Origin of the sequence: Arthrobacter pascens, assembly GCF_017052465.1 — a bacterium.
GTDB lineage: Bacteria > Actinomycetota > Actinomycetes > Actinomycetales > Micrococcaceae > Arthrobacter > Arthrobacter pascens.
The window spans coordinates 1-56871 of the sequence record NZ_JAFHKT010000109.1 but is presented as its reverse complement, the minus strand read 5'-3'; the positions used below and the strand labels follow the sequence as shown (position 1 = coordinate 56871).

The window sequence follows — 56871 nt, the reverse complement described above, 5'->3', positions numbered from 1 at the left end:
AGGACGGTGCCGGCGACGTCGTTGCCGAGGATCAGCTGGAGTTTGTAGGGCAGGATCTGCTTGAACTCGCCTAGCCGGATTTTCTCGTCCAACTGGTTCAGGCCCGCTGCCTGCACCTGCACGAGGACATCGCGGTCCCCGACGATTGGCTCAGGGACGTCCGCCTCGCGCAGCGGCTCCCTGTACTTGGTGACTACGAACGCTCGCATGCCGTGATGCTCCTTCTAGGGGTGTTGGTTAGTAGTTGCCGCCATTAGTGCAGCGGGATGCCGGGGGCACCATCCTGCCGCGCCGGCCACGTTGTCAGTACGGGCACCCCTTGGACTGGCCGAGCAAAAAATGATCATAATCAATTATGACTGAACTCAGATACTTGTCAAAGGGAAGCCTGCTCGTTGCGAGTAGGGGAGACCCGAGGACCGCTCATACTGCGTGTGAAGCGGGGTATTCGTGGCCCCTTCCCTACTCGCAGCCGCGCGTACCGGTTGGATGATCCGGGTTTGGGAAGCGCCGCCGTCATGTGAGTGGTTCTTCATGACCACGGCGCCAAGCGTGTTCTAGGCGGTCTTGGCGGCCAGCTGGGGGTAGAGGGCCTCGATGGGGCGCTAAGTCCGGCCTTGAGCTGCACAGATGTCTCGTTGGCCAGGACCTCGTACTCGCCGGCTTCGAGGGCATCCAGCACCGTGCTTACGAGATCGGCCGGGTTCATCTTGGGATCGGTGGCGTTCGCGGCCATCGCTGTGTCGATGTACCCGACGTGAATGCCCACCACATGGACCCGTTCGGGGCGAGTTCCAGGCGCAGCGAGTTGGTCGCCGACCAGAGGGCGGCCCTTGGTGGCGCTGTAAATGCCGCCGACGGCGTACCGGCTCATTGCGGAGTGGATGTCGATGATAACCGAGTCATCCTTCGCGGACAGGACAGGTGCGAAGGCGCGGGCAACGAACAGTCTTGAGCCGTTGGCGTCTGCAGCAGAGCGGACACGCACTCACGTCTCCCTGGCGACTTCTTCGACGAGTCCGTGGCCCTTGTCATCGGGCACCTCCACGGCCCGGGGTGCGCAGAAACCGGTCGACTACCGGTCACGGTGGTCGAAGAACTGAGATCCTCTATCGCTGAATTAGCGACCTCAGGCGTCGGCGTGCAGCTCGGCAAGCAGGGGAGATTCTACCTAGGTAGACCCACCTCCTAAATCAACATTCACTGGCGAACTGTCTGGGATGGGTCTCGCAGCTCTGCCGCGCCTCATGCTGAAGCAAAGTGGCTGGTCAGAGGGGAGTTCCGAGTCCCACCTCGAGCACAGTGTTTTCGCAGGTCAAAGCGGTTTGAGGCTTAGAGTGCGCACAAAAACTTGGGCACTCATCGTTCTTGCGTTACCGGTACTTGGCTCGGTTCTGTGGTTCCAAATTGGGGCGCAGAGAAACATCCAGTCCGCGTCTCGGCGGTCAAGCGAGATACCCGGCATGCGGGAAGCCAGGCTCTCTGCTGAGGGGAACTCCCTGAAGGTTTCCCCAAACTGTGGCTTCGCCTCTCAACGGCATCAGCAGCCTCGAAAGAGCCATTTTGGGGAACTCGAACCGGTCGGGTGTCGTGGTTCCGCCCGACAGGGGTTATCGGGCCTGGGCCAATGCAGTCTGGGTTCGGCTAACGTGCACCAAGAGTACGGTGATCGACCGGCTTACGGGCCACGATCCTAGGGTGAGGCCGGTGGCGTAAGTGCAACGTCGATGGCGAACTCGACTGCATCGCGGCGAGCGTCGGTCGATTGGACAAGAAGCGACTGGATAGCTTGGATCAGCGCCACAAGCCTGGGCGTTCGAATCGTTGAAAGGCGTTCCATCGAAGTGGCAAGCGATTCCGTGACGAGGTCGTCTACGTGGTCTCCGAGGGCGCCCGCGTGAGACCCATCGGGAGCTACATAGCTCCCTCCGATCGAGATGTCGCCCAGGAGCGCTAGCAGAGGTACGCGGATCCCGTCCGGAACATCGCCGGCCACGACAGCTGCGATGAACGGCACCGCAAAGGCCGTTGCCTGATAGACCGTGCCCTGATGGCAGATGTTCGAGTAAAGCCCGTCAGTGATTGCTAGGGAAGGATCAGCTCGAAGCGCAGCCAACGATCGCGACACGTCGCCTGCGATGGCGACTGACACGTCCCCGGCGACGCCCAGCGAAACGACGCCTTTTCCGTAGCAGTGCTCCAGTTGGCTCCAGTCGACCCGGTCGAGTTCGTCCAAAGCATCGAAGCCTGTCCCGTTCGGTTGATACGGAGTATCCATACAAGTGAGAGTAGCCAGACACGAACGCGGAGGGATTTCCTGGTGGCCAGTGGGCTCCGCGCTGTGGCCACCAGGGGATGTTCTGACACCCCGCTCGTGTGGTTTCGTGCTGCGCGTGGCGTTCGGGCGGAGCCGCGCGCGTTGAATGCTGTTCGGATGATGGGACGAACTTGGGCGGGGCTAAGGAAAAGCGGACACCTCACGATGTGTGGTCAGACCGGAAGGCTGCGGATGAGGCCGGAGACGCGGTCCTTGCGGCAGTGCTGGCCTCCGAGCTGCTGAAGCTGACGCCCAAGTCCTATTACAGCTGGTTTCAAGCCGGTCTGCTGTCCAAGGCCCTTGGCAACTTCTACTCGTCCTACTTAGCGCCGATAAAAGGTCTTCTCCGGTCCCGATCGATACCGGCAGCCACGGCGGGCGGCCCGCCTCACCTCTGGGCTTGACATGGCCCCGGCGGAAAATTCGGGTCAGCTATTGATCGTGCGGCCGAGGGAGCGTAGATTGTTCAACAAGAGGATTGTTGAACAATCCGAGGCCCAGTAGGCAGCCCCTTGTTGGCTGCTCCCACTAAGGCCAAACCGAAACGGAATGGTCAGGAGAATAAGCCGTGAAGAAGAGGGTTCTGGTGGCGGAGAAAAGAGACTGCGGAGCAAGGCAGGCGCCGACGCCACGGCAACAAGGCATACATTGGGAATTGCCCGGCACCGGGCAAGGCCCCCTGGCAACATACATCTCGTTGTCCGAGAGCGACCTTTTTCCCGGTGATTCGGCGGCCCCGGCTTGCCTAGGCTCAACCAATGACCCGGAAGGCGCTCGCTGCCAGTGCTGGAAGACGAGCGCGTCCGTGGACCACCCCCACCTCCAAATCGCTTAGAACCTTGACCTCGCGGCCGGTTTCCTTCGTGAGGAGGCCGGCGAGTTCTTTAGCAGCGTTCGCAGCCGTTGGATCATCGCTCATCGTGATGGTGGCGACTGGCTGGACCCGGGCACTACTGATAAGCGGGTGAACAGCGTCCGGAACCACGGTCCCGAACTCGTCGAGTCGGCCGCATGAGCAGCATCTTTGAGGGCACTGTCGCCTTCCCGCCCGGACACGACAGGGGACGGGCCTAAGCCCGTCCCTGCCTGGCGTCGGTTGTTGGGCCGGCTTTAGGCGGGCCGTCCCGGCTATGTTCTTTCCGTCTTATGCCAAGGCCTGTGCCGCAGTTTGATCGATGTCGACGATGCCGGATATTGCTGAGATATCAAGCACGATTCCTTCCGTAGGCACCAGCGGCGCAAACGAATGGCCGGTCCCGACCGGACGAACCGAGATCCCACGCTTGGTCGCGTCGGCGACTATCTCGCTCACATGCTCTACAGAAACGGCCTGAATGACCGCCTCGGGCTGGCAACTTTGAGTGCCCGCCCAATTACTCCACGTCGTTTGAATGCTCATGTTTCAGTCTCCCGTCCCTTGAGGCTGCATCCGGTCGCATTGTGAAGGCTTATTGCAGCAATATTCCGGTAGGCAGATGCACGATTCCCGAATTTGGTGACAAGCAGATCGAACGCCGCTAACGGGATTCCGTCCAACCGGCGCTGGAATTGCCGCTGTCCGGCGCTGGGGGCTTTGCGGTCATGCTCTCTTCGGTTGTCCCGCCCATGAGATGTTTGAGGGAGGTCGCAACGCTATGACGTTCATTGAACCCCGGCAGCCGGCTTGCCCGGGACCGAAATGCCTGGCTCAGGTCGTGAATCGGATTCAAGCTGTGCCGGGGAATGTGGGCGAGTGGCGGCCGGCGGTGGTGAGGGATTCCCCACGTCCGGAGGGACCGTCGCACGCCGGTCCGTCGCGGCTCAAAATGCTCACAAAAGAGCGTGTGCACAAAAGCTCGTTTTCTGTGCACACAGAGGGAAACCTCCATCCGGATTCTCGCTACTGGCGGGACAAGGGCGGCGAAACGTGGCCAATCCTGGTGGAGAAATGCCGGCTATTGGAACCTCCAACCCCAAGCCCAGTGGCCACTGCAAGGTGAGCAGCGGGCTGTGGAAATGAGTAGCGGGGCGTGGAGTCGCAAATCTGGGCGTCGTCAGCGTTTACCGTGTACCCGTCGTTGTCGGGGTTCTTATCTCTGAAGCCGCACGGCCAATCCACGTCCACATGCAGTTCCGCGGGAGCGTCCAGCTGGAGGATCGGCGGGGACAGGAATTGTCGCTGCTACACTCTGCTCATGGTCGGGCTTCCCTTCGCGGGAGACGGGCTGGTGCACGCCGGCGCGTTAGGGCTGGGGATCCTCGCAGCCCTGCTGTTCTACGCCTTCGAGAAGCGCCGGCGCGGCCTGTCCGACCCGCGGCTGTGGCCCATTGCCGGTTTCGCTGTCGCATTCGGGGCGATCGGTTCAAGGGTCCTCACATGGGATTTTTCCCGGCAGGTTTCCCTGGCGGAGTGGTGGGGCAACGGAGACCGCAGCATCCTCGCGGGCCTTGTTGGCGCGTGGCTCGGCGTCCATTTGGGTAAACGGCTGACTGGTTACGGCGAATCCACCGGCGATTTGCTCGCGCCTGCGGTCGCCTTGGCGCTGGTCATCGGTCGGGTGGGCTGTCTCCTTACGGAACTGCCCGGCACCCCGACGGGGGGAGCATGGGGGATTTCGCTCACGCCCGGACAGGCTGAAATGTTGGGCGGACTTCCCGGGGTGGGACTGCACCCGTCCTTTGCCTATGAAATCGTGTTCCACGCGGCTGCATTCGCGCTCATGTGGCGCTTCCGGGATCGCCTCCCTGGTCCTGGTGACCTCTTCATCTGCTACGTAACCTTCTACGCCCTGTTCCGCTTCGGCGTCGAATTCGTCCGCGGCAATGAGGTGCTCTGGCTGGGGATGAGCCGTCCCCAATGGTTCCTTCTGGCGATTCTCCCACTGCTGTTCTGGCGGATGCTGCGGGTCTTCGGGAAACCACTCCGCCCGAAGGTGGAAGGAAGGGTGGCATGAGCAAGGACAACCCACCGCCCCAAAAAGAAGAGGAGCCCCCTGAACCGGGGCTCGGCCCCATGGGGTTCGGAATCCTGGTGGGGACTACTGCCCTTTATGCCTTCTATCTCTTGGGCCCTAGTGCTTTCGGTCGGCTGCAATCCGAGGCTGGTTCAGGACCCTCTTCCATGCGTTTCCTGACCGGGCCGTCCGCCTTCATTCCTGTCGCCGGCTATCTGGCGATAGCGATCATTCTGGCGGTCTGGCCACCCACATCCCGGTGGGGTGCGGGACTGCTGATTGGCCTGGGAATCTTCACCCTGCTCGGCGGCGGGATCTGCGTCGGAGCCCTCGCGCAGATGGGAGCCTGAGATATGTCCCCCACCGTTCTGGCGGATGCTGCGGGTCTTCGGGAAACCACTCCGCCCCAACATGGAAGGAAGTGTGGCATGAGCGCTGACAACCCCGAGGAAGCCTGGAGCCCACTGCCACCGCCTCGGGAAGAGGATCCACCCCTTGAACCAAGACGTGGCTCCATGGTGCTCGGAATCCTGCTCGGAACTGTTGCCCTTTATGCCCTCTATTTCGGGACAACAGCCGGTATCGCTCCGGATGAAGGCTACAAGACCTTCCTCGCCGGGCCTGGAGCGTTCATACCAATTGGCGCGTATCTGGCGATTGCCAGTGCCCTGGCAATCTGGCCACGCACCTCCCGATGGGGTGCAGGGCTGTTGATTGGCCTGGGGATCTTCATCCTGCTCGGCGGCGGGATCTGCGTCATGGCCCTCTCTCAGATGAGTAGCCGGATATGAATCCGTCACCGTTCTCTTCCCGGCAGTCGCTGCCCGGCCCCGGCCAGCCGCTCCGCGGGGACCGCATTCACCGGTACGTCACAGCCTTCTGTCCCCACTGCCACGAGACAAATCCCCCGCTCGCGCAGGTCCGGCGCCTCTCCGGCGCGCTGCTGATCCGCGATGACCGGGTCTGGCTCGAACGCGGCTGCCCGGACCACGGACTCGTTAGGACGTTATACGACGAGTCCCCCGAGATTTTGCGCTACCTGGAGAAGTGGCAGGCGCCGACCAAGCAACATGTCCCGGACCAGGCCGGCAATTACCGCCAGGTACCGGAGGCTTACGCGTATGGGCTGCCCGCCATGCAGACGCAGCACACGTGCATCCTCCTGCAGGACATCATCGAGCACTGCAACCTGCGCTGCCCCACCTGCTTCACGGCCTCCGGCCCCCAGCTTCAGGGAGTGGCGCCGCTCAGCGAGGTGCTCGCGAATATCGACACCCGGCTTGCCCGCGAAAACGGGCGGCTGGACGTGCTGATGCTCTCCGGCGGCGAGCCCACGCTATATCCCCACTTGGCCGAACTTCTGGATGAGCTCGTCACCCGGCCAATCGTCCGGATCATGGTGAACAGCAACGGCATGCTGATCGCCACCGACGACGAACTCCTCGCACTGCTGGCCAGGCACCGGGACCGCGTGGAGGTGTACCTCCAATACGACGGCCCGTCCAAAGAAGCATCCATCCACCATCGAGGGGGAGACCTGACCCGCTTCAAAGACATGGCCATCGCGCGTCTGTCCGAGGCCGGTGTTTTCACCACCCTGACAATGACAGCGACACTCGGGGTCAACGACGGCGAGGTCGGCGCCGTCGTCATGAGGGCCTTGGAGACCCCGTTCGTGGGTGGCGTTGCACTTCAGCCGGTATTCGGTTCAGGGCGCGGCCACGGCATCGACCCCACGGACAGGCTCACCCACACGGGCGTGCTGGACCGTCTCGCGGAGCAAACCGGCGGGGTGGTCTCATGGCACGACCTGACAGCACTCCCGTGTTCACATCCGCATTGCGCATCCGTGGGCTACATGCTGAAGGACGACTCGGGGGTCTGGCGTTCGCTGACAGCCCTCATCGGGCATGATCGGCTGCTCGCGTGGCTGGAACTCAATCCCGACAGCATCGCCAACCGCATCGCTGACAGCGCGATCCCGCTCGAGCTGCGCACCCTGATGAAGTCTTCCCTGCTGGACCTGCTGAGCGAGCAGTCCTCGCTGTCCCACCCGCGGACAATGGATCTTTGGAAGAACATCTGCACGCAGTGCGACCTCGGCATCGGCACGCTCACTACACTGGCAGCCGGTAAGCTTCCAGGGCAGCAGCAGCGGCTGCGTCGGCTTCTCGGAGAACGGATCACCCGCATCATGGTCAAGCCCTTCATGGACATCTCCACCATGATCGAGGAACGGCTCACACAATGCTGCGTCCACGTGGGCACAAAGAGCGACGCCGGCGATCATCAGTGCGCTCCGTTCTGTGCTGTTCAGGCATGGCCGGCCCTGGCCAGGCAACGAATGAGCACAGCCACGGGCACGCGGCTCCTCCCAGTCCGCCAGGTCTGAGTCAGGGATAAGGAGGAATGATGAGTTCTGCTTCCGATGCTCGGCGCATTGCCGCCGGGCCCTTGCCGTCGCAGCTGGTGCGCGCCAGGCACGCAACCCGGCGCGGACACGGGCCTGACCCCGACGCCGATCCGCTGTCACCGCAGACCTTCGATCCGCTGCGGCTCTGCATCTTCGCGACCATTGCCCTGCTCGGCTGGGCAGCCGGCCCGGCGGCACTGGCCGTGTTCGCTGCGATCGGATTCGCAGGCTACTGGAAAGCACGACGGCGGGGACTGACCAAATCGAAGTGCTACCTCCGCGATACGAGGCTGGTCCTGGCGTACCTGGGCATCCTGCTTGCAGTCGGGTTGTGGGGGATCTACTCAATGGCAGCTCAGCTCTTCAGCTCTTAGACGCCTCAGGATATGGCGATAGGCCCACTCTCCGGGGGTGGAAGTTCCTGCGACCGGCACCATGCGGTCCATTGGGTGCATCAAGCGGGTCTACAATGAGCCATGCCCGTGACCGGCCGAGCCGTCGCTGCCGCGGTGCTGCTCGTCATTGGGGCAGGACTGGCCCTGCTGGCTGTGCTGGCCCACTACGAATTCATGCGTATATATGGCGATGTCAGCGGTACTGCGTTGGAGGGGCTCACGTGGGGGTTGACTGCCGGGCCCTCCGGATTGGCGCTCGGTCTGGTCGCGGTGGCTGCCATCATCGGCTTCATGCTCTCGACACGACGATGGATGCGGCTGACGGCCGTGGCCATCCCGGTCCTTATGCTGATCGGGATGTTCGCTGTCACCCCCGCGGCGCTGGGGCAGAAGATGGAGAAACAATTTGTTTCCGCTCCGCAATGCGTGACCGAGGGCACGGACGAGCCGATGGCCAGCGCAGATCGTGAGTCCCAGCAGGCGTTCGATTCCATCAGTCACATCGGCCATTTCAGGGGTGGCGGCATAGGTGGTGTCGGCGGCTGTACCCGCTGGTTTGTTCTCTCAGGAGACGGCGATGTATTGCAGCACTATCGTGCAGCACTGCCAGCGGCGGGCTGGGAAGTGGTCAAGGATGACGGGCGCCACCTGCGGGCCCAGCGTGATGGCCTGGCGTTCGAGGCGATGCCCTGCCCTGGAGGCGGTGTTGTTTGGGCCGGAAGTGAGGAAGACCGCGCGTTCGGGCAGGGAACGGTTATGCCGGCGGGTTCAGACATTTGTGCTGCACTCCACTGAAAACGACATGAGACGCAGGCGGTTTTCCAAGCTTGTCGTTGCGCGCATCAGTTAGCGACGGTTGCCTACTTCGCGGTGCCAGTATCGTGCTTCCTCGCTGCCAATGCGCAGGATGCTGTCTGGCTGCGGGGGTGCTGGCCAGATCTGGAGGAGGTAGGCATCGACCGGGTGGTCAGCGAACTCACCGGCGTGCCCCTGGTCTCTTCCCGTAGCGCTGACCCGCAACCGGTAAGTGCCCGGCGGAAGGCCTTCCAGTGTTCCCCGGTTAGCGCCCGCCCAGGTGCTCCACTGCATCTCGTGTCCTTCCGGGAGGGCAAAGCACACTTCCACGACGTCCTCCCAAGAAGGATCATCCATTGCAGGTTCGTCCATCAGCACAATGCGTACCGGCGACCCTCCTGACCGGCGGGCCAGGTTGATGTACACCCCGTCAGGATCCGCAGCGCCGACCAAGCCGTTGTTCTGGCCGGCAAAAACCCGATCGAAGTCGCCATCGAAACCGCCGTCCCGACTCCAGACGAGGTCGAACTGCCCGTAGTCGGTTTCAACAACCTGGTCAAAGAGCAGCTTCTCCACAGCATCAGGGTATGGCGCGGAAGGCGCACTACAAAAACCACCCGCGTCGCGGCTTGACCAGCAAGTACGACGGGCACGTAATCACGACAGCAGCTGCGCCGAGACCGGCAGCTGACTTGATCCACCGGAGCTGGTTCCCAATACCACCGGCCGCAGCCTGGAACTCATTGACATCAGGAGGCAGGACAACGAGGTCTCCAGGCTCTATCTCCCCTCTATCTCGGCAACAACGACGCGATGGAATTCGACATCCAACCCCTGCGGACAGATCAGCCCCGACAACACATCCTGTCCCAGTCCGGCTAGTAGATGCCCTATCCGCAATGCACGCACCGCCTCTTCTCGTTGGGAAAAACCTACACCCGGTCCAACGGTCGACGCCCACTTCTGCAAATAAAGCGCCTGGAACTGCACCGCCGTTCAGGGTGAAACGAAGCCGTTGGTCATTCCGTGGCATCACTCTGGCTTGGGTCACCGGCTCGCCCGGAGGCAGGGCAGTATCGGCGAAGTGGCCGCACACACTGTTTCCCTGGAGCGTGATCCGAAAACCAATCGGTGCCCAACCTCGTCGCGATGGCGGGCAGCCATCTGGGAGCGCCCGGCGGCTGAGAGTTTCCGCAGATTTGGGTGAGCGAGACAGACGAGTCGCCGCGCTGAAGATCATGCCAGTGATGAATTCCATCCCGGGCAGGAGTGGGGGAGGGGCGCGATGACCCGTTAGCGCAACACCGGTTCCTTGGCCCCGAGAAGTGTCAGTTCATTGCGGCGCGGGAAGCCTTCCCAGTCGCCGGGGACCAGGCAGGCGAAGGCGCCTGTTGTAGCGGCGGTCTCCAGCATTTCTGCCGGGGAACGGCCGGTGACGTATTCGGCCAGGTATCCGGCCACAAACGCGTCGCCGGCGCCGACGGTGTCCACGGCCTCGACGGCGACGGCCTCCTGCCGGAGCACTTCGCCGTCGATCAGTGCAAGGGCGCCGTGGGCGCCCAGTTTGATGACGGCGTGGCGGGGTCCGAGGTCTGCTATCCGCCGGGCCAGTTCCTCCGGTTCGCCGACCCCTACAGCGATGGCGGCTTCATCTTCGCCTGCGAAGACGATATCGGCGAGTGGGATGATGTCGCGGTAGACGCTGCCAGCGCCTTCGGCGGACCAGAGGTTTCCCCGGTAGTTGAGGTCGAAGGCCACGGGGACGCCTGCGGCTCTTGCTGTTTCGATCACGTACCCGAAAGTTGCTTCGGCCTGCGCTGAGAGGGCGGGTGTGATCCCGCTGACGTGCAGCAGGCTTGCTTCGCGGATGAGCTCGTCGTCGATGTCGTCGGGGCTGATCCGGGAGCCGGCGCTCCCGCTGCGGTAGTAGCTGACGCGTTGCGTCGCAGGCGTTCTACGTTCCTTGATCATGAGGCCGGTGGGGGCGGAAGGGTCGACGGCGACGCGTACGTCCACACCTTCGGCGCGGATTTCGCGTTCCACGAGTTGGCCAAGGGAGTCCACTCCCACGCGTCCGCACCAGACGGCCTGTACGCCGAGCCGTTGCAGTCCGATGGCGACGTTGGACTCTGAGCCGCCGATGCCCAGTGCCATGGTGGAGGCGTGGGCGAGGGGGCCGACCTGCTCGGCCCGCATGAGGGCCATGGTTTCGCCGAATGTCAGGACGTAAGGCGCAGGGGAGGCGCTCACGGTTGCGCGCCCATCTGATCTGTGGTCTGGTCGAGCAGGTGACGGACACGCCGTGCCCTGGCCGTGAGTTCGCGTAGGTCCCCGCCCCTGAAGGCGTCGCCGAGGAGCGGCCCGCCGAGGCTGACGGCGAGGGCTCCCGAGCTGATCCAGCCCGGTATGTCCTCGATGTCTACCCCGCCGGAGGGGATGACTTGGATGTCAGGGAACGGGCCGCGGAGCTGGCCAACGTAGCCAGCGCCGACCACGGATGCCGGGAAAACCTTCACCGCGGTTGCGCCGAGTTTCCAGGCGGCATGCAGTTCCGTGGGGGTGAGACCGCCAGGGTAGACGGCCACACCGCGCCGGATGCACGCCGCGATGATGTCGGGGTCCGTCACCGGGGTGACGATGTAGGCAGCGCCGAGGTCCAGTGCCGTTTCTGCTTCGTCCGCCGCAGTCACGGTCCCGACGCCGATTTCCAGGGTGGCGCCAAAGTGTTCCTGGAGGCGGGGGAGCTCGTCGAACACCCCCGGTGTGCTCAGCGTCAGTTCGATGCTGAGCACACCGCCCTGCTGCAGTGCCTCGATGACCGGGGCATACTCCCTGGCGTGCGTGGCCCGGAGGACGGCCACCACTCTCGTGGCGCGGAGGATGGAGGACGGAGCCGGGCGGGAGATCGTGCCCTGGTGTTCGAGGCGCAGCATGGGTTCCTTTTTCGGAGGTGGTTGGGCCGGAGGACTTTACTTGGCGTGGCGGGCGTCAGCCAGCGCGGGGTCGGCTAACTCGGCCGCGGCAGCGGGCGCCGGTCCGCTGCCGAGCCGGCGGGCATCCTCCGGGTCCGTGAGGTCGCGGTTGAGGGTTTCCGGCGAGAGTCGGGTGGCAATGAAGCTGACAGCCATGACGAGGGACATGTAGATGGCTACGGGAATCCAGGAGTTGCTAAAGACTGCCAGGAGTCCGGCGCAGACCATCGGTGCGATGCCGCCGCCGATGATGGAGGAGAATTCACGGCCCAGCGTGACTCCGGCGTAGCGGTAGCGGCTGCCGAAGATTTCCGGGAAGTAGCTCATGTGGACGCCGACGACTCCCTGGCAGGCGAGCATGAAGCCGACGATGATCACCAGGAGGATGGCGATGGGAGAACCGGTGGTGAGGAGCATAAAGGCCGGGGCCGGGAAGAGGACCAGTGCACCGGTGATGATGGAAACCACGCGGCGTCGTCCGATCTTGTCGGAAAGCATGCCGAAGCCCACGGCGGCAACGCCGCCGCAGAGTGATCCGATGAGGAGGACCTGCGGGATGAACTTGGGATCCGTGCCGACCACCGTGATCAGGTACGAGGCCATGAACACCTGGATGGTGTAGGACTGAGTGCTGACGCCGAAGTTCATCAGGATGACGCGCAGCACGTTGGCCTTGCCGAATTTCGCGACTTCGCGGAGCGGTGCCGGCGGCTCGGTGCGGGCCTGCTTGATTTCTTCGAACACGGGGGATTCATCCAGCTTGCGGCGGATGACCAGCGCGGCGATGGTTACGAAGATGCTGGAAAGGAAGACGAGCCTCCAGCCCCAGGTCATCATGTCGTCCGGAGCAAGGGCCTGGGCGCCGATCCAGACCAGGGCGCCCAGCGCGGTCCCGGCGGCGGCACCGACCATGATCAGGGAGGCGAGCTTGCCGCGGGTGCCCGGCGCAGCCGATTCCGTCAGCAGGGTGGCGCCGCCGGACTGCTCGGCGCCGGCGCCGAAGCCCTGGGCTGCACGGCAGAGACAGAGGAGGAGCGGGGCGAGGACGCCCACCTGTTCGAAGGTCGGCAGCAGGCCGATGACGAGGGTCGCGCCGCCCATCAGCAGCAGGGTGGTGACGAGGATCCATTTGCGGCCTAGGCGGTCACCGAAGTGGGAGAAGAAGATGCCGCCGAGCGGGCGGAACAGGAAACCGACGGCGAAGGTGCTGAAGCTGGCCAGCAGGGCGGCCGCGGGTGAAATGTTCGGGAAGAACAGGTGGCTGAAGACCAGCGCGGAGGCCGTGCCGTAGATAACGAAGTCGTAAAGCTCAAGCGTGGTGCCGATGAGGCCCGCCAGGGCCGCTTTCCGGACCTTCTTCTGGTCTACCGCCGTGGCTTGGGGATGTTCTGTGGTCATTTCCATACTCCTTTGAATGGATGTCCTGCATGGACGGTCTGAAGCTCCGCAGAGGCGGGAGTACATCAGTAGCTGATGAGGACCTTGAGGTTGGTGGGGTCCGTGACCGGGGCTGTGAGGGCGGTCGCGGCATCGGCCAGGGGGTAGGTGCTGGTGATGATGGACCGCAGGTCCACCTTGCCGGATGAGGCGAGTTCGATCGCCGTCGGGAACGCCTGCGCATACCGGAAGGCGGTGACAAGGTCGATTTCGTAGCGCTGGAGGAAGCCGAGCGGGATGCCGTCCACGGTGGGCCGTGCCTGGCCCACTACCGTGGCCCGGGCCGCCGGCGCCAAGGTCTGGATGCCGTCAATGAGTGCCCGTGTGTTTCCGGAGCATTCGATCAGCCTGTCCATGCCGGTCAGTTCGAGGGTTGTTGCAGCGATATTGATGGTGCGCGTGGCCCCGAGCTGCGCAGCAACGGCGAGGCGGTCGTCGTTCACGTCGGTCATGATGATCTCCGCTGCGCCCCGCACTGCGGCAACCTGTGCCACGAGCAGGCCGATGGGCCCCGCGCCGGTGATGAGCACACGGTGTCCGGGCTGCACTTGGGCCCGTTCAACGGCCCAAACGGCGACGGCGAGCGGTTCGATCGCTGCCCCGATCTCCGCCGGGACGGATTCCGGGAGCGCATGGAGTGCAGCTGCCGGCACCACCGCGTGGCGGGCGAAGAGGCCGTCCGTGGGCGGGGAGCCGAAGCACGTGCCGGACGGGCATAGGTTGTACCGGCCGGAAACGCATGTGGGGCAGGTGCCGCAGGGGAGCGCAGGTTCAATAACGACGGCGGTGCCCGCGGCGACAGCGGCGGTCTCGCCGGCGGCGATGACCACCCCTGCGCCCTCGTGCCCAAGGACGGTGGGCTGGCGGAGTACGTTGGTTCCGTTGCGACCGTCCGCGAAGTAATGCATGTCCGAGCCGCAGATGCCACCGGAGCGCATTTCCACCAGGACGTCGTTCGGACCCAGTGCCTTCAACGGTTTCTGCTCAATGCGGAGGTCTTTGGCGCCGTGCAGGACGGCGGCTTCAGTGGTGCGCGGCAGCGCCGGCTGGTCCGGGCGGCGTACGGCTTGCGTGGTCATGTGATGCTCCGGCTCTGTGCGGGAAGTAGGGCGGTGGACTCGGCCGCGGCCCGGGCTGCGGCCGTGGGTCCGTGCTGGCGGATGATGTCGATCAGGTCACCGGTGCGGTGGATGAAGTCGTCGCGGGCGGCGAGCTCGTCACCCAGGAGATGCAGCTGGCCGAGGACTTTTCCAGCGAGTTCCCGGCCGGAGGCGGACCCTGCGGCGAGACGTTGCAGCGATTCCCTGGCGGGGTCCTGCATCTCATGGGCGTGAATGCCGGGGTCGAATCCGTCCAGCGGTGCGATGCACGACAGGTACGCGGCGGTGGTGAGGGCGAGGTAGTGGGGCATGACGCCGGCGTCGAGCATCTGCAGCGCGGGGAGCGGGATCCGCTGGCGGAGCTTGACGGATCCGTCCGATCCCACCTGGCTGGTCCGGTGCCCCAGGGCCGAGTTCCGCCACCGCGAGAAGAGCTGGGCTTCGTAGGCGTCGACGTCGACATCGCCCGGCACCTTGATGCTGGGCAGGTACTCGTGCCGCAGGATGGTCCGCGCGGAGGTCTCGATGTAGTCCAAGGCGGTGGACTCGGGAATCGTGGCAGCATCGGAGAGTGCGCCGAGGTAGGCGATCAGCGAATGGGTGCCGTTCAGGAGCCTCACCTTGAGCTGTTCGTACCCCGCAACGTCGTCGGTGAAGATCGCGCCGCCGGCTTCCCACGCCGGGCGGCCCGCGATGAAGTTGTCTTCCAGGATCCACATCGTGAACGGCTCCGCGGGGACGGGAATCCGGTCCGTGTATCCGAGCTGCTCCGCGACGAGCGTGCGGTAGTGGTCCGTTGTGGCGGGCACGATCCTGTCCACCATGGAGGACGGAAACGTCACGTTGGCGTCGATCCACCGAAGTGTCTCGGTAGCTTCCGCGGCCGGCAGCAGCGAGGTGAATTCGCGGACGAGCCGGCGGGTGTGGTGGCCGTTGTCCGAGAGGTTGTCGCAGCTGAGGATGGTGACCGGTTCGCCATGGGTCCGGGATCGCTGCTGGAGGCCGCGGACGATCTGGCCGATCGGCGTGCGGGGGGCCGCGGCGTGCGCCAGATCGTGCTGGACGTCGGCGTCGGCCACATTCAGCGAACCGGTTGCGGGGCTGTAGGTATAGCCGTTTTCAGTGACAGTGAGGGACACGATCCGGGTTGTGGCTGCGCCGATTTCCGCGACAACGCGTTCGGGGTTTTCCGCCGCGACGAAGGCGTCCGAGTGCACCCGCGGTGTGGAGAAGGTCGATCCTTCGGGCGATATCTCCACTACCGTGTAGGTCATGTCCTGGGCATGCATGGCGTCGGTGACGGCGCTGGAACGGCTGGATACTCCGATGATGCCCCAGTCGCCGCCGTGGGCGCTGATGGCGGCGTCGGTGTAGACGGCCTGGTGGGCGCGGTGGAAGTTTCCCATTCCGAGGTGGACGATGCCGGGGGCCGGTACTGCGTCACGCCGGACGATTCCGGGCGTGGATGCCGTCAATGGTGCAGGCTGGGGGCGTGTCATGGTCACCAGTCCTTCATGGAGCCGTCGAGCTCACGGGCGATGGGCAGGTAGGCCTGCTTATAGGGGAAGCGGGCAGCCGCTGCTTCATCCACCTGTACGCCGAGTCCGGGTTCGTCGCCGGGGTGGAGGTAGCCGTCCTCGAAGCGGAAGCTGGAACGGAACACCTCGGAGACCAGGGGGTCGTAGCCCATGTATTCCTGGATGGCGAAGTTGCTGGTGGCCAGGCCCAGGTGCAGCGAGGCGGAGAGGTTGATGGGGGAGACGTCCGAGGGCCCGTGCGGGGCGCCCTTGATCTGGTAGACCTCGGCCAGGGCCAGGATTTTGCGGACGTGGGAGATGCCTCCGGCATGGACGACGGCGGTGCGGATGAAGTCGATGAGCCGTTCGGTGATGAGCTGTTCGCAGTCCCAGATGGTGTTGAAGACTTCGCCGATGGCCAGTGGGATGGTGGTCTGCTGGCGCAGGGTGCGGAGCAGCCGCTGGTTTTCGGCCGGCGTCACATCTTCGAGCCAGAACAGGTCCACGTCCTCGAGGGAGCGTGCCAGGCGCGCGGCTTCGGTGGGGTTGAGCCGGTGGTGGACGTCGTGGAGCAGCTTCAGTTCCGGTCCGACGTGCTCGCGGACGGCCGAGAGGATTTTCGGGGCGTGGCGCAGGTAGGCGGAGGTGTCCCAGTCCTCTTCGACCGGGCCGGCGCCGCGTCCGGCGGGTTCGTAGCTGGCGGCGCCCTTGGTGACGCCATAGACCTTGTCCAGGCCGGGAACGCCGGACTGAGCGCGGACGGCCCGGAATCCCTGTTCACGGCGGTGGTCAACGGAGTCCAGGAGTTCGGGGAGGTCCCAGCCGGTGGCGTGGGTGTACGTGAGGATCCTGTCGCGGGCGGCACCGCCCAGGAGCTGGTAGACGGGGACGTCGAGGGCTTTGCCCTTGATGTCCCAGAGGGCGAGGTCGATCGCGCCGATGGCGGCCATGGTGACCGGTCCCCGGCGCCAGTATGCGCCTCGGTAGAAGTACTGCCAGGTGTCTTCGATCCGGTCGGCGTCCCTGCCCAGCAGTGCAGGGGCCAGATGGTCACGCAGGTAGCTGGCCACGGACAGTTCGCGGCCGTTCAGGGTGGCGTCGCCCCAGCCGACTATGCCGTCGTCGGTAGTGATTTTGAGCGTGACAAAGTTTCGGCTGGGGCTGGTTACCAGGACGTCGACGTCGACGATTTTTCGGGTCATCGGGAGATCACAACATTCTTGAGTCGTTCGTTCTTGGACAGGCGGGTGATGTTTTCGGCGATCTCCCGGGCGCGGCCGCGGAAGGTTTCTGCCGTAACGCCGGAGGAGTGCGGGGTCATGATGATGTTGTCCAGCCGGCCGAAAGGCATGGCGGATGGCTCGCCGCGGCCGTTGGGGCCAGGGTACTGGTACCAGGTGTCGATGGCGGCGCCGGCGATCCGGCGGTCCTTGAGTGCCTCGTACAGCGCAGTTTCCTCGACTATCGGACCGCGGGCCACGTTGACCAGCAGCCCGTCCGGGCCTAGGTCGTCGAGCTGGGCGGCACTCACCAAGCCGGTGGTCTCTTCCGTGAGCGGAATGCTGATGATCAGGATGTCCGATTCGCTGAGTGCCTCAGCCAGCCGGTCGGTTGAGCCGGTCCAGCGGAGCGAGTTCGCCAGCGGATCCACCGTGCCGCTGCGGGTGATGGCGATGCCCTCGGCCCCGAAGGCCTGCAGCAGGTTCCAGGCGGCGCTGCCGATGTGGCCGAAGCCAAGAAACGTCACCACGGCTCCGCGCAACGTTTCAGGCTGGCGGATCTCCGGGGAGTAAACGGAGGAGGACCAAACTCCCGTGCGCAGGGCGGCGTCCTGTCCGATCAGGTTCCGTCGAAGGGCAACGAGCACGGTGGCGATGTGTTCGGCAATGGAGCTTTCGTGGTGGAACGTGTTGGCGCAGACAGCTCCGGCCGGCAGCGCACCGGCCTCGATGCCGTCATAGCCCGCACCCGCCACATGAACCAGGCGGACGTTCGGCGCAACCGCGCCCATGGCTTCCGTGAACCTCGGTCCCACGTAGACGTCGGCGTCCTTGATGTCCGTGAGGACCGAGTGTTCGTTCCAACTGTCGTGCCAGGATGCGGTTGCCCCGTCAGGTAACGCGGCCTCGAAGGTGGATCGTTGGGACATCAGGTTGGGGTCGGCGATGACGATTCTCATGATTACTTTCCCTGGATTGCGTGATCTGCAGTGCGTGCAGCGAACGTGGAGCCACGCACGATGAGCTGTGAACCGAGGTGGACCGCCTCGGTGGCAGTCGGCTTCCCGGCCACCTGCTCGAGGAGAAGCTCGAGTCCCAGGGAGCCGCTTCGCTCGATGGGAACCCGGATCGAAGTGAGGCCGGGTTCAGCGGCAGCGGCGATATCCAGGTCATCGATGCCCACCACGCTGATGTCCTCGGGGCAGTGATAACCGAGCGACCGTGCCCCTGCGAGCATCCCTATGGCCACGAGGTCGTTGTAGGCAACGACGGCGGTGGCGCCGCTGGCGACCACGGAGGCCGCAGCCGCGAGCCCGCCGTCGACCGTAGCATTCTGGTTTCCCACAGTGACAAGTTCGATGCCCCGCTCGGCACAGAAGCGGGTGATGGCTGCAAGCCGCTGGCCATTTGCCCAGGACGAGGCCGGCCCCGGAATATACGCAAGTTTGCTGTGGCCCAAGGCGTGGAGGTGCTCAACCGCCTGGCGGAGGCCTTCTCCGGCGTCCATCAGCACACGGGCTGCGTGATCGGCTTCGCCGTTGATGACCACGAGCGGCGCGTTGCCCACAAGCTGGTGAATCTGGTCCGAGGGCAGACGGGGAGAGCAGAGGATGATGCCGTCTACTCCGGCGGCCAAGGACTCCAAGTGCTCGCGTTCCCGTGAGGAGGATTCGGCAGTATCGGCCAGTACCATGCGGTGGCGGCCGTGCCAGGCCTGGTTCTGGATGGCCTTGATGAGCGCGGCGAAGACGGCGTTGGAGATGTCGGGCACAATGACGCCGAAGGTCCTTCTGCCGGTGAGCCCTGGTACGTCATAGCCCAGCTCGGTGGCTGCTGCCATGACTTTTTGACGTGTGTCTGCTGCCAGCCGCCCGGGATCCCCGAACGCCCGGGACGCTGTTGCCAGCGATACCCCTGCCAGCTTTGCGACGTCCGTGAGTTTTGCCGACATCAGTCCTCCAGTTGCCTCGTTGAAACTCTTCTCCTCAAGTATGGAAATAGTTGTACAAGTTTGTCAATAGTTTTCCATGATGCGTATCACAGGGACATGGAGGCAATGCTGGATGGATGGCCGCGAGGCCTGCAGGGCAGCTTCGGCTTGGCGCGTCAGCCCTGCAGGGCCGGGCGGGACAGTTGCGGACCACCAGGCGGAGGGGCAGCACTTCGGTGCGTTGCTGCAGGGAGGGGTCTGCGATGCGTTCAAGGAGAAGCCGGGCGCCGCGGACGCCGACGTCGCGGCTTACTGGGCCCACGCTGGTGAGGGATAGGCGCCGGATTCCGGCCAGATAGGTGTTGTCGTAGCCGATAAGGGAGAGCTGTGCGGATTGGTTCAGATTGGCGATGTTTTCAGCGGAGTGGCGGATTCTCAAGGGTTGGCGCCCGGTTCGAGTCCCACCTCGGGCACGTGTTTTCCCTGTTCAGAGGCTTTTTAGCATCTGAGTGTGCACAAGTTGTGTTGTGAAGGGCCCCTTCGGGGACTTTTTCATTGGTGGCCGTTGCCGGTTGGCTCCTTCCGTGCGGCAGCGATAGTTTGTCGTTCGATACCAGTTCATGGGCTTCATGGCCCGGCCAACATGACCTGAGAAAAATCTGGTGCAAGTTTCTTTGTTGCATCCTTGGGTGTTCACAGGTTCCTCCTTGGCGGCTGTTGGTGGCTGTTCTGCTTCTCATGGTGGGTGCGGGTTGAAGTTGCATGACTTTTAGGAGTTGGGTGCCATCCGTGACTTGTCCGCGCATATTTTTACCTTCACTACTGTTCACAGCACAGTTCCCGGATAACTGCATGACTGCCTGGCTGAGGGTTGGGACTGATGTGCTTCAAACATGCAGGCGGACGGCGACTAACTCTGAGAACGAGCCACACGTCGGCTTGGCTCGGCCGGAGGACGACGGGGGAGTGACGGCCGCACCTACCCCCGCTCGACTTTCAACTGTAGGTTTGCCGGGCCACCCGAAAGTGACACCGGCGTTGCTGACAATTCTGGTCCGTCGTTGTCTCACCAGGCTGTCTCGAGACGTCTCTGAGGCTCCGAGAACTCAGGGTACTTGCGAGACAGAGAAAGAGGGCGAAGTTGCGTGGACTGTCGCAAGCACCCTTGTCTGAGGAGCAGCGCGAAGCCGCGTCCGCGACCGGTTGGGGGTCGAGGGCCGTGGCGAGCAAGCTCGGATGGGTAGGAAAACTGTCCTCCGGTTGCACGAGAGCGGAACAGTTGTGCTTTTCCCGCTCGGGGCGGGACGGGCATTCGCCTGACAGCCGCCCGCAGATCCGGTCAAACCAGCCAGCGCCACCAGCGTGACCGCTCCGGTTCCGGCGTCGGTTCCGGCTCCGGCTCCTCGCCCAAGGCCAGCGCGGCCTCGACGATGTCGTCCGCGGTGAGCGTCATGACGGCCTCACGATCGAGCGCGTCGAGACTTTGCTTCTCGTCGAGCGACAGCCGCAGCGCCTGGCGGTTGAGCGCCTGCTCGAACAGCGTGCGGGCGAACCGTGCGTTGCCGGAGTCCTCGCCCGCGTGGAGCCCGGTGAGGATACGGCGCAGCATCTGGTCCGCACCCGGCTCCAGTGTGTACTCGTGCTGGGCCAGCATCTGGTGGAAGATCGTCTGTAGTGCATCGACGGAGTAGTCAGGGAACGTGATCTCGCGGGCGAACCGGGAGCGCAGTCCGGGGTTCGAGAGCAAGAAGGCCTCCATCAGCCGCGGGTACCCGGCCACGATCACGACCAGGCGGTGGCGGTGGTCCTCCATCCGCTTGAGCAGGACCTCGATCGCCTCAGGGCCGAAGTCCGTACGACCGTCCTCCGGGGCCAGCGCGTAGGCCTCGTCGATGAACAGCACGCCGTCCAGCGCACGCCGGATCACCCGGTCCGTCTTGATGGCGGTCGCTCCGACGTACTGCCCCACCAGGCCCGAACGGTCGACCTCGACCAGGTGGCCTTTCTGCAGCAGACCGACCGCGCGGTACATCTCGGCCAGGAGCCGCGCCACGGTGGTCTTGCCCGTGCCCGGGTTTCCGAGGAACACCAGATGCTGTGATGTGGCCACCTCCGGCAAGCCGTGCGCCTTACGGCGGGCCTGGACTTGGAGCAGTGCGACGAGGGCCCGCACCTGTTCCTTCACGGTCTCCAGTCCGACCAGCGCGTCGAGCTCAGCCTGCACCTCGGACAGCGGCCGGGCCGGCCCGGGCCTCGCACCGATGAGATCGCCGACCAGGTCGTCGACGCGCTCCGAACCGGGCAGCTTGAGCTGATCGGCCAGATGGCCGATGGTTTCGCGCAGGTCGTCGAGCGGATGGCGGCTGGCAGCCATGCATCCACTGTAGTACTCGATTCCCAGGTATTGAACGCGGCAACCCATCCTGGCCCACGCGCGAGGGACAAAAATTAACGGGTAAATGCCGCTGCCGGGATCTGAAGCTCGTGCACGCGCCTGCACGGAAAACGCTAAACCACCAATTTTACGGGAGGGGGGCTTCTCTTCCCGAAACTGGCTCCGCCGGCGGGGGCGATACCTTTCTGCCCCCTGGGGTATGGAGCAGAGCGCGCAACGTCTGGATGGTGTCGGCCTCCGCGGCCGTCTTGTCGTCACGGTAGCGCTTGACGCGTGCGAACCGAAGGGCGATTCCACCCGGATAGCGGGGAGAGTGTTGGACGCCGTCGATGGCGATCTCGACCACGGTGACCGGCTCGGTCCACACCGTACCCGCCGTACGCCGCACCTCCAACTCCTGGAACCTTTCAGTCTGCCATTTCAGCAGCGCATCGGTGAGGCCCTTGAAAGTCTTGCCCACCATCACGTAGCCGCCGGGTTCGCCGAACTCGCCAACAGGGTCCAGGGCTCCGAGGTGCAGGTTCGACAGCAGCCCGGTGCGCCGTCCTGACCCCCATTCGCAGGCGAGCACCACCAGGTCGTAGGTGAGCACCGGCTTCACCTTGATCCAGTTCGAACCCCGCCGCCCGGCGGCGTAGGCCGAGCCCACCGCCTTCACGTTCCCTGTCAACTTGAGCGTGTTGAAGCTGTGCGGGCTTGGCTCGAATCCGAATCAGGCCCCCAACTGGCCGTGTCAACTGTTTCTGGCCCCAGCCGGAAGGCTGTATTGAGCCCCAGGTGGTCATACTTCTTTGGCGGGCGTGGGGCTACAGATCAGGAAGCTGACTCAGGCGCTGTCAAAAAAAGGGGCAAGCCACGTGCTTGCTTATCCGACGGTTGCACATCGTGTCTCCGTGGACCGCGATCGTCAACGCCCTGTCCATCAACAGCTCAGACACCTCGGGGGCGCGCGTCTTCGCCTACTACCGGGTGGTCGGTTCCTCCGATCCGGCGAACTACACCTGGACCCTCAGCACCGGCAGGAAGTGGGGAGGCGGAATCACCGCCTACACCGGCGTCAGCAACACCACACCGCTGGACAGCGCCGTGGCGACCGCTGTGGACAGCACCTATTCAGCCACCAGCATCACCGTCGGCAGCATCACCACCGCCAGCAACGGCGCCCGGCTGATCGGCGGCCTCGGCTTCGACAGCTCCAACCCCGCCGCCACCGCACCGACGGGCTGAACCGAGCGCTGGGAAACCACCGGTGGGCAGATCGCCGAACAGGCCGACGGTACCGCCCCCACGGTCCACACCCTGAACGCCGTGGACGCCACCACCTCGACCCTGACCGACACCGACGGCCGATTGACGACGTATGAGTTCAACGCGGCCCGGCAGATCACTTCCATCACCGACCCGCTCGGGCACGTCGCATCCAAGACATTCGACACCCACGACAACCAACTCACCAACGTCAACGGCCTGGGCAAGACGACCACCGCGGTCTACAACCCGAACAACACGCTGAGTACCATCACCGCCCCGGTCGCGGGCGCGACCGGAACCGGGACCAGAGTCTCCCACACCTACCCGACAGCCACCCCAGGCGAAGCGTGGCTGGAATTCCACCCGCAATCGACGACCGATGCCGAGAACAAGCTCACCCAATTCACCTACGACACCGTCCTCGGCCTGCCCTACGAGATCATCACTCCCAACGGCGTCGGCGGTACCCCTAAGAAGCAGTACCAGGGCGATGCCGCGGCCACCACTTGCGGAGGCCTGCCCGGTCAGCTGTGCAAGAACATCGACGGTAAAGGCAACACCACCTCCATCACCTACAACACGGCCCGCTACCCGGCCACCATCACCCGCCCGGCCCCGCTCGGGGCCATCACGAACACCTTCGACGCCGCCGGCCGCGTCGCGACCAGCACCGACGGCAAGGGCCAGACCGCCACCTACGCCTACGACGGGAACGACCGGCTGCTGCAGACCCGCTTCGGCGCCACCTGCGTCGCCGCGACCTGCGTGACGTACACCTACGACGCCAACGGCAACCTCACGACCCGTGTCGACGGCTCCGGCACCACCACCCACACCTACGACAGCCAGAACCGGCCCACGTCCAAGACCATCGGCGGCGCCACCACGTCCCTGACCTACGATCCGGCGTCGAACGTCACCAGCTTCACCGACCCGACCGGCACCGTGAACTACCGCTACGACGACGCCGACCGGCTGACCGCCCTGGCCGAACCCGGCGGATCCTGCCCCGCCACCCCGGCCTTCCCGAACAGCACCAAATGCACCGGCTTCACCTACGACAACAACGACCGCAGGACCGAGACCAAGTACCCGAACGGGGTGAAGAACACCACCCTCTACGACCACACCGGCCGGCCCACCTCCATCACCGCAACCAACACCGCCGCGACCATCCTCGCCCAACGGGCCTACACCTACAACGTCACCGCCGCCACCGGCCGGGACGGCGTGCTGCGCAAGACCATGACCACCGAGACGAACGCCACCACTACTTACGGCTACGACACCATGCACCGGCTGCTTTCAGCGGTGACCGGCGCCGTCACTGAATCCTGGACCTATGACAACAACGGCAACCGCCTCACCGCAGCCAAAACCGGAACCGCCACGGTCCACTCCGCCTACAATGCCGCCGACCAACTCTGCTGGACCGGAGCACTAGCCGGAACATGCGCCGCCCCACCCGTGGGCGCGGCGACATACATCTTCGACGGGAACGGCAACGCGACCAAAGCCGGCACCCCGACCATCACCTGGAGCGTTTTCAACCAGATGACCTCCATCTCCTCGGGCACGACAACCAACTTCACCTACGCCGGGCAAAGCAACGACGAACGCCTCACCTCCGGAGCCACGTCCTTCCTCAACGGCTCCCTCGGCATCACCGAACAAACCACCGCAGGCGCAGACACCTCGTTTATCCGGGACCCTGACGGTACGCTCATCAGCATGCGCAACAGTGCCGGTGCGTGCTTCTACTACACCACCGACGCGCTCGGCTCCGTCATCGCCCTCACCGACAGCGCCCAGGCCGTGGTCGCTTCCTACACCTACGACTCCTGGGGCGTCACCACACAAACCGGTACCCAGGCCGCGGCCAACCCATGGCGGTACGCCGGCGGCTACCGGGACGACGCCACCGGCTATACCAAATTCGGTGCCCGCTACTACGCACCCCTCCTCGGCCGGTTCAACCAACCCGACCCCTCCGCACAGGAAGCAAACCGCTACCTCTACACCGCAGCCAACCCCACCAACAACACCGACCCCACGGGGTACTTCTACATCCAACTCGGCTGGACCCTTTGCTTTTTCGGGTGTGCAGGAGGCTCCTTCGGCTGGGACGCCGCTAATGGTTTCTACGTAGGAAGCACGGCTGGCGTGGGTTTTAGGGGAGAGGCAAGCATTGGCATTGACGTCAGCCCCTTGGGCGAGGCGGGAGGTGCTGATTCCATTGCAGCAGAGTGTTCAAATATTCCTTTTGCGGGCAAGACAATTGGAGTGGCGCTGCCGAACCCAATCGGGTCCTACGTAGGGGGAGCAGTGGGGCTGGGAGGTGGATGTTCGCTTATGTTTACTAGTTACTAGCCACAGAAAGGATCAGATGTCTAAAGCAACGTTGGTTGGTTTAGGCTGGCTCGTTGGCGGATTTGCCATGCTTGTACTGGGGCGCCTCCTGCAGGGGTGGGCGGCCCGATCATATCTGCGGAGCCACCCTGATGGGGATGTTCACCGTTACATGCGTCGAAAGTTGCTCTATAAAAATTTGTTGGCCGGTTTCGCGATTGTCGGAGGAGCAGCGGTGCTGGTCTACGAATTCTTCTGGGGAGCAGGATCATAGACGTGAATGTCGAAAGCCTCATAAATGGCGGCATTGTCATAATCTTTGGCACCCTTATTGTACTGGCTCGTAATCGGTTCGCCCATTCAATGATGGAGCAAATGCGCGGCTTTAAGGGAGAGCTGAAATCGAAGCACCTTACGCGTTTTTTGGCAGTAGGAATGGCAATATTCGGAATTATAGTGATCTTCATCGGCGTCACAATTGCCTTAGGCAACTTCGCAGTTGGGTGACCCACCCGGTCTTGCCACCGTGATTAGGTGACGGCCTGTTGGGCGATGCTGTGGGCGAGCCTGTAGGACTCGGTACCGGCTTCGATGATGGTGCCGTTGAAGGTCAGCCGGTCCACTATCGCGGCGCAGAGACGTGGGTCTGTGAAGGAGCTCGGCGCCGCGCGGTCCGGTTCCATATAAGCGCGGCGCCTTAGCCATGCTGGGGAACGGCCAGAAACCCCTCGTGCACTCCGACCAGCGATTCCAATATCAGCAAACTCCTGGCGCACACTCTTAGCGAACGCCAGCGCTCCAATCGATGTCACGCAAAGCCAACTGCTACGACAACGCCGTTCTGGAGAACTTCTTTGGACACCTGAAGGAAGACTCTTCCGCCGCATCTGATTCCTCAATACCGAGGCACTTGCATCAGCCCTGCACGAGTACATCCGCTGGTTGGTCCCGTTCTTAGTTTTCTGGGCACCGAGTGCGGCGCCAGAGCTCGTCTTCCGAGTCTTGGCCGTCCCGTTGCAGTGTCAGGAGGCGGACTCGCTTTGCGATATTAAAAGGGCCGGCAGGGTGACGTCGGCAGGGGACAGTTCCGGCCTGGCCCCTGACAACGTCCGTTACTCGAAACCGTAGATAGTCCATGAACCTGTTCGTTTGCTACTTTCCAAGGATCTTCGCAGTTTGCTCCTGGCTTCCACAGGCTTTCGCAAGGCTTTCCCGGTGAAGCCAATAGCTGGCCGTCCTCCCTTTGAGGATTGTCTGGGATGGCGGTTCGGCCGCTTGGAATGGGCCTGGGGCCGCCTGCAGGGAGAAGCTGAGGAAGATGCAGTTCGACGTCGAACCAACGAGCTATGACGGCGCGGTAATACGTGTAAGCGGGCAGCTGAACATGGTCGCTGCACCCCGATTCCGCGAGCTGGTGGCACAGATCGTAGGCAATGAAGGCCGAACCCTCATTGTCGTGGATCTTGCCGGCGCCGACTTCTTGGACTCCACAGGTCTCGGAGCGTTGGTGTCGGGTCTGAAAATCGCCCGTTTGGCCGGAGGCGACCGGGACGACGCCACCGGCTACACCAAATTCGGCGCCCGCTACGACGCCCCCCTCCTCGGCCGCTTCAACCAAGCCGACCCCTCCGGCCAGGAAGCCAACCGCTACCTCTACGCCGGAGCCAACCCCATCAACTTTGCTGATCCCACGGGATACTCATTCCTCGGGGAAGCAGTTTCATTCGGGATTCAGGGTGTGGTGGTGGGCGTCTTCCTCGGGGCGGTATGTGCAGCGACACTCGGCGGATGTACATTGCTAGGAGCGGTGGCAGTCGCCGCGGTAGCTGGTGGCATCGGTGGGCTGACGGGTAAGGCTGTCGGTGCAAGGATCGATGGAGGCAATAACCAACAGGTTGCGGACGCTGCTCTCCAAGGAGGGATAACGGGAGCCATCAGTGGAGCGGCACGAGGTGCAACTGACTTCTACCTAGACAAGATAGCGGGACTAAACTTTGGGCGGTAAAACCATCGCAGTAGCCGGCTCCATCATATTGATCATTGGCGCCGTCGTCTGGATCTGGTTTGGTGCGGGCGAAGCTGTTGTCGCTGTGCTTGGTACCTTAGCTGTCAGCTTGATAGCGGTCTGGTCCTACTTCAGCGGAAACCGTGTAGCGCGGGAAACTGACGAATATCGGGACAAATGGTTAGGTGATCGCAGGCGGTCGACGCAAGGCGAGGACCCTGCCGAAGAAGAGTAGTGGCGTGGCCTCATAAAGTTCGCCCCCCGCTACTCCACCCAGCCTGACTCTCCGAACAGGAGGACAACCGCTAGCTCTACGCCGGAGCCAACACCACCAACCAGTCCCGGCGAACTGTCCGTGAGGGACACTTCACCGACCACCTACCCCTGGCTGCATCATTTGTCTGCAATCCACAACAGTCCCAGCACGGGCGAGCTAGTCAAGAGCCGTTGGGCCGTTGCTCCCCGTAGAAGACGCAGATATATGGCGGGACGCTTCCTCATTCGGGTCTCTGCGTCAACTCCTGCCGATGGCGTGGATCGTGCCTCCGGGCTCTGTCAGTTGCAGTCGGAGCTCTTCGTTTTGGAGTTGTGCGAGGTGGAGGGCTCCGATGAGGGCTTCGTTGTCTGCTTTCAGTTGCTGGATCACTTTTCTGTCCTCCTCCCGCAACCGTTTTAGCCTGTTTGTTTCCCGACGGAGGCGTCTTTCACTGTCGGGTGTCCTGCCGCTCGCGCGAACCTTCTCGTAGAAGAGGTTCTTGAGGTCCATGTGTCGCTGGGTGAGGGCGTTTCTGGGGACTCCTGCTTCTGTGGCGAGGGCCACGATGGTCAGGGCCCCGTTGGAGGTTTCCGGTTTTCCGCCGAGGATTCGTTCCATGGCTGTTTGGATGCGGGCGCGTTCGTCGTGCGAGGGGCTCATTTGGTCTCCTCGGGAATGATGCGGGAATGGTCGTGCTGGTCGGCTTCCTGACGGAGCCGCTTGGCCCGGGCTTCCAGCCGGTGGCCGAGAGGCTCGGGGGCGTTCGGAGCCTGCTTCTCCAGGGTTTCGGCCTCTTGTCGCATCAGGTGTGCGTGAGAGTCGGTTCGTGCGATGTTCGCGCAGGATGGGACGCAGCGGTCAAGGCGCGGTGCTTCGCGTTCAGTGATGCGGTTGCAAAGGGCGCGGTCTGGTTTGTAGACGCACATGAGCATCGCGGACGGGTTTTCGTAGATGGTCAGCGATGGGTTCTCCAAGAGCGCACGGGCCTGTCTCGCGTTGACGATGGTGCCCACGAATTCGGGGGCGTGCCGGGCGGCGTTGATGGCCCTGCGTGCCGCTGGGCCTGAGATGCCTGCCCCGTTCGCGAGGTCTTCGTTGAGCGACGCGAGGGTGTCGGCAGCGGCGAGAGCCGTTTCCAGGTCGAGCAGGTCGTGCATTCCGTTCCGGCTCCGGGACGCATAGCCGGCGCTCATGGCGGTGCGCATGTGGCCATATTGAACGGCGAGGGCGACGAGCCCGCCGGGGCGCCTGGCGATGTGCCATGCCAGCGTCCGGCGGAACCGCGAGACGCCGATCGAGCCGTACCTGTCCTCAGGGATCATCTCGTGAGGCCGGTCCAGGCTCTTGGCTAGGTCCGAAGCCCATGCGATGAACTTCTCGACGCGCAGATTCATGGTGTCGGGCGGCAGGCCGCCGAACAGATACCCGTCGGGGTTGATCCTCTCGACTGTGCGGATGGCCCGGACCACCGGTTCGATCGCCACCCATGGAACGTCGCGCATGATTCCCTGCGGGACGTGGTTCCCGGCTTCGTTGACGGCCGTCTTGTAAACGCGGCCGTAGATCAGGTAGCGCCCTGATTCCGGCTCCGGGCAGCAGCCCCTTTCGAGTCCCTGGATTTCACGGGGCCTCATTCCCGTCAGGTACGACACCACGATGTAGGCCGCGGTCGTCAGGTGGGTCTTGAGGGTGCCCGCCTCGGAGTAGTCGATGAATTTCTTCCAGGGGCGGCCATCGACCATGCCGGAAAGCTCGCTGAAGACGGGAGCGGGACCATCGGCGGACAAGAGCCGTTCCCGCCAACGCCCTGCGATTACCTGATGGTGGACCTGACGGATCGATGCCCCCGTCACGAAGGAGATGTACGTCGCGGCGAGTCCGCTCTTGTTCCCGGCTGCCATGCTCGGTGGCGATTCGCCGGCGGCGATGACGCGTCCCAGGTAGTCCTCGAGCGCGGCCTGGCCTTCTGGAGTGTTGGGGGTCTGCTTGCTTTGGGCGAGGATCTCTTCCTTCCGTTGTACGGCGGTGAGGATGTCTTCGGCGAAATCGACGACAACGCGCAGGGCCCAGATCAGCAGTGGTCCCATGGTTTCCGGGGTGATTGGCTCTGTCGAGTTCTCGCCCGTGGAAGACCCTGCCGGAAGGAAATCATCGGCGCCCTCGGTCAGCCATGGCGGTTCGCAGAGGCCGACCGGGAAGGGGTTCGAGGAGTCCAGTGCCCAGAGCCTTGTCAAGGCCGCGAGGACTTTCTGGGCGGGGTTGCGCGGCATTCGCCGGTCCGTTGCGAGGTGGAGTGCGTAGGCTCGCAGGTCGGGCGGAGTGCAGTCGCGGAGGGATGAGCTTCCCCTCTCTTCCAGCCATTGGCAGAATGCCCTCCAGGCCGCCACAGTGGGATATACGTGTCGGGGCGATACGGTGGTCCGCCACCGGGGGTGTTTGCCGATCAGGAAGCTGGCGGGCAGCGAAGTGTTGATCAGCAGCCATGTCAGGTGCCGCAGTTCCTCACGGAATGCCGCGGGCACAGTCTTCCAGTGGATCGTCGTGCGCGATACGCCGGGGCCGTGCGCCAGTGCTTCCAGGCTCCATGACGGGTCCCCGTATCGGGGGACCGGGCCAGCGAAGCCCTCCTCGACCAGACCGGGCAGGACGGCGTGGGCATTCGGTGCCGGGCGCGAAGCGCTCTCTTCGATTGCGAGGGTCACAGTTCGTACTGTCCTTCCAGAAGGCTGCCAATGGTTGCTCTGTCGGTGGAGGTCACGCTGGCCAGGGCGGTCGCCCAGACCTGGTCACCGAGCCTGCGCTTGAGGTCCTCCAGACGCGTGAACGGGTTGCCCCAGTCCGCTGCCCAGGTCTCTTCGCCCAGGACCGAACGCAAGCTGGCCAACGAGCGGTGCAGGTATGCCAGGCGTGGGTGGTGCTTCGGGTGTATCCGCGCGTTCGGGCACGCCGTGCACATCAGGAACGAGGCCCGGCATCCCGTTCCATGGGGGCTGAATGGACTGCTCTTGTAGTCGCAGCAGGCGGCAGTGGGGGTCTCCTGGGAATCCGGGCGGGCCGCGTCGGCAAGCTGAGCGCGCAGGACGGTGTGCCGGGCGTGGGCGAGTGCGCTCTCGGCGCCTTCTGCGACGATGGGGACGGATGCCTGCTGCACCTGGGGTTCGGGGAGGACATAGACCGCGTCGTGGGTGTCTTGGCTGTTCTGGCCGGGCTCCCTGCGGTGCAGCACATTGACCGTCTTCCGCAGTCTTTGCAGGGGAGCGCCGGTTAGGCCGGTTTCCCGGAGCCAGGAGTCGGCCGCGTTCTTCGTCAGGCCGATCCCGAATGGCGTCACGGCGGACGCGTTCCTGGGCCCCGGCAGGGAGTTCCGCCAGATGAGCAGGAAGTCCAGGGCGCTGTCGGCGGCAGTGACAAAGGCCCGCGCGTGAGAAGTTGCCTCCAGAGCCTTCGAGATCAGCCGCCCTGGTGTGTCGGCGCCGGTGTCCGGGACATTCCGGGTCTCGAAGTGGCGGCCGGCTCCCCGCCGCCGCTTCTCCAGCTCCAACCGGTAGATGGGGAAGCCACCGGATCCGCCGTGCTGCAAGGCCCGCGGCGTGCGCATTTCCGACACCACGGTCGCGTTCAGTCCGAACTCCATCACGAGCAATACGGCCAGCGCATACGCTTCGGACCGGCTCAGAAATAGCCGCATCCACGTGTACTGCGGGGCCTCTCCACCGAGGACTGCGACGTAACGGTGAATAGTACGTTTGGTCCCGCTTTCGCGAAGCATGTAGGGGACATATCCGGTGCGGGCGAGCGAGTCCAGGGCCTCTCCGATGATCCAGTCCGGGCTTTGCTGCTCGAAGGATCCCTCACGCCATCGCCGTAGATGTTCTGTGTTGGCCCGGATTCTCAGGTGGGCGGAGCGGAACATCTGCCGGGCTGCGGCGCGCACTTCCTCGAATTCGTCCGGGGCCAACGCCCGTCCCGTGGACGTGACCAGGGGAAGCCGCTTGGCCATCGCGGACCTCGTAGCCTCGCTCAGCTCGTCGTGTCTCCTGAGGAAGCCACCCAGTGCGATCACCTGTGAGTAGCCGTAGATGCCTTCCGGTCGGCGCATCCGCCACCTGTTCCACAACGCCGGTGTGATGTCGACGAGGCGCTGGGGCGGATTGTCCTGTTCGGCGCAAAAGCGCCCGAATGCGGTAAGGCGGAACCACATGGCCTTGCTTGACGGGAGCGAGTCCCACCCGCCGCCCGGAGCACACTTCTCGGCGAACCACCGGGCAAAGGCGCGCTGCAGCTCCGGGCACACCGGGATTTCGTCGAAGTCGAACGTGCCCACCCGTCCCTTCCTGTCGCGGTGCTCGACCTTCAGCCCATCATGGGGCCGCGGAACCGGCCGGTGGTGGGGCTCCAGCGGCAGGGCAGCACGCTGCCCTCGGCCGCTCACAGGACAGCCTCTTCGTCAATCAGGTCCTGGATCGTGCCCGTTTCGGCTGCGAGCCGGGCGAGAATCCAGGAGACATCGTCGGCCGCCCCGCCCTCCGGGGCCCCCGAACCAGGCGCAGGCGAGGAGATCAGCGAGTGGAGCTGGAGGTCGGAGACCGGGGCCAGATAGATCCGGCGGGTGGTTTCGACGTCCGCGTGGCCGAGAAGGTCCTGGACCATCCGCCACGGATCCCCGTAGAGGAGGCGGAAATCACGGCGCTCCTTCGGTGTCAGGCCAAGCCGGACATCCATCGCGTGGTGGAGCGCGACCAGCATGTAGAGCGCGAAGGAATGCCGGCACATGTGCGGGGTGCAGAACGGAGCATCACCCTTTTCTCCCGACAGTGTCCTCGCGCACCGTTCCGTGGCGGTCCGGAACACGCCCTCCCAGGATGCCGGTTGAAACGGCAGACCGGACTCGTTGAGCCACAGCCACAGGGGTTCAGGCCCCTCGGGTCCTTCAGTGAAAAGAATCGCCCGTTCCTCGACGCTTGCCCGGGCCAGGGCCGTCTCACCGAGCATTCCGTCGCGATCACGCCAGTGGAGGACCTTCATCCGGTGCCCGGAGACCGACGTCACCAGACGCATCCGCGGCAGCACGTCATACCGGCCCTGCCGCTGGGCACGGCGGATCACCCTTGCCCTGCCCGCATCGCTGTACGCCTCGATCTCGCCTACCACCGGTGCTGCCATATAGAAAGTGCGGGCACGCTTTGACTTCGTCACCACCGGGGCCAGCCGGCCCGAATAATACCGTCGGTCTCCCATCTCTGATTGCGGGACCTCGAGAGTGAGAAGCGAGGCGGCCTCGGTCAGCCGCAGACCCGATGAGAAAAGCAGGTGGGCGAAAGCCGAATTCCGGTCTTCCATCCGCCCGCCCCATGCCGCCGCCGGCACACCATTTGCGGAGAATCCGCGCAAGCCGACATCCACCCAACGCCGGAACATCCTGGGCGTCAGCCAGCGCACATCACTGGACCTCGCATCCTTGGCCCGGGCGGCAGGCACCTCCACCGCCTGCCCGTGCCGCCCGATCGCCTCCCGTGTTTCAATCGGGCTCGCGGACACGTATCCCTGCTTGACCGCCCACGAGTACAGGCGGCCCAACGCCGCGAGGCCTCGATTCCAGCGGGCACCGCCGACCCGCCGTGGGTTGCTCAGCGACCTCGTGCGCCAGTCCTCGAAGTCCCATAGGTCATCGGGGTCTGCCTCATCCCAGTTCTTGTCTCGATGCCACAGGAAGTCGAAGAAGACGCAATAGTCCGTCGCATAGTTCCGCTTCGTCTCCTGCTCCAGCCGGGCGAAGGACGAACGGACCAGGAAACGGGCCAATCGTCCATCGATCTGGCAGTCCGGCGACAGCAGGATCGGCGTCCCAGGACGGACACCCGCCCGCTCCTCGTCCTCCGCCAGGCCATCCCAACCGCCCAAGACCGGCAATCGCTTCGACTCGACAGACCGCCCCGCCGGCACCCAGAAAATACGCCATCCTCGCACCACTCACACCCCTCTTGAACCGCATCAACACGCTAATTCAACAGGGAATTGATGACCACACCCTCATGGCCGGCGGCCAGCGCATCGCGCGACACGCTCTCGGCAACAGCCGCATCCACAGTGATTTTCCCCGGGATGCGGTAGCCGGGGGCGATGCGCTCGAGCACGCCGATGCGCGTGGACAGCGGCTCGTCGAGCAGGTCACGCCCGTCGATGTGCAGCACGTCGAAAAACCACGGATGCAGCGGCGTGGTGCGCGCCGCGTTCGCCCCGAACCGTGACATGGTCTCCTGGAACGGCCGGGGGCCGCCGTCCTCGTCTAGGGCTAGAGTCTCGCCGTCGAGGATCACATCGCGCACGGGCAGTCCGCGCACCACCTCCACAACCTCAGGCAGCCGATGGGTCACTTCGGCCAGGGTGCGGGTGTAGATGCGCACGTCGTCGCCGGCACGGTGAACCTGGATGCGTGCGCCGTCGAGCTTGTATTCCACCGACGCTTCCCCCGTCGCTTCCAGCGCCTCGCTGACACTGGCCGCGGTTGCGGCGAGCATGGGCTGCACGGGACGCCCGACGACGAGGCCCACAGCGTCAAGCTGGGCCGCGGTGCCTGTGATCGCCAGCAGGGCGGCCCAGCCGAGATCGCCGGAGAGCATCGCTGCGCGGCGTACGGCCTCGACCGGCCGGCCGGCGGCGCGGGCGACCGCATCCGTCAGTACGCCTTCGAGTGCACCGGTACGAAGTTCTCCGAGCAGCACGCCGGCGATGAAGGCCTGCTCTCGTTCGGTGGCTTCCTCCATCAGAGTCCGAAGGGTGGCGGCGCGTTCCACGGTCGAGCCAGCGCCTGCGGTTGCCTGCAGCCGGTCCAACGCAGCGTCGAGGTGGGCAATAGTGAGATTCGGCTCAGGAGCGGACTCGCCCCTGGCCGCCCTCATGCCGCTCCAGCCGATCCCGACTCGGCCTTGGCGAGGCTTAGCGGTGAGCAGGCCGACCGCCGTCGGGATGTCCGCGGGGTCGAGCCGGAGCAGCAGGTCTGCAAGTTCGTTGACCTTGCCGAGCCGGGAGCGGGTGGCCGCGACGGCTTCCAATGTCCTCACGAGCACGTCGAGCAGCATGGCATCAGTCTGTCACGGCCGCTGGCTATGGACCGCGATTAGGCCCTGCGCGTGGCAATCATCATCGCCAACCTGTTCGTCACCCCGACGGCGTCTACCAGGCACCGGGCGGCAGCGAAGATACCGCGGACGGATTTTCCTTCGGTGGCTGGCAGGCGCCGGTGTCCGATGACGAGGCCGGCGCTGCCATCGGCGAGGAGATTGGCCGCATCGACGCCCTGCTCCTCGGCCGGAAGACCTACGACAAACTGGCCGCACCAGTCCGACGAGATCGGCGGCACGCTTAACCGGGTGCCCAAGTTCGTCGTCTCCAATTCACGGGTGGCTCCGGCGTGGGCGGGCACCAAGGTGCTGCCAAATGCAGAGGCCGTGGGCCGGCTCCGTGAAGAGTTAGACGAGGTGCACAGGTTCGGCGGCGGCATCCTCATCCGGTCGATACTGGCGACGGACGTGCCCGACCGCCTCCACCTCTGGCTCTATCCGATCACGCTCGGGCAGGGCAAGCGCATCTTCGACGCCGGGACCGTCCCCGCCTTATCGCGTCTATCACCACGCCCGTTGACGGCTTGATTACCAGCCCATTGCTGGCCCTGGCTGGACATGGGGTCGCCCTCGACCGGGCTTCGGTCGAGGGCGATCCCCGAAGTGCGGGGCGTTACATGGTCACGAGAGTACGAGAAGGACGCCTAGGACCCGGAGCCCTTCGCCTGGATCCCGCCCGGTGCAGCCTCGGAGAGCAGGTGCTCCCCCTCCAGTACCTCGGGGTCGGCCGGAGCTACGGTCGCCCGCCCGCCCCGGCTGCCAGTCTCCGGGAGCGTGAAGTAGACGACGAGACTGAGGGCGACAATGGCGATCATGTAGACCGCGACGTACATGGGTTGTCCGGCGCCGACGAATGCGGCGGCGATCAGTGGTGCGGTGCCGCCGAAGACGGCGATGACGATCTGATGGGCGAAACCGATGCCTGATACCCGGACTGCTGCTGGAAACAGTTCGGCCTGAATGGTCGGGTAGACGGCCTGCCAGATACCGAGTACCACCCATCCGGATGCCGATACCAGAACGTATACGCCGAAGCCCGGCTGGTTCAGCAGCAGGAGCAAGGGGTAGAAGAGCACGATCATGCCGATGGCACCGATGATGGGGAAGATCTTGCGTCGGCCTAGTCGATCCGAGAGCGCGCCGCAGACCGGCACGATGACGACGAGCAAGGCCAGCCCGATAACGCTCCCGGCCAGGGTGGAGGACAGGTCCCGGCCGGTGGTCAGCTTGGCGTAGGTGGGGAGGAAAGTGGCCCAGGTGTAGTAGGCCACGGCCGGGGCAGAGAGCGCCGCTGCCTGCAGCAGAGCCTTCGGGTGTTCGCGGAGCAGGTCCATTAGGCGCGCCCAGGCGGACTTGTGATCGACGAGGGCCGTTGCCTCAAACTCAGGGGTCTCGTCTGCGCGGGCCCGCAGGATGAGGCCGACGACGCCGAGGACGCCGCCCACGAGGAACGGGATGCGCCAGCCCCAGGCGGCGAGGTCGTCTGGAGCAAAGGATGATGTCACCATGGCCGCGGCGCCGGTCGCTGCGAGGGTCGCGAGCCCGCTGGCCATGTTGGAGAAAGAGCCGAACAGGCCCCTCCGGTTCGCGGGAGCGTGTTCGACCATGAACGCGATGGCGCTCTGTTGCTCAGTGCCGGCCGAGATTCCCTGGAGGATGCGTGCAACCAGAAAGAGAACTGGTGCTGCGAAGCCGATCGTCGCAAATGGAGGTGTGAGGCCGATGATCAGAGCGCCGAGCGCCATCCCGGAGATGGAGAGCGTCAGGATGAGCCGCCGGCCGTAGCGGTCGGCCAGGGGAGAGATGATGATTCCGCTCAGTGGGCGTACAACAAACCCGACCGCGTAAGTGAGCAGTGCTGCGACCAGGGATGCGAACGGGGACTCGCTGGGGAAAATCTGTGACGAGAACACCGCTGCCAGCAGCCCGTAGATGTACCAGTCGTACCATTCCACGAAGTGGCCGATCGTGCCTGCCACCATGTTGATGTTGCGGCGCGGGCGCTCGGACACTTCGGGAAGCTCCGAAGGGTCTTTGCTGCCGAAGGCTTCTTTTGAGGTCTTCATTGAACTCTCCATATTTTCACGTTTGCTGGGGAGGGGTATTGGAATATTTGGGACAACCGCAACGACGTGGTGGCCCGGTCTTGCCCGCCTGTACCTCGCTCGAAGGTATTGCTAACGGCAAACTCCGGGGAGGCCGATGCGGCTGCCCGGTAGTAATGAGATCGATTGCAGTGACCACGTCGCTGAGATCGGTTGCTGAGATCGGTTGCAAGCAACGATACGTAGGAAGGCGGGGTCTGTCAACGAATTTTTTTGGTTCGGAAACGGGGGTCCCGATCTTGCGTCAGTGGCTGATAGGAGGAGCTGCGGCCGCCCTTGTTCGACGGCCCGACGCGGACCGGGCTGGGCGGGGGGCCTTGGCAGAGCCCGCGGTGGCGGCCCGGGTGTCGTTCGATGTCAGGGGCTGCCTCTGGTGCTTAGCGGCAAAGGCTATTGCGTCAAAGAGGTGACGCTCCGGGTTGGGTCGAGGTAATGCGGTAACCGGCCCCGACCCTCCGAGGCCAAGGTGCGCGACGCCGTCGGAAGCTTGCCGATTACTCGACCTCTGCTGGGCCGGGGGAGGTCAGCGACCGGGCAGGAACGCGTGGAACGTGCCTTGAGCCGTTATCCCTCAGCTGGCAGGGGCTTCTCGTTGTTGATATCAAGGAAATGGACCTCGGACCAGGCGCAGTCCAGGCTGCCGTGCGCCGCCCAGTACTCGTCCCAATGCGCAAGTTTCCACCGATCTCTTTCCAGGCCCCTTCGAATAAGTCGTTCTCGGAGAACGTCCTGGGAGACTTGTACCCGCACCACCGTGGTCTGCGAGGGGGGCCAGTGGAACTCTTCTGCGGCGCGCGCCAGGTAGTCCGGTACGGCGAAGTACGCGCCGAAAGGTGCGTCGAGTACGACCGATCGTCCCAGCCGCAAGTTCACTCCTGCGACATCCATGAGTGTCTGGTACTCCAAGGGCAGCAGATTTTCCCGGTAGAAGGTGTTGGATTCCCGGTCGGCGGGGTCATGCCCCGTTGCCTCCAATGCGAACTCGACAAGGCGGCCGCATATCCGGTCCTTGTCCAGGTACGCGGCATTGTGCTCCTTTGCTGTTTGCTGGGCAATGGTTGTCTTTCCGGATCCGGCAGGGCCGATGACAATGAAGACGTTGGGGGCTGTCATTGGCGGGCCTCTGCCACTGCTGAGAGAAATTCCCTGGCGGCCTCGGTGACGCGGGAGAAGTCGCCGTCGGGTTGCCAGGCTTTTGTCACGGCGCTGCCGACGCCGACGCAGGTGACGCCGGCAGCGAACCATTCGGCGACGTTCCCGGGAGTGACGCCGCCTGCCGGCATGATCGGCAGGTGTGCCAGCGGGGCGAGGACCGACTTCGCGTAGGGGATGCCGCCGGCTTCGGTGGGGAAGAGCTTGAGGATGTCAGCGCCGGCTTCGGCGGACTCAACAAGTTCCGTCGGCGTGTATGCGCCGCTGATGGTCGGAACCTGGTACCGGTTGGCTGTCCGGATCATCGCCGGGTTCAGCTGGGGGCTGACCAGGAAGTCAGCGCCGGCTCGGATGCACTCGTAGGCTGAGTGCTCGTCCAGAACCGTTCCGGCTCCGATCGCGACTCCGTTGGGCCCGTGCTTGGCAGAGAGTTGGCGGATTACGTCCACGGCACCCGGGATCGAGAGCGTGATTTCAAGGGCCCGAAAACCTCCGGCGATTGCCGCTTCGGCCACCTGTTCTGCAAGCTCTGCGCTTTCCAAGCGCACGATCAGGACGGCCCCGGACTGGTCAATGGTCTTCAGGGTGCGAAGTTTTTTATGCATTGCTGGCCTTTCTTCTGGCCCAGGCAGTTTCCCTTGTTGCGGGGCGTCCCTGGGCCGCTGTTGAAGTGTCGTTGACAAACTCTCCCACCATCCATACTGTTATTGCAACCGATCTCAGCAATCGATCTCAAACTGAGCGGACAGCAAGATTTCATACTTAGCAAAGGAGCTGGCAGGGTGAGCAAAACACGCACGATCATTCTTGGTGCTTCACACTGGCACGTTCCGCTGTACGCCCGGGCAATCGGCGAAGAACACCAGGTCGTCGGCATCAGTGACGACAACGTGCCGCTCGTCCAGGGACTGGCGAAGGCTTGGGGCGCTCCCGTTGAGGCGGACTGGCGGATGCTGCTCGATCTGCCGGAGGTGGGGCTCGCCTATGTCTTCGGCCCGCACAATGGAATGACGGAAAAGTGTCTGGCCCTGATCGAGCGTGGCATTCCGTTCGTGGTGGAGAAGCCGCTGGGAACGTCCCTGGCGGAACTTGCGCAGGTGCGGAAGGCTGCGGACGCGGCCGGCGTGGCCGCAACGGTTCCGCTCATTCAGCGGGGTGGCCCCGCCGACCGGTGGCTGGCCAAGGCTGGTCGGCCCGCATACCAGAGGATCTCCTTCATCGCCGGACCGCCCTTGCGTTACCTGGATAACGGCAATCCCTGGATGCTGGACCCTGCCACTGCAGGGGGAGGGTGCCTGGCGAACCTGGGGCCGCATTTCGTGGACCTGTTCCTGCAGGCCTGTGACGAGTCTGCGGTGAGTGTCCACTCGCGGCTCTCGTCGGCCCTGCACGGCGGGGCCGTTGAGGACCATGCCAGCCTCATCGTCACCACCCCTAGCGGATGTGAAGCCATCGTGGAGGTGGGCTACGCCTTCCCGGGTTCGCCGTTGAAGCGGTACTGCAGTTACACGTCGGCAGGCGAGGCGGGATTCGCCTCCGTTGACTCCGACGGTTCTGCCACGTTCACCGCGTTGGACGGGACGACGGAGTCCGCCGTGATCGACGTGGACAGTGACCCTCTCTATGATCCGTTTGTACGCCGTGTCGCGCAGACGCTGGAAGATGGATTCCGGGGGTTACCGACGCTCGCCGAGCTCGAAGATGTGATGCGCCCAATTTGGCAGGCGTATGACGACCATCATGGAGGAGAAGAAAATGGCTGACCTGAGTATCGATGTTGTTGCGAAGGCGGCCGGCGTGCACCGGTCCACGGTTTCCCGGGCATTCTCCCGGCCGGAAGCGGTGAAAAGCGAAACCCGCGAACACATCCTCCGCGTCGCCGAGGGGCTCGGTTACACGATGAGTCCACTCGCCCAGGCGCTGCGCCGAAAGACCAGCACCTTCGTCCCGCTGATCGTGCCTGACATTACCAACCCGTTCTTTGCCGAACTTGCCAAGACCATGACCCAGGCGGCCGATGACCGCGGATACCAGCTGCTGCTCTGCGTCACGAACGGAGACCCTGCCAAGACGGAGGGGTACTTCACCGCGATGCAGGCCATGTACGCGCCCTTCGGCATCGTCGCGCCCTCGACGAAGGTCGACACCGACGCCCTGAAACGCTTCGATTTCGGCCACAAGGTGGTGGTTATCGACCGCGTGGAAGACGACGCCTCGGTTCCAACGGTCACCGTCGACAGCCGCCGCGGAATAACGCTCGCTCTGGAACACCTGCGTTCCTTGGGGCACACCTCGATCGGCTACGTTTCCGGTATCTCCGGAACCCACACCGCCCAGGACCGGATGGACGCCTATCTGGAGCTGTCGTCGGAAGGCAACAGCACGCCCCTTGTGCTCGACAGCGGCTCCGATCCGGACGCAGGGGCACGCGCGGCCAAACACTACCTGGAGATGGAGAATCCACCGACCGCGATTATCGCCGCCAATGACATGGTCGCCTTCGCCGTGGTCTCGGCCCTGGGCCAAAGCGGCATCCGCGTACCGGAGGACGTATCGGTCATGGGCTTCGACGGGCTCGCTCTGGGGGCCCGGTTCAACCCGCCCCTGACCACGGTGCGGCAGCCCATCGCAGACATGGGAAACATCGCAATCGAACTGGCAGAAAAGCAGAACCTGAACGGCTCGGTGGACCACGTCGTTCTGGAACCTGAACTTCTGGTGCGCGCCTCCACCTCTGGACCGCGCAAATGAACGGGGCCAACGAAGGAACCCTTCGGCGGCTGCCCGGGTTGCGGCACACCGACCACGTCGGCCTGACAGTTCCGAACCTCGAGGACGCCATCAGGTTCTTCGTCGAGGTGCTCGGCGCCGAGGAGCTGTACCGCTCCGACCGCGGACCCGACGAAGAATTCATGCCCACCAACTTCGATGTCCCTGCCGATGCCCGGCTCACCCTCGCCATGCTCCGCCTGCCCCCGAACCTGAACATCGAGCTGTTCGAATGGAGCAGCGCTGAGCGGCGGGAAACCCCGCCGCGGCACTGCGACGCGGGCGGGCACCACCTGTGCTTCGTTGTGGACGACGTTGACGAAGCGCTCGCGGTGCTGCAGGAAACCCCGGGAGTCCGCGTGCTCGGGGAGCGCAAGGAAGTCGCCGGCGACAGTCCGCGCGTGGCCGGCAACCGCTGGACCTACTTCATAACCCCCTGGGGGCTGCTGATGGAAATCGTCGACCGATCCCGCGTCGCATCCCCACCCCGGCTCGTCGGTCCAGCGGACTGGACAGCCACACAAGACATCTTCAGGAAGGACAATCAACAATGAGGCTTGCAGGTCACACACTAGGCACTCCGGACCACACGGTCCCTCAGGCACTGAAACTTTTTCGGGCCGCAGGACTCGATGCCGCCGAAGTCATCTACCAGGACGGCTACACCTCAGGTCTGCCTCAGGGGGACCGGCGCGCCGCCCTGGAGGCACTGAAGGCGGCGGAGGGTGAGGGTCTGCCCATTATCGGCCTCACGCCCTACACCACAGCCATCAATGCCCTGGACGAGAGTGAGTGGCGCGGGGGAGTCGACGAATTCCGCGGCGCAATTGAGGCCGCCCATATGCTAGGCGCCGACCGGGTGCGCGTGTACGCGGGGTCCTGGCATCCGGGCGACTCCGATCATGCCAGGCGATGGGCGAAACTGCGGGAGGCCCTGCAGACCCTGGCACCCGAGGCGGAACAGGCCGGCGTGCGGCTGTGCGTGGAGAACCACTTCGGCACCATGACCCAGACCGCGGCAGAAACCGCCGCCCTCGTGCAGGAGGTTGCCCACCCGGCCGTCCGTGTGCTCTACGACCAGGCCAACCTCACCTTCACCCACGACGAGACGTTCGAGGAGGCCTTTGCCGTTCAAGGTGACCTGATCGGTCACGTGCACGTGAAGGACCTCGTGTTCACCGATCCCAACGCGGCCTTCCGCGCCACGGAAACTGCCCGCGTCGACGCGTCCGAGCGCGCCGTCCGATCACGTGTCATCGGCACCGGCGTCCTTCCCTGGCCCCAGATCCTCGCGGCGCTGCTGCGCCACGGCTACGATGACCTGCTGAGCATCGAGTACGAGTACCGCTGGCACCCGCAAGACCTCCCGACCCCCGAGGACGGATTCCGGGAATCCGCGGCCGCACTGCGCGGAATGCTCGCTGATCTCGCTGAAATGGAGAACGCCCGATGAACGGGCAGCGCCTCCGCGTCGGCGTCATCGGCGCAGGCAATATCGCCACCATCGCCCAACTGCCCACACTCGTCCAGCGCGATGATGTCGAGTTGGCAGCCCTGGTGTCCCGCCGCGAGGACCCGGGCAGCCTGGTCCGGCGCTGGGGTTTCGGCGCCGCCTACCGGTCGGTGGAGGACATGCTGGATGCTCGGGATCTGGACGCCGTCTTCGTCCTCACGCCCCGGTCCGAACACGCCCACGCTGTCCAACTGTGCCTTAACAATGACGTCGACGTGTTCTGCGAAAAGCCCCTGGCCCCGGCCACCGAGGAGGCAGAACGTTTGGCGGACCTGGCCGACGAGCGCGGCCGCATCCTGATGGTCGACTTCAACCGCCGCTATGCACCCGTCTACACCGCCGGCCGTGAGCTGTTCGGCACGAAAGGCGCTACCTTCTGCGTCGCGCAAAAGAACCGCCCCGGATCGGAGTACCGCGCAACGTTCGAGAACGCCATTCACATGGTCGACCTGCTCCGCTGGTACTGCGGCGGCGAACCCGTGGACGTGGCCGCACACGCCGCCGGTGATGACCCTTGGGAAGAAGACGGCGTCGCAGCCCTGATCCGTTTCAGCACCGGCAACACCGGAGTGCTCATGGCTGCCCGGACAGCTGGTGCCTGGAATGAGAAACTGGACGCCTACGGTGACGGTAAGACCGTGGAGGTTCGCGCACCCGAAACAGTGTCGACCACTGTCAGGGGAGTCACCACGTCACGGGAGCTGAGCGCGGAGGCTTACGGCTGGGCGACTGCCACCGAAACACTTGGGTTCTCGGCGGCCGTCCACCACTTCCTGGACCGGGTCGCGGACAGGGCAGAGCCGCTCACCTCCGGCCGCGAAGCTGTCCACACCCAGCGGCTGCTCGACCGGATCCTCGCCGCTTCCGGACTGCCCGCAGAAGAACAAGAAGGCCGGCAATGGGCAAGCCACGCCACGAGCGGCAACAGCTAATCAGCACGGGCACGTGCTCCACACTGGACCGGGGATGGCAGACAACCCGGGCTTCGACAGGGCAGCAGCAGGTCAGGGCAGGGAGCGACACCCACTGAAGCAGCCGCGCCCGGAGCGATGGCACACCCTTTGAAAACACCTCAAGTAAGGACCTAGAAAGATGATAAGAGCAGCCCACCAGCCAACCGCAGGGCAGCAACGGACAAGCGGAGTTATTAGATGAGCCTTAAAGACCAAGTCGTTCTGGTAACCGGATCAAGCGGCGGAATCGGCGATGCAGTCGTCGACGCACTCACAGCCGAAGGGGCCCTCGTCATAGGTGCCGACCGCGCCCCGAAGGAGGGCCAGGGTCTGGCCGGCTTCTTCCCGCTCGACATCACCTCCGAAGAACAATGCGCCGCAGTCGTCCGTGACATCACAACCAGGTACGGGCGCATCGACGCTCTCGTCCACGCAGCTGGAGTCCTGGGCACCACGCCGGACATCATGAAAACAACGACCGAAGAATTCGATTTCATCATGCGGATCAACGGCTCCGGCACGTTCTCCATGGTCCGGGAAACCGCACAATCAATGATTGGGACCGGAACTCCAGGTGCCATCGTGATCCTCTCCTCCGTTGCAGCCAAAGAAGCCCGCCTCAACTACTTGCCCTACAACGCAAGCAAACTCGCAGTACTTCACATCATGTGGTCCTTCGCCGAGCTGCTCGGCCCCAACGGCATATCGGTCAACGCCATCGCGCCAGGCCCAGTAAACACTCCCATGTGGGCACAGTTCGCAAAAGACTCAGGACCGGACGCAACCGCCAACCGGGCCAAGCGCGCCGCGCAACTTCCCATGCGCCGGTTCGCCGAACCGGACGAAGTCGCCCGCGCGATCCTTTTCCTTGCCGACCCAAAGAACCGCTACATCACGGGCGTGTCCCTCGATGTGGCAGGAGGAGCACACCTGGGAATGGGAACCTGATCCAGGAAACCAGGTGAGGCCGCGATTTAACCGCCAACCGAAGTTTACGGTCACAACAGATCTGCGCCGGCCCGGAACTTTCGGTCCATCTGCCCGTTTCAAAGGCGGCCGGTTTCAGGAAGCAGGAGCTTCACCGCACTTCTGTGCTCTGTGGTGTGGCGAGTCTCGCTGACTTTGGGGCGATGGCTGTTAGGACGGAGCGAGCGGCAATGACCAACGTGAAGGCCGTTGCGAGGCCGAGAATCGTAAATGCGTAAATTTCCCGGCCGGGGAGGTCGGTTGTCGCAAGCCAGCGGATGGAATAGTTCGCGGTGGCACCAACGGGAAAGGTGAACACCCAAAACATCTGCGTGAAGGGAAGCTTGCGGTACTCGGGGAGGAGCATGACCTGCGTCAGTGCCATGATCACCAGCACGCCTGTTAGACCAAGCTGGACGGCCCCCACAGGTCCTGGATGTGACAGCATCCAGGCAATGTTGGCCGTTGCAGGCGCAGCCAGGTACGCGGACAATCCCGTCTTGGCGGCTGCTGTCAGCTCGCCGCCGGTCATCACCCGGACGGTGACGACGGTTCCCACGACCAGCCAGAAGAATGCGCCAATGCCAAACGCGGCCATGGCTGCATCACGGGCGTGGATGCTTGAGAATCCGATGCTGGCAACGAAGAATCCGGGCACGACGGGCAGCAGGTAGCCGGGATGGATGGATTGCATGGACACCCCGCCGGTGACCCAGTGGGCGAGGAGCTGGGCGGCGACGCTGGCAAGGGCGGCAATGAAACCCATGCACAGCCAGGCGCCCCATGGCGGCAGATACTGGCTGTAGTGGGACGAAAGCAGGATCCCCACTAGCGGGATGAAGGACGCGAAAGGCCCCGCCACTTCGTGTCGCAGGTCGGCCCGGAATGCTCCTTTCCGGCGAAGGCCCCGAAACACGTAGACGGCGGTCAGGATCAGCCACAGCGAGCTGGCTGCCCCGTAGAGGATTTCCTCCGGCCACACCGGGGACCCGAGAGAGCTCCTCGCGGCGGACCAGCCGCCGCCAAGGCCGGCAAGCCCCAAGGGAATGCCGAAGCGGCTCAACGCGGCCATTCCCGAAAGGGGGGCCTGGGGCAAGGCGCGGTCCTGGGCGGCAGGCGTCAGGGCAACGGCGGTGCCGGTATCAGTCATGTTGTCAGAGCGCCCGGTTGGTGGGCGAAGATGAGCAGCGTGCTCGTGGCGGTGGCGAGGAGTTCTCCGTCGGCGGTGCTGAGACGGCCTTCGGTGAAGATCACCCGCGGGCCGGTTTTTACGACTGACCCCTCTGCGCGCAGAGCACCTTTCTGAAGCGTGATGGGTCGCAGGTACTTGACCGCCAGGTCGATAGAGGTGTAGCCGATCCCTGCTTCCAAGGTACTGTGTGCTGCGCAGCCGAGCACCGTGTCGAGGAGCGTGCAGGCCAGGCCGCCGTGCACCATTCCGAGGGGGTTGTAGTGCGCTTCTCCCGGCCAGCACTGGAACTCGACGTGTCCGTACCTCGCATCGACGAGATCGAAATTCATGAGGGAAGCGATCGGCGGCGGCGCAATGCTGCCGTCGCGGAGGCCGGAAAAGTAGTCCAGACCCGACAGCCGTGGCAGCTGTTCGAGGGCGATTGCCGGATCAATCCAAGTGAAGGTTGCCGAGCGTTGCGCCGAGCTGTTGGTTGACACCGGGGTTTCCTCCTTAGAGCTCTGCAGGTCTTCAGGGTTTGTCGCGGTCATACCGGGGTGTTGGCTGCCAGTACTGGGTACAGATCCGAGATCGAGCCAGACAGGCCGCGCTTCACTCCGGCGCTGATTTCGTCCACGATGACCTCGTAATCACCCTGTTCGAGCCCATCGAACGACTTCCGCGCGACTTCCTCGGGGGAGGTCTTCGGGGCATTCACGCCCTTGGCCATGGCTGTGTCCATGTAGCCGACGTGAACACCCGTGACCTGCGTGCCTTGGGGGGCCAGTTCCACGCGGAAGGAGTTGGTCGCCGACCACAGCCCGGCCTTTGATGCACTGTAGGCACCGGTGAGTGCGATCCAGCTGAGCACCGAGTGGATGTTGAGGACCGCTGATGTGCCGCTGGCGGCGAGCACCGGTGCGAATGCCCTGGTCAAGGCGACCGGTCCGAAGAAGTTGGTCTCCATGACCTCACGGATCTTCTCGTCGGGGAGTGCCAAGAACGTGTCCGATTCGACGCTCATGCCGGCGTTGTTAATCAGAACAGTGACGTCCTGGGCCTGGGTAACGGCGGCCCGGATCGAGTCAACGTTGGTGACATCGAGGGCGAGGGAGACGACCCGGGAGTCGTTCCACTCTTGCGGGCGGCGGGCCGTCGCGTACACCTTCGCAGCACCCCGGGCGAGGGCCTGTTCCACGAGCTCGCGGCCCAGGCCTCCATTTGCACCGGTAACGAGGACGACGGCGCCAGATAGCAGTGGCATGGATTCTCCTGATCTCAGATAGGCGGCGACGGGGTAGTCGCGACCTCAGAGCATCAGAGTAGCCGAGTGAGTTTGATTTTCCAACTGACTTGTATACTTGAAGAAAGTACCGAAAGCAGGTGAACGATGAATCGGCCGACCGACAAGGCAGTAGATGCGCCCAGGGCGTGTTTCATCGCGGCGGGGCTCGACGTGCTCGGGGAGCGGTGGGCGCTGCTGGCGCTTCGCGAGATGTCCTTGGGCGTTCACCGGTTCGATCAGATCGCGCGTAATACCGGCGCGTCCCGCGACATCCTGGTGGGCCGACTGCGCACACTCGAAAACCAAGGCGTGATCGAGCGCGTCCAGTACTCCGAGCGCCCCCCGCGCTACGAGTACCACCTCACAACTTCCGGGGCCGAAGTCGCGCCCATCCTCATTTCACTCGCAGCGTGGAGCAGTACATGGATGCGCGACGAGACACCCCGTGCCTCCTACCGGCACAGTTGCGGGGCCGACCTGAAACCGGTGGTGTCGTGTGCGGAATGCGGTGAGGAGTTCACCCCAGGAAGTCTGATGCTGGGACCGCTTGTGTCAGCGGCCGGTACGGACCCGCCGTCCGACCAGTAGGAACAAGAACCGGACAGAGGACGACGGCGGTACAGGACAGAGTGCAGGTGGTGTGGGATCCGGACTTTCTTCCGGGCTGTCCTGGTTTGGTTGATCCGTGATATGTGTCCAAACTCGGCCGCGCGGCCCATGTACATGCGTCTCTGAGTCTGCTCTTCAACGACCCATGAGCAGGCTCTGACGAGTGCTGGGGATGTTGACTATTCAGCACGATCAGGCGTTAGGGTTCAGTGACTCGCGCAGTTGTTGCAGGGCGACACGAACGTCGGTCTCAGATCGATGGATCTCCCTTACATTCATCCCGGTAAACTCTTTCACCGCACGGCGCATGCTTTGAATGTTGGTGAATCCGCACGATGCCGCAATTTCTGAGTAGGTTATCTTTTGACCGTCGGCCTGAAGGAGGAGCTCCAGCGCTCTGCGCGTTCTTAAGGCGCGTATGCGCTCACCCAGGTGGAGCTCTTCATTCTCGAAAAAGTAGAACAGAGTGCGACGGGAGAGATTGAACCGTTCGGCGACCGTTGCCACGTCCAGATCGGCGTTGTCATAGTTGGCATCAAGGTATTTCTTCACCGCCCGACTTAGGGCCGGTTTCTGCGCCTCATCGCCGACCGGCGTTTCAAGCAGGGAACCCACTAGGGTCGCCATCACGGATCGGAGAATGTCTCCGGTTCCCGATGCCTCCCGGTCGATGCCCGACCGTTTCCAACTCAACATCGCAGGGATCACGAAAGTGCCCACAATCGGATGCTTTGCGAGGTCAGGCAGGCGAAGCAGGGAGCGCAGTTGGGCCTCGCTCACATTCAGGCTGCTGCGGTCGATGTTGAGCTGCAAGGCGTGAAAGCCCTCGGGCGCATCGAAACTGCCGCCCAGCGAGGTATCGATGAACCTGACGGCGCCCGGTGATACTGGCTCAGGCACGCCGTTGAGAGCGAGAATTAGGGCGGGCGCTTTCCTGAAGTAGGCCAGTCGCAGATCCCTGGTGTCAGGATTCGGCGCCCACGAGCCCAAAGCCGGAGCGTTGACCATTTCTATGAGGCTGAAACCTGGCCCGGCAAGACTAATGGCCGAAGGGGTGAAAGGCACGGGAGCAGCATGTGCCAACTTTTCCAACCGCATCGGAGTCTCGACAGCACTGCCGTACCACGTTCGCCAATGTTCGAACCTTTGTTCGGGACTAAGCCCCTCCGGCACCGCATATCGTCGCAGATGACCGCTGTTCTCGGAAGCAGATTGAGGCATGCCATCCTCCTTTACACAGCTGAACCTTTCTGGCGGTCCTGGGGTGGCCACGACGTCTGAGGAAGCGGTTACGGTGGCTCATAGGACTGACCAGAAGGACCTCAGCTGTTAGGTGTATTTTACCTGCGTACGTTTTGTTTGGTGCGTCTATGGCTTTAGTGCCGGCGCCCGACACGACCGGTATGGGCCACCGCTTTGGCTTGGATGACATGCCGTTGGATAGGGCACGGGCGCGGAGAAACGACGCTATCGCGCACTCCACACCTTGGCGTGCCCTTCTTCGACATCTCCGTTTGGAGACGTGGTCGAGGAAATGCGGGGTGCAATTGTTTGGCCACGGCGTCACGGAGCGGTCGGGGAACTTTGGGCGATGAGTTCCACGTTCTGCAGATCACCGGTATTTTGGTGTCCGCCGGGGTGCAGCCTGGTCGCGAAATCATTGACTCGTTGAGGGGCGAGGGCATATTCGACGGCCAAGATGCTGGCCCCGACGACTCCAGCTTCCGGGCCGGTTGCGGATTGAGTGATATTCAGGTGCTGGGTCGCCAACGGCGTTGAGCGCGCATAGACCGTTTCTCGGATCCCGGCGATCAGATGTTCTCCGGATTGTGCAAGCGATCCGCCCACGACAATCAGTGAGGGGTTGATGAAGCTCACGCACATGTTGAGCATTTCCCCGATGTCGCGACCAGCCTGCCGAACGGCCTGAATGGCAGCCAAATCGCCCGAACGGACGAGCGAGACGACGTCGTTTCCTGTGGTGGCTTCGAGTCCATTTTCGCGGAGCTGCGCGGCGACGGCCGGAGCGCCTGCAATGGCCTCCAAGCAGGCGGTCTTTCCACAGCGGCATTGAATTCCTGCCGCCCTGGAAACAGCAATATGGCCAACGTCTCCAGCTACTCCTGCCGCGCCTCGCTGCAATATTCCTCCACTAACAACCCCGGAGCCGATGCCGGTGGCGACTTTGAGGAAGATCATGTTGTCCTCATTGGGCCAGCGGGTCGCCCGCTCACCGAGGGCCATGAGATTGACATCGTTATCGACGAGTACGGGAACGTCAAAGGTCTGCTGAACATAAGCGGGAACATCGAATCCGTCCCACCCCGGCATGATCGGAGGGCTCGTCGGCTTTCCCGTGGAGTGTTCTACCGGACCGGGCAGCCCGATCCCGACAGCGATGATGTCCGTTGCCGGACGCTTCTTCGTTTCCAAATGACCCTGCAGAGTCATCGCCAGCCAGTCCAGAACAGCTTCCGGACCGCACGAAATCTCAAGTCGTTCAGTGGTTTCCCGGACAATCCTTCCCGACAGGTCCGTGAGAGCCACGGTCGCGTGTGTGGCGCCGACGTCAGCGGCAGCGACCAGCCTTGCACCGGGATTGAAGGCTAGTCGCGCCGACGGGCGGCCTCCGGTGGAAGCCGCATCTGACACGGGTACAACTAGCCCCAGTTTTAGGAGCGGCTCAAGGCGAGAACTGATGGCAGCTCGACCCAAGCCCGTTATTCCGGCAAGGTCTGCCCTGGTTCGCGGGCGTCCGTCCCGCAGGATGCGCAAAAGTTCGCCGGGACCGCCGTTGTCCATGTCTCTCCATTTCGGGGCTCGAAAGAGGTGAATAGTGAGACTGAGGACTTGAACGCCTCAGGCTCACAGGACCCCGAGGGGGCCTCGTCTCCACTCAGTGTCAAGGTGCCCACTCACTCCCGTCCACTCGCCGAGGCCCACAGCATCACAAAGTGCAGCTTCGGTAGGCAAACCGTCCTCAAGAGCGTCAAAAGGTGCAGACTTTTGCTGATTGACTGACGAAAGCCACGTGCTGCATGTCACTGTTTCGGCATGGAAAACAACAGAACCACGACAGCCCCTACCCGGTTACGGGCCGGGTTCGTCGGTGCCGGGTTCATGGCCGAGGTGCATAGCCGAGCCGCCCGTGCTGCCGGGGCGCAAATCGCCGGCATCGCATCCTCGAGCCCTGCCAGTGCCGCCCGCGCCAAAGACCGCTTGGGCGTCGAGCAGGCTTACGCCTCCGCCCAGGACCTCGTCGAGGACGACATGATCGACGTCATCCACGTGTGCACCCCGAACGCCACGCACGCCGCACTGGCCGAGGCGGCGCTGAAGGCAGGCAAACACGTTGTCTGCGAGAAGCCTCTGGCTACCAACGCGCGGGATGCCGCCCATCTGGTGGAGCTGGCGGCTACAGCCGGGACGGTCGCGACCGTTCCCTTCATCTACCGGTTCCACCCGATGGTCCGGGAAGCCCGGGAACGCATTGCATCCGGCCAAACGGGACGGATCTCCACCATCCAAGGGTCCTATCTTCAGGACTGGCTGCTGTCCCGGGACGACGACAACTGGCGGGTGGATGCCGGTCTCGGAGGACCGTCACGCGCGTTCGCCGACATCGGCTCCCACCTGTGCGACCTCCTCGAGTTCGTGAGCGGGGAACGGATAACACAGGTCGGGGCCCTGAGCCGCACTCTCTTTTCCGCCCGGGCAAACCACACCGACGTCCAGACCGAGGACCTCGCTGCGGCCGTATTCGCGACTGAGAACGGCACCGTGGGAAACCTCCTGGTCAGCCAGGTTGCGCCCGGGCGGAAGAACCGCCTGATGTTCGAGATTTCTGGTTCTGAGAGCACCCTCCAGTTCGACCAGGAAGCGCCAGAGACGTTGTGGCTTGGCAAACGGGCCGGTTCCCAGTTGCTTGTCCGCGACTCGGACGCGCTTAGCCCCGAAGCGGCACGGCTCAGTGTTCTACCGGCAGGGCATCCGCAGGGTTATCAGGATGCCTTCAACGCATTTGTCGCCGATACCTACGCCGCAATCGACGGAGACCTCCGTGATGGCTTGCCCACCTTTCGGGACGGCCTCAGGTCCGCTGTCCTCACCGAAAGCATCATCGAATCCAGCAGGGGCGGCGAGTGGGTCGACGTCCCAGACGTAAAAGAACTAGAAGGAGTGCAGTAATGAAAACTATCCAAGTCTGCCTCGGCGCATGGGGCGCCCAAGGCATAAGGAAGGCAGTAGGATGATCCGATCTCTCGATCGCGTCAAGCGGTCACGCATCGTAGCGGGCTTGGGAGCCGCGCTCACCGTAACCCTGTTGGCAACCGCATGCACGGGCGGGTCATCAGTACCCAGTACCGCGGCGGCCAAACCGGCAGAGCTGCGGATGCTCTACACCACCGATGAAGCCAACAGCGCCGCCGTCGCGTCGCTTGTGCCGGAGTTCAAGGAAAAGTTCGGCATCGACTTGAAGATCGACAACCAGCCGTACGACGCGTTGCAGCAGAAGGTCTTCTCCGAGTTCGCTTCCAGCAGCAGCTACTACGACATCGTCGTCGTCGACACTCCGTGGGCGCCGGCCCTGGTGCAGAACCTCGAGCCCCTGAGCCAGTACCTCGAGAACGGGGCCCTGAACCCTGACGGCCCGCAGTCCAACGTGGGTGACTTCATCCCCAAGGTGTTCTATGACACGACCGTCTACAACGCTGATTCTCCGATCAAGCGCTACCCGGATCCCACGGCCAAGCCCGACGTATCCGCGATCAAGAACGCGGGATTCGACGTGTACGGGATGCCGATCCAGTCGAATGTGGCTGTCATGGCGTACCGCAGCGACCTGTTCAACGACCCGGCCCAGAAGGCGAATTTCAAGGCCAAGTACGGTAAGGACCTCACGGTCCCGAAGACCTGGGACGACTATGCCCAAGTGGCGGAGTTCTTTACCCAGCCGGACAAGAAGCTCTACGGCACCACGGTCATGGCGGGTGTCGGCGACTGGGCCACCGATGACTTCAAGACCCTGCTCGCCTCCCAGGGCGGGGACGGGACCTTGGCGGACGAGAACGGCAAGCCCACGTTCGACACGCCCGAAGGAGTCCAAGCGCTGGATTACTACGCCAAGCTGGCGCAAAGCGGACATGTCCCCCCGGGCAGCGCGTCAGCGGATTGGGGTACAACCGCCGAATCGTTCGGCAGCGGACTGACCGCGATGACGATCAACTACCACGACCTCAAGCTCGGTGACAACGTCAAGGGAGGCACCATCGGCTATGCCCCGGTGCCCAGCGCGAAAGCCGCCGGACCCCACTTCGGGACCTGGATGCTGAGCGTCAACAAGAATTCCAAGAACAAGGAATGGGCCTACCAAGGGATCAGCTGGCTGACCGCCGCAGAGCAGCAAACGACGATGACCGCCAAGTCCCTTCACCCCAGCCGGACCTCCGTCTTTGCCGAAATCAAGAACGATAACCCCCTCGCACCCTTCTACGACACCCTCGGAAAATCCCTCGCAGTAGGCGTTGGCCGTGCCCGGTTGACCAACTACACCGAAGTCAGCCACGAGGTGGCCGTCGCAGTGAACAACGCCGCAACCGGTGCTTCCTCGCCATCGGATGCACTCAAGTCCGCGTCGGAGAAGGTCTCGGCCCTCCTTAAATCGGCCGGCTACTAACCCATCGGACCGTTCAAGGTCGCCCAAGGAGTATCGACTATGAAAGCAACCGCCGCACCATTGGATGCGACTTTGACGGTTGACGCTTCCCACCGCGCGGCCAGCCGTTCCACGGCCGGCCCGCAGCGCAGGAAGCCGCTGACCTGGAAAAAACGTTCAACCCCGTGGGCCTACATGGCCCCGGCCATGTTTGTCCTGCTGCTGATGACGGTGGCCCCGGCCATATTTATTTTCTACTCGGCCTTCCGCAACGACAAAATCCTCGGGGGCGTGGGCAAATTCGTCGGACTGGACAACTTCATCACGGTGGTCACCAACGCCTCGGTCCAGCACGCATTCCTGATCACTTTCGGCTTCGTCGCGGTCGCGGTGATCCTGGAGATGATCCTGGGCTTCGCCCTGGCACTCCCGCTCGCGGCCCAGACCCGCGCCAACAAAGTCGGGGCCGCGCTCATGCTGCTGCCGTTCGCCGTCACCCCTGCGGTTGCGGCCATGGTGTTCAAGCAACTGCTGAACCCTAACTACGGATGGGTAGGCTACTACCTCGGCGTCTTCGGATTTCCCAAAGGCATCGACCTGCTCGGTGATCCGACATCCGCGTGGATCGTCCTGGTCATTCTCGACATGTGGCAGTGGACCCCGTTCGTCGCCCTGATCCTGATGGCCGGGCTTCAGTCCCTGCCGGGGGAACCCCGGGAAGCAGCGATGGTCGACGGAGCCACCCCATGGCAGATGTTCCGGCACATCACCTTCCCGGCAATGGTGCCGTTCATTGCCATCGCGGCCGTGCTGCGGACCATCCAGGCCTTCAAAACCTTCGATTCCTTCAAGATCCTCACCGGCGGCGGCCCCGGTGAATCCACCGAAATAATCAACCTGGGCATATTCCGTGTCGGCCTTCAAAGCTTCAACGTCGGTCTCGCCTGTGCCCTGGGCGTGGTCTTCCTGATCATCCTCTCGCTCCTTATCCCCTTCATGCTGCGCATCATCGGCCGCCGAGCAGACCCCGAGGAAATGTAATGACAACGACATCATCAATCAGCCGCGGCCGCGCCGTGGCACGCGTCATCATCGGACGCACCTTTCTGTGGGCATGGCTCCTTGTCGGCCTCGTGCCGCTGCTGTTCATGTTCATCACGTCCATCAAGCCAGCCGGGATCGCCAACCAGATCCCCCCGGCCTGGTTCTTCCAGCCGACCCTGGATAATTACGCCTCCGTGCTCTCAGCCGGCGGCGGCAAATCCGAAAGCTTCGGTCAGCTGCTCACCAACAGTGCAGTGGTCAGCCTCGGTGCCACCGCACTGGCCATCATCGTGGGGGTGCCGGCCGCCTACGCCCTGACCATGAGGGATTTCCGGGCCCGCAAGGGACTCTCATCCTGGATCCTGTCGACCTACATGTTTCCACCCATCGTCGCCGTCATCCCGGTCTTCGTCTTCGCCGGCAAGCTCGGGCTCATGGACAGCTACCCGGCCCTGATCATCCCGTACGCTGCCTTCAACCTGCCCATCGTTGTCTGGATCCTGCGCAGCTCAATCCTGCAGCTGCCCTATGAGATCCAGGAAGCAGCGATGGTCGACGGCGCCTCAACATGGGAGGTCCTCCGCCGGATCATCTGGCCCCTCCTCGTGCCGTCCGTCGCCACGGCCGCCGTACTGACCATCGTCCTGTCTTGGAACGAATTCCTGTTCGCCCTGTCCCTGACCCGCAGCGGAGCCAAGACCGCTCCGGTGGGCCTGCAGCAGTTCACCGGTATGTACGGCACGGACTGGGGCAACATCACCGCCGCCGCGACCCTGATCGTTGCGCCGATCCTGGTCCTCATGGTCGTGCTGCGCCGCCAGATGGTCGCTGGCCTCACCTTCGGTGCAGTCAAGTAAATGAGTATTGGAGAAGAAACGATGAAAGCAGTAATCCTCCCCGGCGACAAAAGAGTCACCGTCGCGGAACGCGACGTCCCGGAGCCGGGACCGCATGAGGTGTTAGTGCGGACCCGTGCCTCCGCGATCTGCCGCAGCGACATGAGCATCTACTACGGCAACCCGATCGTCGGCGGCGAAGGTGCCGGCCACGGTTCGGTCATACCCGGGCACGAGGCAGCCGGCGAAGTCGTCAAGGTCGGAAACGCCGTGACCCACGTCAAGGAAGGCGACCGTGTCGCCGGCTACCTCGCCCTGGGCTGCGGCTTCTGCGAGTACTGCCTCAGCGGCTACATGATGCTGTGCAACCAGTGGAAATGCTTCGGTTTCGACGTCCACGGCGGTGACGCCGACTACTTCGTGCTGCCCGAGCGCAACTGTCTTCAGCTCCCTGACGAACTCAGCTTCCGCGCCGGGGCGGTGATGACCGACATGGTCGGCAGCCAGTACCACGTGCAGAAGCAGCTCGGAGTGGCCGGCGGAAAAACCGTCGCCGTCTTCGGCATGGGACCAATGGGATCGGCCGCGGTACTCATCGGCAAAGCCTTCGGCGCCCGCGTCATCGCCGTCGACGTCATCGACCACCGGCTCGAACAGGCGAGCTCGCTCGGCGCCGACGCCGTCATCAACAGCACAACAGCCGACGCCGTTCAGCAGATCCGGAACCTCACCCAAGGCCGAGGAGCGGACGTCTGCATTGATTGTTCCGGCAATCCCGCCGGGCAGAACTCGGCCCTGGACGCCGCCGCCAAGCTAGGCGCCGTCGCGTTCGTCGGTGAGTCGCGGGCAACGCAGATCAATCCAAGCGACCAGATGCTCAGAAAACTACTCACCGTCGTCGGCGGCTGGTACTTCCCCATCAGCGACTGGGAAGAAATCGTGCGCCTCGTCATCGACCAGAAAATTCCGGTCGAAAAGCTCATTAGCCACGACTTTTCCATCAATCAGGCCGAGGAAGCCTTCCGCGCCTTCGACCAGCGCGAAACCGAAAAAGCCGTCTTCGTCTGGTAAACCCGTCAGACCCTCCGAAGGAGAGAACCCATGTTCAGATACGCCGCCGAGCTCGTCCCCTACCATGATCACGGCTTTGAAGACTCGATCCGCGACCTTGCCGACATCGGCTTCAAAGAAGTCAACCTCTGGTCCTCCGCCGCACCGCTGGCCCACCACGTCAACCCGGGAGATGACCCCGGCAAGATCCTCGGAGTGCTGGAAAAATACGGCATCAAACCCTGCGGCCTCACCGTCTACGGAAAGACCCAGGACGAAATCCTGGAACGTGTCGATTTCGCCGCAGACCTCGGAATCGACACCCTCATCTTCGACTGCGAAGCCAACTACCCCGACTTCGTCTCCACCTTCCTGCCACCCATCGTCGAAGCAGGAGCACGTCGCGGAGTCCGGATCGCGGTCGAAAACCATCTCACCGTCCCGTTCGCCGCCGATTTCGAATCCGGGGCCAACGAAGACCAGCGATGGGACGAAGGCGTTGACACCCTCGCCCAGATGAAACGGCTCATCCGCGACATCGACGACCCCTACCTCGGCGTCTGCATCGCCCCCCCGCACCTGTGGGTGATGCAGGACACCATCAGCGAAGCGATCACGTTCCTCGCCGAACGCAAACGGCTCTTCTACTACTACATCTGGGACATCGACCGCGCCTACCGCCACGGCACAGACGGGCTGAACTTCGGTCCCGCCGACCAGCAACTTCCCCGCCCCGACGGAACACTTGACCACTCCGTAATGCTGGGAACGCTGCACAGGGTTGGGTATGAAGGCGTCACCAGCCTCAAATGCCACGGAACGCAGGGATGGAGCTTCGGAAAAATCGGTGAACACCTTCGCGCGTCCGACGCCTATGTCAGGGACTGCATGAAGAAAGCCCAAGCCATCTGAGAATCCCGGACTCACCACATGGTCCGGGGCCTGCAGCGGCAATCGCCGGTATTATCCCGGCCGTACCCGACCTGCAGTCCTCGGGCCTCAAGAACGGAAATCCGAAAAGGCAGCATGCTTTGCAATAGCCGGACCGACACCTTTGATCCAGACACGTCCACCCGCAGCTCACCGTCCCGGTGAGCGATTCCCCCGCCGAAGGAGCCTGACATGCCCCGCCCGTACACCCTGTTCACCGGCCAGTGGGCCGACCTGCCGTTCGAGGAAGTCGCGCGCCTGGCCTCCGGCTGGGGCTACGACGGCCTCGAAATCGCCGTGTCCGGGGACCACCTGGACGCCTGGCGCTGGGACGAACCCGGCTACGCCGAATCCAAACTCGCCGTGCTGGAGAAGTACAACCTCAAAGTCTGGGCCATCTCCAACCACCTCAAGGGCCAGGCCGTC

Annotated in this window: 52 protein-coding genes and 5 pseudogenes (1 of these 57 only partly in view); 26 read left to right on the top strand and 31 right to left on the bottom strand. The window is 63.7% G+C overall.

What is annotated here, in order from left to right:
- From JYA52_RS03550 to JYA52_RS03535, 4 genes are all read right to left on the bottom strand, one after another.
- Positions 1 to 209, bottom strand: partial view of an NADP-dependent oxidoreductase gene (locus JYA52_RS03550; RefSeq protein ID WP_205651769.1) — the beginning only. Its footprint begins 790 nt before the window's first position; the window shows 209 of its 999 coding nt (coding positions 1-209); it begins with the start codon at positions 207 to 209; its stop codon lies beyond the left edge, outside the window.
- A gap of 323 nt (positions 210 to 532) precedes the next feature.
- On the bottom strand, positions 533 to 988 hold the full coding sequence (locus JYA52_RS03545) for a Rossmann-fold NAD(P)-binding domain-containing protein (RefSeq protein ID WP_240459917.1): 456 nt from the start codon (positions 986 to 988) through the stop codon (positions 533 to 535).
- A 705-nt stretch (positions 989 to 1693) separates the two neighbouring features.
- Positions 1694 to 2278, bottom strand: coding sequence for a hypothetical protein (locus JYA52_RS03540; RefSeq protein WP_205651767.1), 585 nt, complete (start codon positions 2276 to 2278; stop codon positions 1694 to 1696).
- Between the two features lie 1183 nt (positions 2279 to 3461).
- Positions 3462 to 3716 carry an FAD-binding protein gene (locus JYA52_RS03535; protein WP_205651766.1) on the bottom strand — a complete coding sequence of 85 codons (255 nt, stop codon included), beginning with the start codon at positions 3714 to 3716 and terminating at the stop codon, positions 3462 to 3464.
- A 775-nt stretch (positions 3717 to 4491) separates the two neighbouring features.
- Here JYA52_RS03535 and JYA52_RS03530 point away from each other — a divergent pair.
- The 6 genes from JYA52_RS03530 (at position 4492) to JYA52_RS03505 (ending at position 8853) form a co-directional block, all read left to right on the top strand.
- Positions 4492 to 5250 (top strand): prolipoprotein diacylglyceryl transferase, encoded by a 759-nt coding sequence (locus JYA52_RS03530; protein WP_205651764.1) that lies wholly within the window; start codon positions 4492 to 4494, stop codon positions 5248 to 5250.
- A complete protein-coding gene (locus tag JYA52_RS03525) occupies positions 5247 to 5600 on the top strand; it encodes a hypothetical protein (RefSeq protein WP_205651762.1) in 354 nt (117 codons plus the stop codon). Before JYA52_RS03530 ends, JYA52_RS03525 begins: the two co-directional genes overlap by 4 nt.
- 78 nt (positions 5601 to 5678) lie before the next feature.
- Positions 5679 to 6041, top strand: coding sequence for a hypothetical protein (locus tag JYA52_RS03520; RefSeq protein WP_205651760.1), 363 nt, complete (start codon positions 5679 to 5681; stop codon positions 6039 to 6041).
- Positions 6038 to 7642, top strand: a complete 1605-nt coding sequence (locus JYA52_RS03515; protein WP_205651758.1) for a radical SAM protein — start codon at positions 6038 to 6040, stop codon at positions 7640 to 7642. Before JYA52_RS03520 ends, JYA52_RS03515 begins: the two co-directional genes overlap by 4 nt.
- Positions 7643 to 7662: 20 nt before the next feature.
- Positions 7663 to 8037, top strand: coding sequence for a hypothetical protein (locus JYA52_RS03510; RefSeq protein WP_205651757.1), 375 nt, complete (start codon positions 7663 to 7665; stop codon positions 8035 to 8037).
- Between the two features lie 108 nt (positions 8038 to 8145).
- Positions 8146 to 8853, top strand: a complete 708-nt coding sequence (locus tag JYA52_RS03505; RefSeq protein ID WP_205651756.1) for a hypothetical protein — start codon at positions 8146 to 8148, stop codon at positions 8851 to 8853.
- Positions 8854 to 8904: 51 nt separating this feature from the next.
- On the opposite strand, the gene JYA52_RS03500 is transcribed toward JYA52_RS03505, so the two are convergent.
- The 12 genes and pseudogenes from JYA52_RS03500 to JYA52_RS03445 all read right to left on the bottom strand — a co-directional run.
- Positions 8905 to 9429: a peptidase associated/transthyretin-like domain-containing protein gene (locus JYA52_RS03500; RefSeq protein ID WP_205651755.1), complete on the bottom strand. Its 525-nt coding sequence runs from the start codon at positions 9427 to 9429 to the stop codon at positions 8905 to 8907.
- A gap of 717 nt (positions 9430 to 10146) precedes the next feature.
- Positions 10147 to 11103 carry a sugar kinase gene (locus JYA52_RS03495; RefSeq protein ID WP_307869299.1) on the bottom strand — a complete coding sequence of 319 codons (957 nt, stop codon included), beginning with the start codon at positions 11101 to 11103 and terminating at the stop codon, positions 10147 to 10149.
- The gene (locus JYA52_RS03490) at positions 11100 to 11786 is read right to left on the bottom strand and encodes a bifunctional 4-hydroxy-2-oxoglutarate aldolase/2-dehydro-3-deoxy-phosphogluconate aldolase (RefSeq protein ID WP_205651754.1); all 687 of its coding nucleotides are present in this window, start codon (positions 11784 to 11786) and stop codon (positions 11100 to 11102) included. The genes JYA52_RS03495 and JYA52_RS03490 overlap by 4 nt, the downstream gene beginning before the upstream one ends.
- Before the next feature lie 36 nt (positions 11787 to 11822).
- Positions 11823 to 13223 carry an MFS transporter gene (locus JYA52_RS03485; protein WP_240459916.1) on the bottom strand — a complete coding sequence of 467 codons (1401 nt, stop codon included), beginning with the start codon at positions 13221 to 13223 and terminating at the stop codon, positions 11823 to 11825.
- Between the two features lie 65 nt (positions 13224 to 13288).
- Entirely contained in the window at positions 13289 to 14341 is a 1053-nt protein-coding gene (locus JYA52_RS03480; protein WP_205651753.1) for an alcohol dehydrogenase catalytic domain-containing protein, read from the bottom strand.
- Positions 14338 to 15861, bottom strand: a complete 1524-nt coding sequence (locus tag JYA52_RS03475) for a mannitol dehydrogenase family protein (RefSeq protein ID WP_205651752.1) — start codon at positions 15859 to 15861, stop codon at positions 14338 to 14340. The genes JYA52_RS03480 and JYA52_RS03475 overlap by 4 nt, the downstream gene beginning before the upstream one ends.
- 2 nt (positions 15862 to 15863) lie before the next feature.
- Positions 15864 to 17081, bottom strand: a complete 1218-nt coding sequence (manD, locus tag JYA52_RS03470) for a D-mannonate dehydratase ManD (protein ID WP_205651751.1) — start codon at positions 17079 to 17081, stop codon at positions 15864 to 15866.
- On the bottom strand, positions 17078 to 18058 hold the full coding sequence (locus tag JYA52_RS03465; protein ID WP_205651750.1) for a 2-hydroxyacid dehydrogenase: 981 nt from the start codon (positions 18056 to 18058) through the stop codon (positions 17078 to 17080). Before JYA52_RS03465 ends, manD begins: the two co-directional genes overlap by 4 nt.
- Positions 18059 to 18060: 2 nt before the next feature.
- On the bottom strand, positions 18061 to 19050 hold the full coding sequence (locus JYA52_RS03460) for a LacI family DNA-binding transcriptional regulator (protein WP_205651749.1): 990 nt from the start codon (positions 19048 to 19050) through the stop codon (positions 18061 to 18063).
- A gap of 34 nt (positions 19051 to 19084) precedes the next feature.
- Positions 19085 to 19468: a substrate-binding domain-containing protein gene (locus JYA52_RS03455; RefSeq protein ID WP_205651748.1), complete on the bottom strand. Its 384-nt coding sequence runs from the start codon at positions 19466 to 19468 to the stop codon at positions 19085 to 19087.
- A gap of 900 nt (positions 19469 to 20368) precedes the next feature.
- A complete protein-coding gene (locus JYA52_RS03450) occupies positions 20369 to 21403 on the bottom strand; it encodes an AAA family ATPase (protein ID WP_205651747.1) in 1035 nt (344 codons plus the stop codon).
- A gap of 148 nt (positions 21404 to 21551) precedes the next feature.
- Positions 21552 to 22082, bottom strand: a pseudogene (locus JYA52_RS03445) (ATP dependent DNA ligase); the annotation flags it as partial.
- Positions 22083 to 22309: 227 nt separating this feature from the next.
- Here JYA52_RS03445 and JYA52_RS03440 point away from each other — a divergent pair.
- From JYA52_RS03440 to JYA52_RS03425, 4 genes are all read left to right on the top strand, one after another.
- Positions 22310 to 22651: a hypothetical protein gene (locus JYA52_RS03440; RefSeq protein ID WP_205651746.1), complete on the top strand. Its 342-nt coding sequence runs from the start codon at positions 22310 to 22312 to the stop codon at positions 22649 to 22651.
- Between the two features lie 81 nt (positions 22652 to 22732).
- The gene (locus JYA52_RS03435) at positions 22733 to 25045 is read left to right on the top strand and encodes an RHS repeat-associated core domain-containing protein (RefSeq protein ID WP_205651745.1); all 2313 of its coding nucleotides are present in this window, start codon (positions 22733 to 22735) and stop codon (positions 25043 to 25045) included.
- A gap of 16 nt (positions 25046 to 25061) precedes the next feature.
- Positions 25062 to 25298 (top strand): hypothetical protein, encoded by a 237-nt coding sequence (locus tag JYA52_RS03430; protein WP_205651744.1) that lies wholly within the window; start codon positions 25062 to 25064, stop codon positions 25296 to 25298.
- 2 nt (positions 25299 to 25300) lie between these two features.
- Positions 25301 to 25531 carry a hypothetical protein gene (locus JYA52_RS03425; protein WP_205651743.1) on the top strand — a complete coding sequence of 77 codons (231 nt, stop codon included), beginning with the start codon at positions 25301 to 25303 and terminating at the stop codon, positions 25529 to 25531.
- 23 nt (positions 25532 to 25554) lie between these two features.
- Here the strand turns inward: JYA52_RS03425 and JYA52_RS03420 are convergent.
- A pseudogene (locus JYA52_RS03420) lies at positions 25555 to 25680 on the bottom strand (IS21-like element helper ATPase IstB); the annotation flags it as partial.
- 662 nt (positions 25681 to 26342) lie between these two features.
- Between JYA52_RS03420 and JYA52_RS03415 the strand changes: the two are divergent.
- Positions 26343 to 27029 carry an RHS repeat-associated core domain-containing protein gene (locus JYA52_RS03415; protein WP_205651742.1) on the top strand — a complete coding sequence of 229 codons (687 nt, stop codon included), beginning with the start codon at positions 26343 to 26345 and terminating at the stop codon, positions 27027 to 27029.
- A gap of 514 nt (positions 27030 to 27543) precedes the next feature.
- Here JYA52_RS03415 and JYA52_RS03410 read toward each other — a convergent pair.
- From JYA52_RS03410 to JYA52_RS22360, 6 genes and pseudogenes are all read right to left on the bottom strand, one after another.
- Positions 27544 to 27945, bottom strand: coding sequence for a hypothetical protein (locus tag JYA52_RS03410; protein ID WP_205651741.1), 402 nt, complete (start codon positions 27943 to 27945; stop codon positions 27544 to 27546).
- Entirely contained in the window at positions 27942 to 29987 is a 2046-nt protein-coding gene (locus tag JYA52_RS03405) for a site-specific integrase (RefSeq protein ID WP_205651740.1), read from the bottom strand. The genes JYA52_RS03410 and JYA52_RS03405 overlap by 4 nt, the downstream gene beginning before the upstream one ends.
- On the bottom strand, positions 29984 to 31717 hold the full coding sequence (locus JYA52_RS03400) for a hypothetical protein (RefSeq protein ID WP_205651739.1): 1734 nt from the start codon (positions 31715 to 31717) through the stop codon (positions 29984 to 29986). Before JYA52_RS03400 ends, JYA52_RS03405 begins: the two co-directional genes overlap by 4 nt.
- Positions 31714 to 33186: a tyrosine-type recombinase/integrase gene (locus tag JYA52_RS03395; RefSeq protein ID WP_205651738.1), complete on the bottom strand. Its 1473-nt coding sequence runs from the start codon at positions 33184 to 33186 to the stop codon at positions 31714 to 31716. Before JYA52_RS03395 ends, JYA52_RS03400 begins: the two co-directional genes overlap by 4 nt.
- A 107-nt stretch (positions 33187 to 33293) precedes the next feature.
- Positions 33294 to 34364, bottom strand: a pseudogene (locus tag JYA52_RS03390) (ATP-dependent DNA ligase); the annotation flags it as partial.
- 38 nt (positions 34365 to 34402) lie between these two features.
- The gene (locus tag JYA52_RS22360; protein ID WP_240459922.1) at positions 34403 to 34645 is read right to left on the bottom strand and encodes a hypothetical protein; all 243 of its coding nucleotides are present in this window, start codon (positions 34643 to 34645) and stop codon (positions 34403 to 34405) included.
- Between the two features lie 10 nt (positions 34646 to 34655).
- On the opposite strand from JYA52_RS22360, the gene JYA52_RS03385 reads away from it, so the two are divergent.
- Positions 34656 to 34934: a dihydrofolate reductase family protein gene (locus JYA52_RS03385; RefSeq protein ID WP_307869298.1), complete on the top strand. Its 279-nt coding sequence runs from the start codon at positions 34656 to 34658 to the stop codon at positions 34932 to 34934.
- A gap of 116 nt (positions 34935 to 35050) precedes the next feature.
- Here JYA52_RS03385 and JYA52_RS03380 read toward each other — a convergent pair whose 3' ends face one another.
- From JYA52_RS03380 to JYA52_RS03370, 3 genes are all read right to left on the bottom strand, one after another.
- Complete coding sequence (locus tag JYA52_RS03380; protein WP_205651737.1) at positions 35051 to 36472, bottom strand: MFS transporter; 1422 nt, start codon at positions 36470 to 36472, stop codon at positions 35051 to 35053.
- Between the two features lie 603 nt (positions 36473 to 37075).
- Positions 37076 to 37624: a P-loop nucleotide/nucleoside kinase family protein gene (locus JYA52_RS03375; RefSeq protein ID WP_205651736.1), complete on the bottom strand. Its 549-nt coding sequence runs from the start codon at positions 37622 to 37624 to the stop codon at positions 37076 to 37078.
- Positions 37621 to 38268 (bottom strand): bifunctional 4-hydroxy-2-oxoglutarate aldolase/2-dehydro-3-deoxy-phosphogluconate aldolase, encoded by a 648-nt coding sequence (locus JYA52_RS03370; RefSeq protein ID WP_205651735.1) that lies wholly within the window; start codon positions 38266 to 38268, stop codon positions 37621 to 37623. The genes JYA52_RS03375 and JYA52_RS03370 overlap by 4 nt, the downstream gene beginning before the upstream one ends.
- Positions 38269 to 38445: 177 nt before the next feature.
- Here JYA52_RS03370 and JYA52_RS03365 point away from each other — a divergent pair, with 177 nt between their 5' ends.
- From JYA52_RS03365 to JYA52_RS03340, 6 genes are all read left to right on the top strand, one after another.
- Positions 38446 to 39426 (top strand): Gfo/Idh/MocA family protein, encoded by a 981-nt coding sequence (locus JYA52_RS03365; RefSeq protein ID WP_205651734.1) that lies wholly within the window; start codon positions 38446 to 38448, stop codon positions 39424 to 39426.
- On the top strand, positions 39419 to 40414 hold the full coding sequence (locus tag JYA52_RS03360) for a LacI family DNA-binding transcriptional regulator (RefSeq protein WP_205651733.1): 996 nt from the start codon (positions 39419 to 39421) through the stop codon (positions 40412 to 40414). Before JYA52_RS03365 ends, JYA52_RS03360 begins: the two co-directional genes overlap by 8 nt.
- Positions 40411 to 40986, top strand: a complete 576-nt coding sequence (locus JYA52_RS03355) for a VOC family protein (protein ID WP_205651732.1) — start codon at positions 40411 to 40413, stop codon at positions 40984 to 40986. Before JYA52_RS03360 ends, JYA52_RS03355 begins: the two co-directional genes overlap by 4 nt.
- The gene (locus tag JYA52_RS03350; protein WP_205651731.1) at positions 40983 to 41885 is read left to right on the top strand and encodes a sugar phosphate isomerase/epimerase family protein; all 903 of its coding nucleotides are present in this window, start codon (positions 40983 to 40985) and stop codon (positions 41883 to 41885) included. Before JYA52_RS03355 ends, JYA52_RS03350 begins: the two co-directional genes overlap by 4 nt.
- Complete coding sequence (locus JYA52_RS03345) at positions 41882 to 42877, top strand: Gfo/Idh/MocA family protein (RefSeq protein WP_205651730.1); 996 nt, start codon at positions 41882 to 41884, stop codon at positions 42875 to 42877. The genes JYA52_RS03350 and JYA52_RS03345 overlap by 4 nt, the downstream gene beginning before the upstream one ends.
- Before the next feature lie 219 nt (positions 42878 to 43096).
- Positions 43097 to 43846 carry an SDR family NAD(P)-dependent oxidoreductase gene (locus tag JYA52_RS03340; protein ID WP_205651729.1) on the top strand — a complete coding sequence of 250 codons (750 nt, stop codon included), beginning with the start codon at positions 43097 to 43099 and terminating at the stop codon, positions 43844 to 43846.
- A 130-nt stretch (positions 43847 to 43976) separates the two neighbouring features.
- Here the strand turns inward: JYA52_RS03340 and JYA52_RS03335 are convergent, their stop codons facing one another.
- Genes JYA52_RS03335 through JYA52_RS03325 form a run of 3 tightly spaced genes read right to left on the bottom strand, consistent with a single transcriptional unit; the run spans position 43977 to position 46299 of the window.
- Complete coding sequence (locus JYA52_RS03335; RefSeq protein WP_240459915.1) at positions 43977 to 45014, bottom strand: SLAC1 family transporter; 1038 nt, start codon at positions 45012 to 45014, stop codon at positions 43977 to 43979.
- Positions 45011 to 45535, bottom strand: a complete 525-nt coding sequence (locus JYA52_RS03330) for a PaaI family thioesterase (RefSeq protein ID WP_205651728.1) — start codon at positions 45533 to 45535, stop codon at positions 45011 to 45013. Before JYA52_RS03330 ends, JYA52_RS03335 begins: the two co-directional genes overlap by 4 nt.
- Before the next feature lie 47 nt (positions 45536 to 45582).
- Complete coding sequence (locus JYA52_RS03325) at positions 45583 to 46299, bottom strand: SDR family oxidoreductase (protein WP_205651727.1); 717 nt, start codon at positions 46297 to 46299, stop codon at positions 45583 to 45585.
- A 126-nt stretch (positions 46300 to 46425) separates the two neighbouring features.
- On the opposite strand from JYA52_RS03325, the gene JYA52_RS03320 reads away from it, so the two are divergent.
- A complete protein-coding gene (locus tag JYA52_RS03320) occupies positions 46426 to 46908 on the top strand; it encodes a winged helix-turn-helix transcriptional regulator (RefSeq protein ID WP_205651726.1) in 483 nt (160 codons plus the stop codon).
- A gap of 213 nt (positions 46909 to 47121) precedes the next feature.
- On the opposite strand, the gene JYA52_RS03315 is transcribed toward JYA52_RS03320, so the two are convergent.
- Both JYA52_RS03315 and JYA52_RS03310 read right to left on the bottom strand, forming a co-directional pair.
- Positions 47122 to 48150: a helix-turn-helix domain-containing protein gene (locus tag JYA52_RS03315; protein ID WP_205651725.1), complete on the bottom strand. Its 1029-nt coding sequence runs from the start codon at positions 48148 to 48150 to the stop codon at positions 47122 to 47124.
- 314 nt (positions 48151 to 48464) lie between these two features.
- Positions 48465 to 49731, bottom strand: a pseudogene (locus JYA52_RS03310) (ROK family transcriptional regulator); the annotation flags it as partial.
- Positions 49732 to 49983: 252 nt separating this feature from the next.
- On the opposite strand from JYA52_RS03310, the gene JYA52_RS03305 reads away from it, so the two are divergent.
- From JYA52_RS03305 to JYA52_RS03275, 7 genes and pseudogenes are all read left to right on the top strand, one after another.
- The gene (locus JYA52_RS03305) at positions 49984 to 51117 is read left to right on the top strand and encodes a Gfo/Idh/MocA family protein (protein ID WP_205651724.1); all 1134 of its coding nucleotides are present in this window, start codon (positions 49984 to 49986) and stop codon (positions 51115 to 51117) included.
- A 61-nt stretch (positions 51118 to 51178) separates the two neighbouring features.
- Positions 51179 to 52606, top strand: a complete 1428-nt coding sequence (locus JYA52_RS03300) for an ABC transporter substrate-binding protein (protein WP_205651723.1) — start codon at positions 51179 to 51181, stop codon at positions 52604 to 52606.
- 39 nt (positions 52607 to 52645) lie between these two features.
- Complete coding sequence (locus JYA52_RS03295; protein ID WP_205651722.1) at positions 52646 to 53626, top strand: carbohydrate ABC transporter permease; 981 nt, start codon at positions 52646 to 52648, stop codon at positions 53624 to 53626.
- Positions 53626 to 54486: a carbohydrate ABC transporter permease gene (locus JYA52_RS03290; RefSeq protein WP_205651721.1), complete on the top strand. Its 861-nt coding sequence runs from the start codon at positions 53626 to 53628 to the stop codon at positions 54484 to 54486. Before JYA52_RS03295 ends, JYA52_RS03290 begins: the two co-directional genes overlap by 1 nt.
- A 21-nt stretch (positions 54487 to 54507) precedes the next feature.
- A complete protein-coding gene (locus JYA52_RS03285) occupies positions 54508 to 55536 on the top strand; it encodes a zinc-binding dehydrogenase (protein ID WP_205651720.1) in 1029 nt (342 codons plus the stop codon).
- A 30-nt stretch (positions 55537 to 55566) separates the two neighbouring features.
- Positions 55567 to 56427: a sugar phosphate isomerase/epimerase family protein gene (locus JYA52_RS03280; protein WP_205651719.1), complete on the top strand. Its 861-nt coding sequence runs from the start codon at positions 55567 to 55569 to the stop codon at positions 56425 to 56427.
- A gap of 210 nt (positions 56428 to 56637) precedes the next feature.
- Positions 56638 to 56871: pseudogene (locus tag JYA52_RS03275) on the top strand (sugar phosphate isomerase/epimerase); the annotation flags it as partial.

What these genes read in the sequence shown, in the direction of transcription:
- JYA52_RS03540 (WP_205651767.1), bottom strand. Translation starts at nt 2,278, where the DNA reads ATGGATACTCCGTATCAACCGAACGGGACAGGCTTCGATGCTTTGGAC.
- JYA52_RS03535 (WP_205651766.1), bottom strand. Translation starts at nt 3,716, where the DNA reads ATGAGCATTCAAACGACGTGGAGTAATTGGGCGGGCACTCAAAGTTGC.
- JYA52_RS03530 (WP_205651764.1), top strand. Translation starts at nt 4,492, where the DNA reads ATGGTCGGGCTTCCCTTCGCGGGAGACGGGCTGGTGCACGCCGGCGCG.
- JYA52_RS03525 (WP_205651762.1), top strand. Translation starts at nt 5,247, where the DNA reads ATGAGCAAGGACAACCCACCGCCCCAAAAAGAAGAGGAGCCCCCTGAA.
- JYA52_RS03520 (WP_205651760.1), top strand. Translation starts at nt 5,679, where the DNA reads ATGAGCGCTGACAACCCCGAGGAAGCCTGGAGCCCACTGCCACCGCCT.
- JYA52_RS03515 (WP_205651758.1), top strand. Translation starts at nt 6,038, where the DNA reads ATGAATCCGTCACCGTTCTCTTCCCGGCAGTCGCTGCCCGGCCCCGGC.
- JYA52_RS03510 (WP_205651757.1), top strand. Translation starts at nt 7,663, where the DNA reads ATGAGTTCTGCTTCCGATGCTCGGCGCATTGCCGCCGGGCCCTTGCCG.
- JYA52_RS03490 (WP_205651754.1), bottom strand. Translation starts at nt 11,786, where the DNA reads ATGCTGCGCCTCGAACACCAGGGCACGATCTCCCGCCCGGCTCCGTCC.
- JYA52_RS03485 (WP_240459916.1), bottom strand. Translation starts at nt 13,223, where the DNA reads ATGACCACAGAACATCCCCAAGCCACGGCGGTAGACCAGAAGAAGGTC.
- JYA52_RS03480 (WP_205651753.1), bottom strand. Translation starts at nt 14,341, where the DNA reads ATGACCACGCAAGCCGTACGCCGCCCGGACCAGCCGGCGCTGCCGCGC.
- JYA52_RS03475 (WP_205651752.1), bottom strand. Translation starts at nt 15,861, where the DNA reads ATGACACGCCCCCAGCCTGCACCATTGACGGCATCCACGCCCGGAATC.
- manD (WP_205651751.1), bottom strand. Translation starts at nt 17,081, where the DNA reads ATGACCCGAAAAATCGTCGACGTCGACGTCCTGGTAACCAGCCCCAGC.
- JYA52_RS03465 (WP_205651750.1), bottom strand. Translation starts at nt 18,058, where the DNA reads ATGAGAATCGTCATCGCCGACCCCAACCTGATGTCCCAACGATCCACC.
- JYA52_RS03460 (WP_205651749.1), bottom strand. Translation starts at nt 19,050, where the DNA reads ATGTCGGCAAAACTCACGGACGTCGCAAAGCTGGCAGGGGTATCGCTG.
- JYA52_RS03450 (WP_205651747.1), bottom strand. Translation starts at nt 21,403, where the DNA reads ATGGCTGCCAGCCGCCATCCGCTCGACGACCTGCGCGAAACCATCGGC.
- JYA52_RS03430 (WP_205651744.1), top strand. Translation starts at nt 25,062, where the DNA reads ATGTCTAAAGCAACGTTGGTTGGTTTAGGCTGGCTCGTTGGCGGATTT.
- JYA52_RS03415 (WP_205651742.1), top strand. Translation starts at nt 26,343, where the DNA reads ATGCAGTTCGACGTCGAACCAACGAGCTATGACGGCGCGGTAATACGT.
- JYA52_RS03410 (WP_205651741.1), bottom strand. Translation starts at nt 27,945, where the DNA reads ATGAGCCCCTCGCACGACGAACGCGCCCGCATCCAAACAGCCATGGAA.
- JYA52_RS03380 (WP_205651737.1), bottom strand. Translation starts at nt 36,472, where the DNA reads ATGAAGACCTCAAAAGAAGCCTTCGGCAGCAAAGACCCTTCGGAGCTT.
- JYA52_RS03375 (WP_205651736.1), bottom strand. Translation starts at nt 37,624, where the DNA reads ATGACAGCCCCCAACGTCTTCATTGTCATCGGCCCTGCCGGATCCGGA.
- JYA52_RS03370 (WP_205651735.1), bottom strand. Translation starts at nt 38,268, where the DNA reads ATGCATAAAAAACTTCGCACCCTGAAGACCATTGACCAGTCCGGGGCC.
- JYA52_RS03360 (WP_205651733.1), top strand. Translation starts at nt 39,419, where the DNA reads ATGGCTGACCTGAGTATCGATGTTGTTGCGAAGGCGGCCGGCGTGCAC.
- JYA52_RS03355 (WP_205651732.1), top strand. Translation starts at nt 40,411, where the DNA reads ATGAACGGGGCCAACGAAGGAACCCTTCGGCGGCTGCCCGGGTTGCGG.
- JYA52_RS03350 (WP_205651731.1), top strand. Translation starts at nt 40,983, where the DNA reads ATGAGGCTTGCAGGTCACACACTAGGCACTCCGGACCACACGGTCCCT.
- JYA52_RS03345 (WP_205651730.1), top strand. Translation starts at nt 41,882, where the DNA reads ATGAACGGGCAGCGCCTCCGCGTCGGCGTCATCGGCGCAGGCAATATC.
- JYA52_RS03340 (WP_205651729.1), top strand. Translation starts at nt 43,097, where the DNA reads ATGAGCCTTAAAGACCAAGTCGTTCTGGTAACCGGATCAAGCGGCGGA.
- JYA52_RS03335 (WP_240459915.1), bottom strand. Translation starts at nt 45,014, where the DNA reads ATGACTGATACCGGCACCGCCGTTGCCCTGACGCCTGCCGCCCAGGAC.
- JYA52_RS03325 (WP_205651727.1), bottom strand. Translation starts at nt 46,299, where the DNA reads ATGCCACTGCTATCTGGCGCCGTCGTCCTCGTTACCGGTGCAAATGGA.
- JYA52_RS03320 (WP_205651726.1), top strand. Translation starts at nt 46,426, where the DNA reads ATGAATCGGCCGACCGACAAGGCAGTAGATGCGCCCAGGGCGTGTTTC.
- JYA52_RS03315 (WP_205651725.1), bottom strand. Translation starts at nt 48,150, where the DNA reads ATGCCTCAATCTGCTTCCGAGAACAGCGGTCATCTGCGACGATATGCG.
- JYA52_RS03305 (WP_205651724.1), top strand. Translation starts at nt 49,984, where the DNA reads ATGGAAAACAACAGAACCACGACAGCCCCTACCCGGTTACGGGCCGGG.
- JYA52_RS03300 (WP_205651723.1), top strand. Translation starts at nt 51,179, where the DNA reads ATGATCCGATCTCTCGATCGCGTCAAGCGGTCACGCATCGTAGCGGGC.
- JYA52_RS03295 (WP_205651722.1), top strand. Translation starts at nt 52,646, where the DNA reads ATGAAAGCAACCGCCGCACCATTGGATGCGACTTTGACGGTTGACGCT.
- JYA52_RS03290 (WP_205651721.1), top strand. Translation starts at nt 53,626, where the DNA reads ATGACAACGACATCATCAATCAGCCGCGGCCGCGCCGTGGCACGCGTC.
- JYA52_RS03285 (WP_205651720.1), top strand. Translation starts at nt 54,508, where the DNA reads ATGAAAGCAGTAATCCTCCCCGGCGACAAAAGAGTCACCGTCGCGGAA.
- JYA52_RS03280 (WP_205651719.1), top strand. Translation starts at nt 55,567, where the DNA reads ATGTTCAGATACGCCGCCGAGCTCGTCCCCTACCATGATCACGGCTTT.